Source organism: Providencia stuartii (genome assembly GCF_029277985.1).
Classification (GTDB): domain Bacteria; phylum Pseudomonadota; class Gammaproteobacteria; order Enterobacterales; family Enterobacteriaceae; genus Providencia; species Providencia zhejiangensis.
In genome coordinates this window covers 57672-113519 of record NZ_CP119547.1, presented here as the reverse complement: position 1 = coordinate 113519, position 55848 = coordinate 57672, and the positions used below count along the sequence as shown (strand labels likewise).

Annotated in this window: 66 protein-coding genes and 1 pseudogene (2 of these 67 running past the window's edge); 3 read left to right on the top strand and 64 right to left on the bottom strand. The window is 51.3% G+C overall.

Annotated features, from left to right (window positions below; genetic code table 11):
* The 22 genes and pseudogenes from P2E05_RS20775 to P2E05_RS20670 all read right to left on the bottom strand — a co-directional run.
* A pseudogene (locus P2E05_RS20775) lies at nt 1-1372 on the bottom strand (DUF6531 domain-containing protein) (its annotated part extends 1481 nt beyond the left edge of the window); the annotation flags it as partial.
* 240 nt (nt 1373-1612) lie between these two features.
* Nucleotides 1613-2338 carry a hypothetical protein gene (locus P2E05_RS20770; protein ID WP_000988732.1) on the bottom strand — a complete coding sequence of 242 codons (726 nt, stop codon included), beginning with the start codon at nt 2336-2338 and terminating at the stop codon, nt 1613-1615.
* 113 nt (nt 2339-2451) lie between these two features.
* The gene (locus P2E05_RS20765; RefSeq protein WP_000868821.1) at nt 2452-2826 is read right to left on the bottom strand and encodes a hypothetical protein; all 375 of its coding nucleotides are present in this window, start codon (nt 2824-2826) and stop codon (nt 2452-2454) included.
* Nucleotides 2827-2946: 120 nt separating this feature from the next.
* A complete protein-coding gene (locus P2E05_RS20760; protein ID WP_000338626.1) occupies nt 2947-3063 on the bottom strand; it encodes a hypothetical protein in 117 nt (38 codons plus the stop codon).
* Between the two features lie 9 nt (nt 3064-3072).
* Nucleotides 3073-3312, bottom strand: coding sequence for a permease (locus P2E05_RS20755; protein WP_000714162.1), 240 nt, complete (start codon nt 3310-3312; stop codon nt 3073-3075).
* A 72-nt stretch (nt 3313-3384) separates the two neighbouring features.
* Complete coding sequence (locus P2E05_RS20750) at nt 3385-3663, bottom strand: hypothetical protein (RefSeq protein WP_000268337.1); 279 nt, start codon at nt 3661-3663, stop codon at nt 3385-3387.
* The gene (locus P2E05_RS20745; RefSeq protein ID WP_000122923.1) at nt 3650-5377 is read right to left on the bottom strand and encodes a DUF7146 domain-containing protein; all 1728 of its coding nucleotides are present in this window, start codon (nt 5375-5377) and stop codon (nt 3650-3652) included. The genes P2E05_RS20750 and P2E05_RS20745 overlap by 14 nt, the downstream gene beginning before the upstream one ends.
* A 177-nt stretch (nt 5378-5554) precedes the next feature.
* Nucleotides 5555-5941 carry a hypothetical protein gene (locus P2E05_RS20740; protein WP_001077335.1) on the bottom strand — a complete coding sequence of 129 codons (387 nt, stop codon included), beginning with the start codon at nt 5939-5941 and terminating at the stop codon, nt 5555-5557.
* 106 nt (nt 5942-6047) lie between these two features.
* Complete coding sequence (locus tag P2E05_RS20735) at nt 6048-6194, bottom strand: hypothetical protein (RefSeq protein ID WP_276123116.1); 147 nt, start codon at nt 6192-6194, stop codon at nt 6048-6050.
* Between the two features lie 204 nt (nt 6195-6398).
* The gene (locus P2E05_RS20730; protein WP_000595210.1) at nt 6399-7250 is read right to left on the bottom strand and encodes a hypothetical protein; all 852 of its coding nucleotides are present in this window, start codon (nt 7248-7250) and stop codon (nt 6399-6401) included.
* A gap of 74 nt (nt 7251-7324) precedes the next feature.
* Entirely contained in the window at nt 7325-7882 is a 558-nt protein-coding gene (locus P2E05_RS20725) for a hypothetical protein (protein WP_000064432.1), read from the bottom strand.
* 73 nt (nt 7883-7955) lie between these two features.
* On the bottom strand, nt 7956-8174 hold the full coding sequence (locus P2E05_RS20720) for a hypothetical protein (protein ID WP_000260293.1): 219 nt from the start codon (nt 8172-8174) through the stop codon (nt 7956-7958).
* Nucleotides 8175-8187: 13 nt separating this feature from the next.
* The gene (locus P2E05_RS20715; RefSeq protein WP_000184110.1) at nt 8188-8457 is read right to left on the bottom strand and encodes a hypothetical protein; all 270 of its coding nucleotides are present in this window, start codon (nt 8455-8457) and stop codon (nt 8188-8190) included.
* Complete coding sequence (yfbR, locus tag P2E05_RS20710; protein WP_000071870.1) at nt 8450-9055, bottom strand: 5'-deoxynucleotidase; 606 nt, start codon at nt 9053-9055, stop codon at nt 8450-8452. Before yfbR ends, P2E05_RS20715 begins: the two co-directional genes overlap by 8 nt.
* Nucleotides 9056-9126: 71 nt before the next feature.
* A complete protein-coding gene (locus tag P2E05_RS20705; protein ID WP_000050848.1) occupies nt 9127-9330 on the bottom strand; it encodes a hypothetical protein in 204 nt (67 codons plus the stop codon).
* Nucleotides 9331-9531: 201 nt separating this feature from the next.
* Entirely contained in the window at nt 9532-11985 is a 2454-nt protein-coding gene (locus P2E05_RS20700; protein ID WP_001187970.1) for a phosphoadenosine phosphosulfate reductase, read from the bottom strand.
* Nucleotides 11986-12072: 87 nt separating this feature from the next.
* Nucleotides 12073-12459, bottom strand: a complete 387-nt coding sequence (locus P2E05_RS20695) for a hypothetical protein (RefSeq protein ID WP_000042274.1) — start codon at nt 12457-12459, stop codon at nt 12073-12075.
* A gap of 232 nt (nt 12460-12691) precedes the next feature.
* The gene (locus P2E05_RS20690; protein ID WP_001093868.1) at nt 12692-13246 is read right to left on the bottom strand and encodes a hypothetical protein; all 555 of its coding nucleotides are present in this window, start codon (nt 13244-13246) and stop codon (nt 12692-12694) included.
* Nucleotides 13247-13319: 73 nt separating this feature from the next.
* Entirely contained in the window at nt 13320-13751 is a 432-nt protein-coding gene (locus P2E05_RS20685; protein WP_000687894.1) for a hypothetical protein, read from the bottom strand.
* Between the two features lie 60 nt (nt 13752-13811).
* Nucleotides 13812-15437 (bottom strand): DNA cytosine methyltransferase, encoded by a 1626-nt coding sequence (locus tag P2E05_RS20680; RefSeq protein ID WP_000201432.1) that lies wholly within the window; start codon nt 15435-15437, stop codon nt 13812-13814.
* 77 nt (nt 15438-15514) lie between these two features.
* Nucleotides 15515-15817, bottom strand: a complete 303-nt coding sequence (locus P2E05_RS20675; RefSeq protein WP_000410925.1) for a hypothetical protein — start codon at nt 15815-15817, stop codon at nt 15515-15517.
* 77 nt (nt 15818-15894) lie between these two features.
* Nucleotides 15895-16239, bottom strand: a complete 345-nt coding sequence (locus P2E05_RS20670; protein ID WP_000209093.1) for a hypothetical protein — start codon at nt 16237-16239, stop codon at nt 15895-15897.
* A gap of 12 nt (nt 16240-16251) precedes the next feature.
* On the opposite strand from P2E05_RS20670, the gene P2E05_RS20665 reads away from it, so the two are divergent.
* Nucleotides 16252-16434 carry a hypothetical protein gene (locus tag P2E05_RS20665; RefSeq protein WP_000498033.1) on the top strand — a complete coding sequence of 61 codons (183 nt, stop codon included), beginning with the start codon at nt 16252-16254 and terminating at the stop codon, nt 16432-16434.
* Here P2E05_RS20665 and P2E05_RS20660 read toward each other — a convergent pair.
* The 19 genes from P2E05_RS20660 to P2E05_RS20570 all read right to left on the bottom strand — a co-directional run bounded on the left by P2E05_RS20660 (nt 16431) and on the right by P2E05_RS20570 (nt 30337).
* Nucleotides 16431-16784: a hypothetical protein gene (locus P2E05_RS20660; RefSeq protein ID WP_000994741.1), complete on the bottom strand. Its 354-nt coding sequence runs from the start codon at nt 16782-16784 to the stop codon at nt 16431-16433. The genes P2E05_RS20665 and P2E05_RS20660 overlap by 4 nt on opposite strands.
* A 68-nt stretch (nt 16785-16852) precedes the next feature.
* Nucleotides 16853-17044: a hypothetical protein gene (locus P2E05_RS20655; protein ID WP_000651508.1), complete on the bottom strand. Its 192-nt coding sequence runs from the start codon at nt 17042-17044 to the stop codon at nt 16853-16855.
* Nucleotides 17045-17101: 57 nt separating this feature from the next.
* Nucleotides 17102-17377, bottom strand: a complete 276-nt coding sequence (locus tag P2E05_RS20650) for a hypothetical protein (RefSeq protein ID WP_000340223.1) — start codon at nt 17375-17377, stop codon at nt 17102-17104.
* 4 nt (nt 17378-17381) lie between these two features.
* Nucleotides 17382-17834 (bottom strand): hypothetical protein, encoded by a 453-nt coding sequence (locus P2E05_RS20645; protein WP_001176699.1) that lies wholly within the window; start codon nt 17832-17834, stop codon nt 17382-17384.
* Nucleotides 17824-18213, bottom strand: a complete 390-nt coding sequence (locus P2E05_RS20640) for a hypothetical protein (RefSeq protein WP_000026577.1) — start codon at nt 18211-18213, stop codon at nt 17824-17826. The genes P2E05_RS20645 and P2E05_RS20640 overlap by 11 nt, the downstream gene beginning before the upstream one ends.
* A 61-nt stretch (nt 18214-18274) precedes the next feature.
* A complete protein-coding gene (yfaE, locus tag P2E05_RS20635; protein ID WP_001102700.1) occupies nt 18275-18499 on the bottom strand; it encodes a class I ribonucleotide reductase maintenance protein YfaE in 225 nt (74 codons plus the stop codon).
* 65 nt (nt 18500-18564) lie between these two features.
* Nucleotides 18565-19449 carry a hypothetical protein gene (locus P2E05_RS20630; RefSeq protein ID WP_000477209.1) on the bottom strand — a complete coding sequence of 295 codons (885 nt, stop codon included), beginning with the start codon at nt 19447-19449 and terminating at the stop codon, nt 18565-18567.
* A 73-nt stretch (nt 19450-19522) separates the two neighbouring features.
* Nucleotides 19523-20023, bottom strand: a complete 501-nt coding sequence (locus P2E05_RS20625) for a hypothetical protein (RefSeq protein WP_000793769.1) — start codon at nt 20021-20023, stop codon at nt 19523-19525.
* A 90-nt stretch (nt 20024-20113) separates the two neighbouring features.
* Nucleotides 20114-20653, bottom strand: a complete 540-nt coding sequence (locus P2E05_RS20620) for a hypothetical protein (RefSeq protein ID WP_000018872.1) — start codon at nt 20651-20653, stop codon at nt 20114-20116.
* 264 nt (nt 20654-20917) lie between these two features.
* Nucleotides 20918-21253, bottom strand: a complete 336-nt coding sequence (locus P2E05_RS21860; RefSeq protein ID WP_001071288.1) for a hypothetical protein — start codon at nt 21251-21253, stop codon at nt 20918-20920.
* 61 nt (nt 21254-21314) lie between these two features.
* Complete coding sequence (locus P2E05_RS20610; RefSeq protein WP_000039318.1) at nt 21315-23111, bottom strand: VWA domain-containing protein; 1797 nt, start codon at nt 23109-23111, stop codon at nt 21315-21317.
* A gap of 84 nt (nt 23112-23195) precedes the next feature.
* Nucleotides 23196-24473, bottom strand: a complete 1278-nt coding sequence (locus P2E05_RS20605) for a DUF3150 domain-containing protein (RefSeq protein WP_000170086.1) — start codon at nt 24471-24473, stop codon at nt 23196-23198.
* Nucleotides 24474-24672: 199 nt separating this feature from the next.
* Nucleotides 24673-25683, bottom strand: coding sequence for a YqaJ viral recombinase family protein (locus tag P2E05_RS20600; protein WP_000706865.1), 1011 nt, complete (start codon nt 25681-25683; stop codon nt 24673-24675).
* A 62-nt stretch (nt 25684-25745) separates the two neighbouring features.
* Nucleotides 25746-26735 (bottom strand): phage recombination protein Bet, encoded by a 990-nt coding sequence (gene bet, locus P2E05_RS20595; protein WP_001282585.1) that lies wholly within the window; start codon nt 26733-26735, stop codon nt 25746-25748.
* A 94-nt stretch (nt 26736-26829) separates the two neighbouring features.
* The gene (gene ssb, locus P2E05_RS20590; protein ID WP_000987165.1) at nt 26830-27360 is read right to left on the bottom strand and encodes a single-stranded DNA-binding protein; all 531 of its coding nucleotides are present in this window, start codon (nt 27358-27360) and stop codon (nt 26830-26832) included.
* A gap of 60 nt (nt 27361-27420) precedes the next feature.
* Nucleotides 27421-28329, bottom strand: coding sequence for a hypothetical protein (locus P2E05_RS20585; protein ID WP_000739139.1), 909 nt, complete (start codon nt 28327-28329; stop codon nt 27421-27423).
* Nucleotides 28330-28339: 10 nt separating this feature from the next.
* Complete coding sequence (locus P2E05_RS20580) at nt 28340-29308, bottom strand: AAA family ATPase (RefSeq protein WP_000085162.1); 969 nt, start codon at nt 29306-29308, stop codon at nt 28340-28342.
* Nucleotides 29309-29527: 219 nt separating this feature from the next.
* The gene (locus P2E05_RS20575) at nt 29528-29713 is read right to left on the bottom strand and encodes a hypothetical protein (protein ID WP_001186917.1); all 186 of its coding nucleotides are present in this window, start codon (nt 29711-29713) and stop codon (nt 29528-29530) included.
* A 303-nt stretch (nt 29714-30016) separates the two neighbouring features.
* Entirely contained in the window at nt 30017-30337 is a 321-nt protein-coding gene (locus tag P2E05_RS20570) for a hypothetical protein (protein ID WP_000547566.1), read from the bottom strand.
* A 293-nt stretch (nt 30338-30630) separates the two neighbouring features.
* On the opposite strand from P2E05_RS20570, the gene P2E05_RS20565 reads away from it, so the two are divergent.
* Together P2E05_RS20565 and P2E05_RS20560 are read left to right on the top strand one after the other, a co-directional pair.
* Complete coding sequence (locus P2E05_RS20565) at nt 30631-31272, top strand: hypothetical protein (protein ID WP_000796664.1); 642 nt, start codon at nt 30631-30633, stop codon at nt 31270-31272.
* A 341-nt stretch (nt 31273-31613) separates the two neighbouring features.
* Nucleotides 31614-32255, top strand: coding sequence for a hypothetical protein (locus tag P2E05_RS20560; RefSeq protein ID WP_223854615.1), 642 nt, complete (start codon nt 31614-31616; stop codon nt 32253-32255).
* Nucleotides 32256-32293: 38 nt separating this feature from the next.
* Here the strand turns inward: P2E05_RS20560 and traN are convergent, their stop codons facing one another.
* The 23 genes from traN to traD form a co-directional block, all read right to left on the bottom strand.
* Complete coding sequence (traN, locus tag P2E05_RS20555) at nt 32294-35104, bottom strand: conjugal transfer mating pair stabilization protein TraN (protein WP_001909286.1); 2811 nt, start codon at nt 35102-35104, stop codon at nt 32294-32296.
* Nucleotides 35105-35207: 103 nt separating this feature from the next.
* The gene (locus P2E05_RS20550) at nt 35208-36215 is read right to left on the bottom strand and encodes a TraU family protein (RefSeq protein WP_000983283.1); all 1008 of its coding nucleotides are present in this window, start codon (nt 36213-36215) and stop codon (nt 35208-35210) included.
* A complete protein-coding gene (locus P2E05_RS20545) occupies nt 36212-36883 on the bottom strand; it encodes an EAL domain-containing protein (protein ID WP_001337754.1) in 672 nt (223 codons plus the stop codon). Before P2E05_RS20545 ends, P2E05_RS20550 begins: the two co-directional genes overlap by 4 nt.
* Nucleotides 36880-38145: a TrbC family F-type conjugative pilus assembly protein gene (locus tag P2E05_RS20540; protein WP_000621288.1), complete on the bottom strand. Its 1266-nt coding sequence runs from the start codon at nt 38143-38145 to the stop codon at nt 36880-36882. Before P2E05_RS20540 ends, P2E05_RS20545 begins: the two co-directional genes overlap by 4 nt.
* Nucleotides 38108-38638: a S26 family signal peptidase gene (locus tag P2E05_RS20535; protein ID WP_001010738.1), complete on the bottom strand. Its 531-nt coding sequence runs from the start codon at nt 38636-38638 to the stop codon at nt 38108-38110. The genes P2E05_RS20540 and P2E05_RS20535 overlap by 38 nt, the downstream gene beginning before the upstream one ends.
* Nucleotides 38635-38952: a hypothetical protein gene (locus P2E05_RS20530; RefSeq protein ID WP_000351984.1), complete on the bottom strand. Its 318-nt coding sequence runs from the start codon at nt 38950-38952 to the stop codon at nt 38635-38637. Before P2E05_RS20530 ends, P2E05_RS20535 begins: the two co-directional genes overlap by 4 nt.
* Nucleotides 38953-38966: 14 nt before the next feature.
* Nucleotides 38967-41414: a type IV secretion system protein TraC gene (gene traC, locus P2E05_RS20525; RefSeq protein WP_000637386.1), complete on the bottom strand. Its 2448-nt coding sequence runs from the start codon at nt 41412-41414 to the stop codon at nt 38967-38969.
* Nucleotides 41411-42118 (bottom strand): DsbC family protein, encoded by a 708-nt coding sequence (locus P2E05_RS20520; protein WP_001259347.1) that lies wholly within the window; start codon nt 42116-42118, stop codon nt 41411-41413. Before P2E05_RS20520 ends, traC begins: the two co-directional genes overlap by 4 nt.
* Nucleotides 42119-42266: 148 nt before the next feature.
* Entirely contained in the window at nt 42267-47798 is a 5532-nt protein-coding gene (locus P2E05_RS20515) for an Ig-like domain-containing protein (protein WP_000606833.1), read from the bottom strand.
* A 200-nt stretch (nt 47799-47998) separates the two neighbouring features.
* Nucleotides 47999-48316 carry a TraA family conjugative transfer protein gene (traA, locus tag P2E05_RS20510; RefSeq protein WP_064754699.1) on the bottom strand — a complete coding sequence of 106 codons (318 nt, stop codon included), beginning with the start codon at nt 48314-48316 and terminating at the stop codon, nt 47999-48001.
* 78 nt (nt 48317-48394) lie between these two features.
* Nucleotides 48395-48973, bottom strand: a complete 579-nt coding sequence (gene traV / locus P2E05_RS20505; protein ID WP_000793435.1) for a type IV conjugative transfer system lipoprotein TraV — start codon at nt 48971-48973, stop codon at nt 48395-48397.
* A complete protein-coding gene (locus tag P2E05_RS20500) occupies nt 48970-50283 on the bottom strand; it encodes a TraB/VirB10 family protein (RefSeq protein WP_024131605.1) in 1314 nt (437 codons plus the stop codon). Before P2E05_RS20500 ends, traV begins: the two co-directional genes overlap by 4 nt.
* Nucleotides 50283-51200, bottom strand: a complete 918-nt coding sequence (locus tag P2E05_RS20495) for a TraK domain-containing protein (RefSeq protein ID WP_000794249.1) — start codon at nt 51198-51200, stop codon at nt 50283-50285. The genes P2E05_RS20500 and P2E05_RS20495 overlap by 1 nt, the downstream gene beginning before the upstream one ends.
* Nucleotides 51184-51810, bottom strand: coding sequence for a TraE/TraK family type IV conjugative transfer system protein (locus tag P2E05_RS20490; RefSeq protein ID WP_001049716.1), 627 nt, complete (start codon nt 51808-51810; stop codon nt 51184-51186). Before P2E05_RS20490 ends, P2E05_RS20495 begins: the two co-directional genes overlap by 17 nt.
* On the bottom strand, nt 51807-52088 hold the full coding sequence (gene traL, locus P2E05_RS20485; RefSeq protein WP_000805625.1) for a type IV conjugative transfer system protein TraL: 282 nt from the start codon (nt 52086-52088) through the stop codon (nt 51807-51809). The genes P2E05_RS20490 and traL overlap by 4 nt, the downstream gene beginning before the upstream one ends.
* Before the next feature lie 144 nt (nt 52089-52232).
* Nucleotides 52233-52598: a hypothetical protein gene (locus tag P2E05_RS20480; protein WP_001052531.1), complete on the bottom strand. Its 366-nt coding sequence runs from the start codon at nt 52596-52598 to the stop codon at nt 52233-52235.
* 11 nt (nt 52599-52609) lie between these two features.
* On the bottom strand, nt 52610-52753 hold the full coding sequence (locus tag P2E05_RS20475) for a hypothetical protein (protein ID WP_001275801.1): 144 nt from the start codon (nt 52751-52753) through the stop codon (nt 52610-52612).
* Nucleotides 52754-52933: 180 nt separating this feature from the next.
* On the bottom strand, nt 52934-53596 hold the full coding sequence (locus P2E05_RS20470; RefSeq protein WP_001231463.1) for a hypothetical protein: 663 nt from the start codon (nt 53594-53596) through the stop codon (nt 52934-52936).
* Nucleotides 53596-53973 (bottom strand): hypothetical protein, encoded by a 378-nt coding sequence (locus tag P2E05_RS20465; protein WP_000869261.1) that lies wholly within the window; start codon nt 53971-53973, stop codon nt 53596-53598. Before P2E05_RS20465 ends, P2E05_RS20470 begins: the two co-directional genes overlap by 1 nt.
* 241 nt (nt 53974-54214) lie before the next feature.
* Entirely contained in the window at nt 54215-54391 is a 177-nt protein-coding gene (locus tag P2E05_RS21855) for a hypothetical protein (protein WP_169342285.1), read from the bottom strand.
* Nucleotides 54392-54438: 47 nt separating this feature from the next.
* Nucleotides 54439-55068, bottom strand: a complete 630-nt coding sequence (locus P2E05_RS20455) for a DUF4400 domain-containing protein (RefSeq protein ID WP_000743450.1) — start codon at nt 55066-55068, stop codon at nt 54439-54441.
* Entirely contained in the window at nt 55025-55570 is a 546-nt protein-coding gene (locus P2E05_RS21850) for a hypothetical protein (RefSeq protein ID WP_000228720.1), read from the bottom strand. The genes P2E05_RS20455 and P2E05_RS21850 overlap by 44 nt, the downstream gene beginning before the upstream one ends.
* A 49-nt stretch (nt 55571-55619) precedes the next feature.
* Nucleotides 55620-55848 carry the 3' end of a conjugative transfer system coupling protein TraD gene (gene traD, locus P2E05_RS20445; RefSeq protein ID WP_000178856.1) on the bottom strand. The gene runs 1637 nt beyond the window's last position, so the window shows 229 of its 1866 coding nt (coding positions 1638-1866); its start codon lies off the right edge, out of view; its stop codon occupies nt 55620-55622.

Sequence of the window (55848 nt, the reverse complement as noted above, 5' to 3'; positions counted from 1 at the left end):
CAGTGATCCTGGTTGGTTCCGTGATTTTTGCAGGGAGCGACTTGGAAGGAAGCCAGTCGGTCGTAACCTTGCCCCCATCCTGGTCTATCTGGGTGGTTTCCAATCCCCGGTCGTTATGGGTGAACGTGCGCTTCTGTCCAGCACGATCTGTAATGCTGGAGACGAGGCCTTTGCTGTCGTAGACGTAGGTTTCCTTGCCTCCCACAAAGCCGGTACACGGCGCACCCTCAACAACATCAGGCTTGAGCATCCCGTTGTGACGGCTGTAGGTATATCGCTGAACGTGGCCGAGGGCGTTGGTGACAGAGACGCTTCCGTCAGCGTTGTAGCTTACCTGAGTCTTCTCTGCGCCCCCGGCGTGTTCACTTAGAACTGCCATCCCCTGAGCATCATATCCCCATGTGGCGAAACGGTTGCCGTTCTCGTCCACCAGCCCAGAGAGCAAACCCGGTGCATTCGGGTCATCGTAGAGATAGCTGCGGCTCGTATTGTCCTGGTAGATCACTTCCGCCAGCTTGCCAGCGCTGTTGTACTGGTACTGAATACTGCCACCAGCAGGATCGGTGACACTGACCATGCGGCCATCTTGATGCTGGAACTGGATGTTGCGGCCAAAGCCGTCAGTGATCGAGGATAGCTCTCCGTTCAGATAGCTCAGGGTGATGTGATTGCCGTTGGGCTTCTCGATGCCGGTCAGTCGTCCGGTTTCATCATAGGCCTCGACTACCCCGTCAGATTGAGTGTAACGCCAGCCGGTAGCATCCTTCGTCAAGGTATCATCGGTTTTCCATGTTGGCACCCAGACAGAGGACGAGTTGTAGAACGCGAGTTGTTGCCCTTCTGGCCGGTGCAGGACAACCATGTTCTCACCGTACTTCGAGGCGTTGACCTCGACGCTCCGCGAGTAGGTATGCCGCCAGCCGCCGAGCTCTTCATCAGGAAGGTGGCTATTGTAGTATCTGGTGAATGTGAAAGGGTCGGAGCCTCCGCTTTGATAATCCAGTTCAGCCTGGAACTTGTTGCCGGTGCCAAGATGGATAGGGTTCCCTACACACATGGTCGTTGTTGGTAAGCCGAGATCCCTGTCCAGGAACGGTGTTTTATCCATCTCACCCGGCAGAACATAGGTTGAGCGCCAGTAGACCGTAGCTGGGTCGCCAGTGCAGGTAGTGGGGTCATAATCGCCAGTAGCACCTAGATACTTAAAACAGATCCTGGAGACATAACGGCCATCACCATAACTGGCAACCGGATAAAGCGCATCCCCAACTGGCGTTCCCTTCCCTTGCTCCTCACCAGAGCGATAATTCTTCATGAAGGAATGCGCGTCTATGATGGTGTTGAAGCGCATTTTGTCTACTTCGGTGCTCACGGCTACAACCCGCCATTGTGCAAAAGCAACGCATGGCAAAGTTGCGAGCACCACAACGGCCAATGACCGCAGGTTTCGCATCAGTAAAAGGGAAGGTCTCGATCTCATTTACAGCTCCAGTTTTTATGCTGGAGCTATTTTCAGGTGGGAGAGTCGTTATCAACGACTGCGTTTTTGCCCTTTTAGGGTATGAATACGTGATTTGGAGAGGTTGTGTATTCAGAACAAATGAGAAGCAGGTTACTCATTTCGCTCAAACACTGTGACAAGAACACGTTTTTGGTTGTCGTCGTTGATCACCATCAGGTACTTGAACTTGGAATCTCTATGGCCCCAGACTTCCACGTTATCTACGCGGCCATACTTTCTGGCTTTATGGCGAGCCACTTTCTCGTCAAAGGGTTGAACCTGTAACTCTGGATGCTGGAGGCGACCAACGAGTGAGGCCCACGGTTTTTTAGGGTCTCCAGAGGTTATCCGGGCCTGATACTGATCGATGGCATGTTGAGTAACAAGGACGGGACCAATGGCCGGTGTAGAGATTTCGTCATGGGTTTGAGTATAGGCTTGCTTGTCCACATCGAGGAGCTCAACGTTGCCCTCACCCGGCTCATCCATAAACTCCATGCTCTGCGAAACTTCAATAGTAGCGCCCTTTAAACGTCCAGTGAGGCAAGCCGCAAACTTGAATGCAAACTCCTTGGTGGATTTGCCCAGCGCCAGCTTTTTAATCGCACCTTTGGATACCACCAGCTTGTAACCAGCACCAGCACCTGGCTCTCTGCAAAAAACCTGTTTGTCCAGCGCCAGATAGCGAATGGCTACGAGCTCAGCCAAAAGATCTGCCTCCTCGTTGTCAAAATCAATACGAACATCAAGGATGCCTTTCCGTTTTGTACCAACGCGCCAGAATACAAGGGCTGAATTATTAGAAGTTTTCTTCGAGACAGTAGTCAGTGTCATCATGGTCTATTTCTCCATTATCGGGATAATGGTCGGCATCGCCGCCAGCACCCCTATTCGTTAGGGTTCATTTAGATGCTACCACGGGTTTTAAAAATGCAACCCCTAGTGCCACTCTATTTGTGGTCCCAAGTATTTTTATAAGCTCGGGCTAGGCGTTTCTCTATCACTTCTGACAAATTGCAACCATCGACTTCTGCCAACCGCTTCAAAATCCTGTGGGCTTTATCGCTTATAGTTATGCTTTTACCAACACCATATCCCCTTCTGCGACGTTGCCTAATTGATGTCCCGAGTTTATTGATTTGCTCTGCTGTCAGATATTTATTAATCCATTCAGTGAGTTCTGATGGTGATCGCCCCATGCTGTTCAGGCTGTCCACGGCTTCAAGTTTCTTATCGAATGGGACGTCACGCCAGAAAGCTGGGCGCGAAGCAGCTCTGAGGAGATAGATCGCCGTAGCCTGAGCATCTTCATTGGATACTTTCAAAAAAACACCTTTACCGTTACATGTCACACCAACTTCATCGTGACATGTAACACTTCAAACTGCAAGTATAAAAAAAGGCCAGCTATTGCTGGCCTTTACGTTCATTATCGCAGTTACTCTTTAGGCGTTGTGATGCTTTTTTTCCTTCTGTTTCTCATGGTAGAGATACAGACTGCCGCCAGTGACGACAGTGAAAAAAATGAGCAACCCCAACATGCCTAATGTGAAAGCGTCCATTTGACCCCCTTAGGAATTGCTGACCTTGGTTAAGATTATACCATAGATCCACAGGATAACCCCAATGACCAACACCAAACCGGCTTCTTTGACGGTTATAGTGTCCCCAGATACAGCCAATCCTACAATACCGACACCGATGGCTGTTACGGCGACCTTACGCAGGTCTTCACCGATAGCTCCCAGAGTCTTCTTGTCAGGAGAGAAAAGACGCACAAACCACGTCTTAATACGCAAAAACTTTTTCATGATTACCTCCATAGTTGAAGAGGAGGCGAATCATGCCCGAGAGGGCATGAACACCCCCTCAGGGTTAAAGTTTTAGGCAGACAAAGCTGTTGGCTTCGCCTTGTTCATCTTCATTGAGTTAATGATCTTCGTCGCTTCATCAGCAAACGGGCCAGTAACTTGGATAGGCTCCCTTCTTGCGAAGGAGGCTGTCACCATCATTCTCTGGCCGTGCATCAGATGACGATACCGAGACCGCATAAGCTCAACGTAGGCCGCAGAGTCCCCCTCCCACCCCTCAGGGGGAGAAAAGGGGCACACCGCGTCGTTACCAGGCGTTGTATCAACCTTCGAGACATCAATGACGGCCATACTCAGCTCTCCTTCTCGCAATGAAATCGCGCAGGTAGCGAGCATTCGGGAAACCGAGGCTTCCCTGACTCATCAGGACATCGTTCCAGTCAATCCCTTTCGCTCTGGGCGGGATCGGGAGTTTAGGCAGCAGGACGTACACACGAATGCCGCGCTTCTCCAGCTTGGCTTTCAGCACGTTCGCTGACTTCTCACCAGTCACAGACTTATCTTTGTCAGCCCAGATCAGTACGGTGTGAACACCTTCTGGAACCTCGAAGGACTCCATCAGGGTCGCATTGACCGTTGACCAAACCGGGATTTGAGTGACTCGATAAGCTGACAGGGCTGTTTCCAGCCCTTCTGCAACACCCAGGATACCCTCAGTCGGTTCACCGAGGCGGATGGCCGCGCCATTGACATCCAAACCGTCAGGAATGGGCATCATCTTCTTGGCGTTGCCGACCTTGGCTTTTTTACCGTTTTGGGTGAGATAGGTGCGGTGGAGCGTTACCAGGTTGCCTTCCACATCTCGGATAGCGCAGACGATAGCCGGGAATTTCCCAACTTCATTGCCATCTTCGTCGTAGTAGGCCATAGCCGGATTGAACCGCAGACAGTCTGTTTTTTCTACTTCATCAACCTTGAACAGAAGCTCGCGGTTTTTGAAGTACAGACGCATTGGCTCAGTCACATGACTGGAGAACGGCAAACACTCGTTCCATACCTTCTCGATTTTCTCACGGAGACGAGCACTGTAAGCGCGTTCGCGCTCCATTCTCTTCTCCATTTCTTCTTGGAGCTCAAGCAGCCAAGGCTTAGGTTGTTCACGAAACATCGGAACAACTTTCGGCTTGTTTTCGCTGCTTTGCTCTTCCGGTTGTGTGGCCGCATGTTGTACTTGCGGTGCCGGAGCTTCTACCGTGCGGTTGACCACAGGGGCCGACTCAACATGGTGACTCACCGGCTCAACACCACCGTTCGAGCGAGCGCGGAACTGCGTTACCGTAGCGCCGCGACGTTCCACCAGCCAGGTGTTGCGATGCGTTTGCATAGGTTGTTCTCTCACAACATTCCCCTGCTCGTCCTTAACTTCAACGACGACAGTTACAGGCTCGCGCCCGAGGTTTGTCATGACGATCTCATCCCCATACTTGGCTTCACTTTCACCAATGGCTCTTTCAAGATCCACGCCCCAGATGGTGCGTTCCAAACCGCTCTTGTCACGGATGAAGGCAAAGTAGCTGAGCTCGTTGTCTTCGTTATGCTCATAAGGAGCTTTACCGTGGGCAATCAGAGTACCGGCAATGGATTTTTTACGATTCTTGGAATCGAGAACCTTGTTATTCACCTTCATAGGCTCTTGCTGAACAGGCGCTTTGGCCTGGACAGGAGCTCGTGTCGGTGCAGCGGCTTGTTGATACTGGGGTTGCTCTTTCTCAACGCCCAGATAATCACCAACCTCGCTCAGGCACTGTTTAAAGTCCCAGTTATTGAGCCACATCAGCAGCTCAAAACCATCATGATTGGCACCGCATGTATTGCATACGCCGCCACCAGTCAGGTGGGCATCCTTGAACAGTCGGAAGCCATCTTTCCCGCCGTGGATAGGACAAGAAACATGACGACCAGGTTTACGGAGAGCTGGTTCAAGATGGGGCGCTAGGGCCGCCAGGATGAATAGCCAGTTTCCGTTTGCAGCTTCACGAACGGTGTCAGCTTTGTAGTAAGACATAGGTTTTCTCCTTAGCGTGAACCCCAGCATCGAGGCTTCCTTAAACCCCCGTCGCCAGGGTTTTAAGGAAACCCCGACACCGGGAGAATGTGCCAAGGAGGCTCCCCAGCCGGGGAGAACTCCCCGGCGAGGGGTTTAAAAAGGTCGCCCCCGAAACGGAGGCGAATTTTGTGAATATCACAAGCACAAATGAGTGCCATCTTCCGAGGCCATCATGATTGTGACATCTGCGGTTACAGGATCTGACTTAATCACAACCTCAGTGGGTTTGAAAAAGCCATCTACAGTGGGCATGGGGTAATAAAGACGAATCTTTCCCCAATTCTTGTTGTCGGTAAAAGCGACCTTTGTTTGAGCAACACAAAGCTGCAAAAACATGAAAAGGAAGTCTTCTACCGAGTGCTTACCATCTGCACCAAATACTCCATCGACAATTGCCGGGGTCACTGCCACATTGGTCAGGAAACCAGCTTGTTTACCGATGGAAGATTGGTCCACCAGCAGACCATCATTGATGGCTTGTTGACGGATTTGGGCGAGGTCCAATTTAGCTACTTGGTTCATAAGGTGTACTCCAAAGTTAATGGGTACACCTACCCCGTGCGGGGAAGTGTACCCGCATGGGTTATTGAAAGGTCACGGCCAAAGCCGAGCTTTAAGGTTCCGAGTTTTACGCTGGCTGAATGCGCCAAAGAACGGTCGGAGGAAACGAGTCAGCGACACGATTCACATTCGCGTAAAGAGTGTCCTTAAAGACACGCTCTAAGCGACGACCACCTTGACGATAAACCAACTTAAAGTCTTGGAATTTGTTCATGGATACCTCCAGAAATAACGGGAGGTATCTCCAGCAGGAGATAGACTCCCGCAGGGATTAATAAATTAACGTTAATTTGCTGTTTGTTTTTGGCGACCAGCTATCGCACGCTTTCGCCCTCAGGGAGGACAAAATCTGCTTACTGATGGCTTAACCATGAGTAAGAAGACTTGGGAAGTAAAGCAGGGGTTTCCCCCTGCCTTGTTATGCCGCTTTGAGGTGGCGAGAGAAAAAGTCCCTGGTTTGCTGGATAGCGCCCCGGAGAAGTTCTCGTCTGTAGCCAGCGTAGCTCTTGTCATCACTGGCAACGGTCAAGCCGTGCAGACTCTCTTCACCCAGGACAATCTCGTTTTCACGAGAGAGTACCTCAACACGTAGGCCAAGCACTCGCTCTTTCCCTTCCAGGATAGAACAAATTGTTTGGTCTCTTACTTCGTCATCCCAGTGGCCCATATCGAAATCCCGCTCAGGGAGTTCAGTAACACGCACCAGGTAGTTTTCAGTGGCCCGTTCCCAAACCACTTCATCTTCGCATGGAGAGGCCTCGATCAGCGAGTACCCGTCCGCTTCGAGCTTCTTGGAAAGACTTTTTACATCATCCGCCAGCTCCAGCACAAAGCGTTCCCAGAGGTCTTGCCAGCGCTCGACCATATCCTGGTTAATCCCTTCAATGCCGGTGCCAATCATGGAATCATCATCAGGGAAGATCCCTGTGAAGTCCACGTTGTCGTCGATGTTCATGCAGTTCCAATGGCTGTAGTGATGCCCGTGACTATTCCGAGTAATGGACAGGTCACAGGAACCATATTCGCGGAGGACAGAAAGCATATTCTCAATGTCTTTCTGTGCCATCAGGTTCTTCACGCGGCTGACAGCATCCACTTGGCCGGGCTCAGTGCTGAATAGGCGATTCATGAGAGCTTTGACGTCATCAACGCTCAAATCCCCGTAGAAGGCTACGCCATCCCCCTGGCAGTATCCGAGACTGTACTCAATCGTCAGATCATCCGGGTATCCACACTTAACCAGTTCGTTTTGAAAATGCTGTTTAATCATTGGTATCTCCTTAATTTCAGAGGGAGACACCATCCCCTCAGGGACCGATGTCCCCCGTGGGGTTAATGTTTGGGTTAAGAAGCCTTGCGGCTTAATTCAGTATCAAATCGAGGACCTTTGAGAACCGCAGTTTTCATAACCTCGAAGTTTCTTGGGTAACGCAGCTTTGAAACTGCGCCAGCTCGGATGTCGGCAGCCTCACTTGGAGAGACTAGCCTTAACCCTTCGCTGGTTTCAGCGTAGAACCAACCGGCATAACGCTCATAGGCATTCTGCTGGTACTGTTCAGTCGCCATATTCTTCCGGATCGCCTCTGTTAAGGCCTCAACAACACCGTCATCTTTCGTGATGATGTTGAAAACATGAGAGACGGTCAGGAAGTTCCCAAAGAAGCAGGCTGCCCCAAGCCAAGGCTGGAACATTTCGCCATTTCGCCCCGTCCTCACCATTGGTTCAAACGGGTATGGGCGATAACAGTGATACTGCTCAAACATCGGGTCAAGAACGTTGTCACCCAGGACATCCAGTAAAGTCTGAATGCTGTCCGGGTCTTGGCCTGCCCACTTACTCCCATTGCTGAGAATCAGTGTTTTACCGTCAGTACGCTCCAGAGCTTGTTCAAAGTTAGACATAGTGCATTCCTTTTGGTTAGGACGCACCACACCCTCTCGGGATGATGCGCCCGAGTGGGTTAGTTGAGAAGGCTTAGCCGTCAAGTCCGTAAATTACGGCGGAGCCGGGCTCCATCTCGACAACTTGTGCGCTTCCTTCTTCTATCAGCTCCTGCATGTAACCAGACTCAGCATCCGGATTACGTTCGCAGTGTTCGTCCCAGCGTTTCAAAAGCCCTTCTGTGGCTTGTCCGTGGGTCTCACCAAGGCCGATAAACTCATAGTGTCCTGTGTTTACGATGATCACCACCATAGCTAGTGCTCTCCTACAGGTCACTTGGTACATACAGGTCATCTTTGATGGCAGAAAAATCGACAGGAGACTGGTCCCCATAGGTTCGATTCACGCCACCAGCATCATCGACACTGACAAAAACCGTGCGGAGTAAACCGCTGGGCTTTGCAGGGTAAACGATGCTGACATGCTGACCTTTGTACTGTTCTGACAAAGTGCTTTGAAGCTCATCAACCGAACGGAATTTCCGGTCGCGGCCAAAGTCCTTAATCTTGATGTCGCCAGGGATTGGATTAGTCATCGTTACCCCCTGCCAGCAGTTTATCTACTGAATGGCCGAGTCCGTTACCAAACCATTTGTCCAGAGCGTCGATTTCCGGGAAGTCCGATTTCACCTGAGCAACAACACGTTCCATTTTGCTGAGAGCATCCTGGAACTCAAGGCCATTACCTGCGGCCACCTCAAGTTTGCACTTGATGTAAGCGGAGTAGGTATCACAGGCCTTAACCAGTGATTGTTCATAGCCACCGGGAGCGAAGGCTATGGCGACTGCATCCTGGAGTTCTTCGGGAAGAGTCTGGATGAGTTTGTCCTCTGCGGCCTTTTCCAGTCGTTCAAACTCACGCTGCAAAACAGCGTTTGCTTTCTTGACCGGTGTTACAACATCCGAACAGAGAACCTCGGCTGCATCATGCAACGAAGCATGAGCAAGCATGACTGCCAGATCCACCGACTTCCCTTGCTGAATGGCAATATTGCCAGCCAGGTAGGAAAGCAGGGTAACAACAGCGCTGTGTTCCAACACAGACTCCGGTTGAACAGAGTGCATCAGTGACCAGCGTTTGATCAGGCGTTGGCGCAAGGCCAGAGCTAGAAAGCCGAAATTTGAATTAGACATAGTGCCTCCAAAATTGGTTGGAGGTACACCAAAGCCGACCGGGCCTTGGTGTACCCGGTTGGGTTACTTAGTTATCTCGGGTCAAGCTGCTTAGCTATAGCGAGTAAAAACGGATGGAATGGATGATCTTGCGGGACACCCCCAACAAGCTCACGGGCTAAACCGACTGAGTTTGTAGCCAACACCTCTTTGACGGCCAGAATGATTTCATTGTCGATTTCATCCTGGGTCTTTCGTTGTTGGTCCACCAGCCGACTTAACTTGTCTAGGCTCATGCTTCTCTCCTTTGTTTGTGGGAGAGAACCCAGGAGGGGTTTCCTCCCGAGGGGTTAGGTTATTGCTGTTTTGGGCCAGCTACCGTTATAGCCAGCAAGCGCTGACAATGAACAAAGAGTATGACAGCCACCTAAAAGGGTAAAACGCTGTAATTGCCCTTTTGGGGTGCAAAAGAAAAAGCCCTCCCGAAGGAGGGCTTTTTATGCGGCCAAGGACAAGCCTTGCTGTCCTCTTTGCAACTCTGTGTCGTCGCGGCGATGTAAGCGTTGAACCGCCTTGATCATCGTTCTGACATGTCGCTCCAAAGAGGCTGGATGGCGTTTTGACAGTAGGTTGATCCAGTCGAGATAGATAGCAAGCGCGGAACCTTCGGTTAGGGCTGCCTGTATCGCCTCATACTGCCCTACGGCACTCTGGACCACATCATTCACCCACTGGGCGTCAGTATTGTCCAAGAGCTCGCAGAGGGCCGTATAAGCCTTCCTTCTGGTCGCGGCCATGTAACGACGAATGTTGGCGTTTCCGCTCCCCTCTCGCCCTTCCATGACGCTCATACAGAATGCGCTGGAGTAACAAAGCATCGCGTCAGTCACGTAGTTAAACCATCGCTCCTGATGCCGTTTCTGTTCTTCCATTGCTTCCTGGTCAAGTTGCTTCTCGATGAACAACCCCGTCGGAGTACGGTGGTGCAGATGGTACTTGAACGTTAAGTGCAAGTTGACCCACCAGCGTACCGTTGCCAGTCTTCCCTTGATTTTTCGCTTCACCAGATCTTTGTACTTAGCATCGCTAAGCACTTTGACATCCTTGCGCTGTTGGATTCCTTCCATCGTCTGTAGCCCTGTAAGGCCCATCTGGTGGTAGGTTTGACCTCTTTGCATCATACGGTGATACAAAGCGCCTTTTCCTTTCGCAAGCTGGATTGCTCCGAACCGAAGGTAGAACTGCGCTGCACTACCGGGCGTATAATGTCCCTTCAGTACAGACTCCCTTAGTCGCGGGTATTCGTTCCAGATGATGAACGCAGCGGAGTCGGGATCGACTTTCACTTCATCATCTTCTGCGAAGCAAACCACCCTTCTCTTTCCGTCTGCGGTATTGATCACTTGCGCTGCCAACGGGTCATCCCCGCCGTCAAAGTAAGCCATTTCCGCTAACGGATCGGCCAAGCCATCAGAAAGCGAACCATCGCCCCAGCGACCAACCTTCAACCACAATGGCTTCGGAATTGGTGACTGAGGAACGGTTTCACACTGCGGCTCGTCTTCCAGCAAGTCCAGATCACCCATCGACCAAACCCTGTGGTAAATCTCCAGGGCATGGAAAGGCTTATCATTGAAATGATGGAAGGCCCACATGAAGTCGATATGGACTAAAGCCTCTTCCGATATGATCCGGAATTGTGGCTCTGCCATTCGACGGTTCCAGTCGTTATCCTCTGCTTGACCAGTAGCCAGCTTGTATGCCAGCTCATCAGCTCTCTTTTGCTCCATGTAGTCCATGCTGCAACAGACATGAAGCAATCGTTCTAGGAAAACAGGACTGTAAACGTCCGGCTGTATTTTGATGTATCCGCCCTCGTAAATCGTTCGACCTACGGGATGGCGGTCTTCCCATGCGTACCGGCGTTTTGCCAAGTAGCGCTGGATGCGGTTCAGCCCCGACATATAGCCATGCCTTTCAGGGTCCGTGGCAAGCAACGTCTCCATTGACTTATCCAACCCAACAGCCTGGCAAGCCCAGCAACCGAAGCGAGCGCCACAGGCGTCACTGGCCTTCTTCTCTGTTGCCGACCACACGCACTCCCCTGTTGCCGCCTTGTAAAGCTCTGCCGTAGTGACATTGCTCTCCAAGTAACTTGGCAGAGGATATGCTGAGCCCATGCCAGCGGATAGTAAGAACTCCCAGACATCACTCGCCAACCAGTTTTTCACCACATACAGCTCACCCCCATCTTTCGTCTTAATGACGCGATCTGAGCTTCCTCGCTGTTTTGCAATGTTGGCCGCACGAATAGTGCTTTCAGCATCACGACTGCCCAGCAAAAGGCAGACTTTCTGTCGAACCTCTTTGGGAAGCTCTCGCATATAAGCTGCCTTCGCTCTTTTGGCAGAGGTGATTTTTAAATCCTGGCTACACTGGCGGGCCGTGGAGTTGGAAAACGTAGGCAACCCCCTCCCAGTAAGGATTCGGCCCGTCCAACTCTGCGAGATCCCAGGCTTTGCTAGAACGATGGTCAGAGGAAGGTTTTCCTTCGCAATGAAACGCTCCAGCTCGGCCAGTTTCTGATCCGCCAGCCACCTTACCTCTGGGCTTTCGATCAGTGTGTCAGTGTGCAAGATGAAGTGGTGCTGGCTGATGGTCGCCCCACTCCTTACAGCCCGGATCAGGGCCATCAGGAACAGGTGCAAGACCGTTTCAGAATCTTTACCACTGGAATAGCCGATCATCATGGTCCACCCATCAATTAAGGCCGTGTGAATGGACTCAACCGATGACGTGATCAACGATGACAGACTGGTTCCTCTACTGGCATCAACGAAGTTCAAATCCTCGTTATCAGTCAGTTCTGACCAAACAGAATCCCACTTATCCCCACGCAAAAGCACTGGGATGGGTTGTTCTGATAGATCAAAGTTTAATGTTTGTTGCATAGGGCCTCCTGGATTAGCAGGGTGCCCATCCCTTCCGGGAAAGCACCCCGGTAGGGTTAAAATTGAATCCTGGCTATCAGACCTGAACTAGCTGCTACTCGACATCTGGTTGTCTTCGTATTGCTGCTTGGCCTGTTTCACCAGATCAATGTCACCGTCTTGCAGCTTTTGAATATCAAGCTGTAGACGAGCCTTGTGTTTCAACAGTTCAGCGACCGCATTATCAATGTGATCAATGAGCGATTGGTTTTTTTGGATGGTGTAACTGTTGAGTTCATCGAGCAGGGGCCATGCAACACTCGAATGAGTGTTGAGCAATGGGTACTCTGCTTCGATCTCACAAACCACACCGTTTGCTCCTTCTCTGTAATGAGGGAACCCGACACGCAGACCGATACGACGATCCAGCGCTGCATTTACAGTACATTCCAAAGAAGTTCGGTTTGAAAAAACATCGTTGACGTTTTTAGACATGCTATATCTCCGTTCAGTTTATGACGGAGCCCCCCTAACAGGAGGTGCTCCCGTCAGGGTTGATAATTTGCTGTTTGTTTTTGGCAGCCAGCTACCGCACTTGAGCGCCTAAGGCACTTTCCGAAGCACCCTGGGAAACCGAGATGCTTGGGAAAGCGCGGGGTTTCCCCCTGCGCTGATTACCCTTTTTAAGGGGCCGGTACGCCGATTTCTCGGCGCACTCAGGTTGAAGCTACACAGTCAAGAACCAACGTTTCATAGGGACGGTGATGTCTATCATCCCGTTTCCACATGGATTCTGGCCCCAGAATCTGTAGGTCGTCTCATAGAAGTCAAACTCAGACAAGGACTGAATCTGCGCTTCTGAGATCGGCTCAAATGGTCCACCGCAACCGATGTGCATATTGAGCCCATAATCTCGAAGCTCTAGCTCTCCGAGATTTAGCGTCTTCCCGCCCACACAAGCAACCAAGTTCTGGTTTCTGACGTCGCCTTCTTTGAACAGCAAAGCTGACTCATCGTAGCTCCCATATTGGTTGGTAAACTTCACAATATGCCCGTGCTTAGGTGAGGTTTGTTCCGACAACTCTTTCAGTAATCGCTTTACGCTTTGAAATCTCGCGTACAGAGCTGGCGTAAACTGCCCAGAGTAGTTCAAGTTTGGGCAGATCATTTCAAGCATCTCATCAGGTACAGATTCAAGCCCCATTTGCGCGGCCAATGGCTTCGCCTTTTTCAGACCTTCCTCAAGCACTCTCTGATTTACAAGTTGTTCTAATGTGTTCATTTGACTCTCCACTTTCGAGAGAGCAATGCAAGCCGTCTCCGGACTTACATTGCCCGTTAACGGCTTTATTGGTTTATCCCAAGAGGTACGGAGCTACGCCAGTCAGGAAGCCCATGACTCCCAACACAGCGCCAACCACGCCCAATTTGATTGACAGTTGGACACTTTGATCCGGATGGTTCCAGAACCACTGCCAGACTTCCCAGCGCCTGGCTCTGCGAACCTCAAGATTTACAGTGTCTTTAAAACGAACACCCAGAGCATCTACCGCATCGTAATCCAGCGCGACCGCCAGCTTTGTGATGGATAAATTCCCAGGGTTGCCCATCGCATACCGGAGAACCTTTGCTTTGGTCTCTGGGTTTACGATCATAACCGGCTCCCTCCTGAAAAAACGGGTCTTGTCTTTTCGCTTGGAATCCATGTTGCGGTTATGGAACCTGGCAATGCAGTGTTGAAGGCCTGAATCCTCGGGAGGTAAAGGCACAACAGTTTCGATTTTCATGATTACTCTCCTTTCGGATAGGCCGGAGCAAAGGCCTTTCGGCATTGCCCCGGTGAGTTACTAATGAACCAAAGATGAAGTGACCATGATTGCGTCTCCGGACATCATTACCGGGAGATATTCGCAAGGCTCATGGCCGCAGCTCTTTTTAGTTCCGTTAGGTGAATAGACAGCCAATTGACCATCCATAATGTTGAAGGGCATCCCCTGTTTTTTCGCTGCCGGTGACAGCTTGAGAGTGCCCTTTGCGTCAACCAATGCCGTTGCCCAATGGAAGTCTTCACCACCGATCACCGGCTGTGATTCATCCACGACTTCGACCATGATTGGCATCATTCCAACCCAGCTCCACAGGCTGTTCCCTAATGCGAGGGCTAAAGCCTCGAACGCGGGAAAGACTACCGATTGCCCGAGAATCTGGTGGGCAATAGTGTCCGACAGACCTTGGATGAGTTCCTCTGGTATCCCTTTCACTCGACAATGTTCTGTCGGTGTAAAGATGCGAGACAACTCCGGCTGTTCTGGATGAACAATGAAAGGTTCGGTACTTCTGCATTTTGCATAGTCCTTACCTATGGTGCCGCAAAACTCATCGTCGCCAGTCAGAAGCTGGCGAGAGAACCCCTTGCCAGCAGCTTTGTCTCTCAACTCCTTCTCAGCCAGATAGTCAAATGACTTCCAACGTTCAGAATCGAGCGGAACTGGCTCCAGGATGTCCTGTATGCGACTTTCCTTGGTGCGAACAGGCTGAACCTTCTCAAGTTCAAACCCGTCGATCCCGTGGGAAAGCGCAACAACACAAAGACGCTTGCGGCGCTCAATAACCCCAAACTCATTGCCGTCGAGAATGCGCTCTTGTAGGGAGTAACCCAACGAAGAGAGCACCGAACGAATCACTTCCATCGAAGCGGTGTTCTGGTACTCAGGCACGTTCTCAATCAGCACAACGGCTGGGTTTAGCGCTTCTACGAATTGCAGGAAGTTGAAGAACATGGCACCTGCCGCCTCATGCGATTCGGCAAACTCCAACTTGTTCTTACTGCGACCTGACTTTGACGCGCCGGTACACGGTATGCCCCCCATCAAAACATCCACCTGTGGTGGGCGTTTGCTGAGATTCACAGCCTGGATTGGCGATTCGATAACAATAGAATCTTCGTTCCAAAGCTCCGGGTTATTTGCCAAAGACGAATCGAGATATTTCCCTTCCATCTCCACGGCCACAGATATGGCACTGGCAATTCCCGCCTTGTGAAAACCGGCGTGAATCGCTTTATCAAGCACACCACCCCCATGAAAGAGGCTGCATACCGAAAGCGATTCTCCATTCTCCAGCTTACTGATAAGCCGGTTGACGCGCTCGATCACTCGCTCTTGTTGATGGTGAGCAGAGATCACAATTGCGCCGTTACGGATGAACACGCGGAGCATCTCTACACCGTCAAAAACGGTAGCAAGCTCCTGCACGGTCAGATCGATGATTGGAGACACCCGGCCATTGCGCTCGCGCTTACTGATGGTGAACTTACCCTCCTCTTTGACGCGAAGCACAACCTGGGAATCTTTCAGCTCCAGATCATACTTCATGCCAGGATAGTAACCTTCACGCAGTAGCTTTTGGCCTTCCAGCCAGACGCGCTTCTTGCCTCGATGTTCTCCTAACTTGGTGTTTACGATAGTAGCCATGAGCTCTCTCCTTTCGGTTGAGAGGCCACTACCGTCCCAATCGGGAAGTAATGGCCCCGATGGGTTTAAAGTGGTTCTCAGTTCACAGCGATGCCGTGAGACTGAATGGCATTAGCAAAGCCAGCCATTTGTTCAGGGAAGGTGTAGCGGTTGATGTCCTGGCTGCGAGCCAGATTGACATGCACCTTCTTCACCTTCGTTTCGTCAGAGTCGTACTTTTCAAGCGCCAGCTTCTCAGCTTCTTCCGGATCTCGGCCCAGCGAGTAGGCGTAAATCACAGAGGTGAAGCCAAGTCCTGAGCCGAATGCGTAGACTTGTTTCTCGAAATGGACGTCAGCGAAATAGATGCTGAATCCGGATTTGAGGTTATGTTTTTCCATGATGCACTCCAAATAGTTTGGGGGCGCACCACGTCCCGAACCGGGCGGATGCACCCGGTTTAGGGTTAGTAGATTGCTCAAGCTGTTACGCCAGCCTGAGCTTTTATTGCTTCAAGCACGATCTCTGCTTCCTTGATAGAACCAGTGCTGTACAGCTTATGCAGCACCCGGCCAAGGTTCACAGAGATCTTTTCTTTCACTTGGAGATACTTGACATAGAAGTCATACAGTTTCTCCGCCTGCTCAAGGTGGGACATGCTCTCAACGGGAATGGTATTCCCTGGATTGCAGTACCACTTTCCGAGCACCTTTTGTACAAATCCCTCTTTGTCTCCTACGAACTGATTTGTGCCAAACACCCCACTGGTTGGTGAGCGTTGAATAACAGAAATCGGATTCGCAAAGCTGGCAAGAGTAGTCATAGTTGTGGCTCCATGTTTGTCAGGGAACCACCAGCCCGAGGGGCAGTGATCCCCCAAGGGTTATGTAGAATGCTGTTTGTTTGGGGAGGCCAGCTACCTCACTATTCACTCTCGACAGAGAGCAAAATCTTGCTTTCCGAGGGGCACAAACTTTCACATGTGAAAGTCGATGCCACTGGGAAAGCAGGGGGTTAACCCCCCGCTTTAACCCGCGCTAAGCGGTTTAGGATAGACTTCACGCCTTCCCTTACTCCAGATGGATCGTAACCTGCTTCATCGCAGCAGACCACAAATGAGAATGGATGTACCTCATCGGACATCACCCAAGCCATCGTTTCCTGCTTGATTTCACTTCCAGCTCGACCATCAGCAAGGACTCTAAGGCTATGCCATAAAAGCCCATCACGTAACTGCCTTACCTCATCATCAGTCCATTCAGGCTTTGGCTCAAATGGAATGACTTCTGCGGTCTTCGGCTCTTCATCCAGGAAGAAAAGCGGCAGCTCAAGCTGGTTTTCCTTCTGGATCATCTTCACTGCATTCATGGTGACTCCTTTTACGGGCACCATGCCCCCACAGGGGCATGAAGCCCCCAGTGGGGTTACAGTCATAGTTACTTCACGCCTGCCAGTTGAGAATTGATGTTCTCTTCCAGCCAGCCTTGAAGCGATTCAAGGTCACGTTTGTCTTCCGTATTGCTGGCTTTACGTGCATCTTCCGACACAGCGCTCAACATGGCGTTAGCCTCAGCAAGTGATTCAACATTGTTCCCAGGGAACACAATCGTTTGACTGTGATCTTTCATGGTCTTCTCCTTTGAGAATGGAGGACCGTCTCCCATCAGGAAGAGCGGCCCCGTGGGTTAAAAGTAAAAATCCTCCAGCTCTTCATGGTCAGGCTTTCGCTCAACTGGTCGAAGCAACTCAGCTTCATCAGCGAACTCAAGCTCAGGATGAAAAGCAGGATGAAATCCTCGATGCCAGACTGGACGGTCATTATCGAGGTCTAAGTAGCAGTGCCTCCCACTGGCTGGGTGATAGCAGTAAAGCCACTGTCTACCACTAACGGTAAACGGCTTCTCTGCACCTCCACATGCCGGTACAAGGTTATCTGCTGCTATATGCGCTACAGCATCCATAGGATCAGTCCTCATCTTCGTCATCACGAACACAAAGATCACGAGCAACTATTTCCGCAGCTATCAACGCATAATCGTTGCCCTGCCAGAACCACCGCTCCGCCAGCTCATAGGCTTCGCTGGAAGGTTCGCCATAACCATGAGCCACCACGTAATCGTGGAACACTTCATGATCAAATGCCTTGCCATCAGCTTCCATGAACCAACCGACAGGGCACTCCAGAATGCGATGCCTTACGACATCTCGCTCTGAATACCCCTCTCTGACGGCTTGCTCCAACATTTCCCGCGACATACCAGGAGGAGTGATGATCTCTATGCTGATCCCGTCACTTCCTGCAAGATTGTCCTCGTATGGAAGACCGGCAAGTGTAAGGTGATTGCGCTTGCACCAGCCGATGGTCCGAAGTATCCGACTTTTGTCAGACTCCCTGGCCGTGTATCGGTTAAGCTGCATAGCCACCTCCAGCACACTCCCCATCTTCGATTTCACTTCCGAGCTCGACCATTCCAATCAGGTCAAGCTGGGTCATGTCCGAATCCAGAGAGCAGTCAATTGCTGACTGAATGATGCCTTTGTGGGCCAAGCCTAAAACGGACTTAATAGTCGAAAGCAGAGACTCGGCTTCGCTCTCGATTTGCTCCAGAATGTCTTTCCATTCCCAGTGCTCAAACGGTTGCCAAACGACCAGATCCTCAGGCTCGTCTCCCCGTTCGACACACTCAGACAAATACTCATAAGCCTTGCACCAATTCTCTTGTTGGCCCAGTTCACTGAGCACTAGAGCGGTAGCATGACCGTATGCGATTTGTTCAACTTTGGTATTGATAGACATAGTGTTTCTCCTCGTAATGGATAGAGGAGCCCCACCCGCAGGAAAGGCTCCTCCGGATGGGTTAAATTTCCAAGGTCACATCGGTTTTTGCTTTAGCGCAGCAAACCAACACTTCCCCTTCTTTGACAAATGCGATGGGCGTCTCGTCATAGGCCACTTGACCTTCGAGTAGACGAACCCGGCACATGCCACAAAAGCCACTGCGACAATGCGTTTCAACAGTGAGGCCTTTGCTTTCGATTTGCGCCAACAGCACATTGTTGCTGGCTTGAAGTTGTACGTTCATGGTCACGCTCCTTTGTTGTTGATGAGCGCGACCAATCCCCTCCGGGATGTCACGCCCCGGTTGGGCTACTCAGCAAGTGCATAGACACCTACCTCGATGCGAATAAAGAACCTGGCATCTTGAAGAACTTGCCTGACCTTTGCTTGCCAGTGGTTGTTCTCTCGATGCTTTGCGTAGGGTTCAATCTCTTTGTAAATCTGCTCCAGCTTCAACGTTTTCCCCTGTAGGGTTCGGCGTATTGCAGCTTTCCACGTAGTCGAAACCATATTGGTTGCTCGACGGTGTACGGCAGCAAGAAGACAGAGCGATGAGGCAACGTCGTTACGACGAAACACCAACAGCTTTTCATGGGCGATACGCACCAGCTTCCCGGAATACTGAGTTCGGTCACTCACACAGTTGTGCTGTGTTTTGATGATCTCATCCACCAGCTTCCCAGGTGCGATACGTTCCACAAGGCTGGACAGGTTGAAATAATCCCCATCGCGCCTCAGGTTTCCCATGAGGATTCCGTAATGCCCTCCTCGCTCACAGGCGTCATGAATATTCATAACGGCCAGCTCAAGGGCTTCAACGAACTCAGGCAAATTCATGCGGCTCATATCCCATTTGTTGGGCTCGCCCCACTGCTTACCTGAATACTGGATCATGTCCCAGTAAGGAGGGTGCCACCAGATCAGGTGTGCAGGCTCTCCGAGGAACGAAAGGAAGTCATCCCGCAACAGGTTGAACCCCTGATGCAAGTCTGTCCCTTTGAAACGGACACCAAGTTCATTGGCAACGTCGATGCTAGAGCCACCCCCAACACTTGGGTCTGCCACCAGCCCGTTCGGCTTTCTCATGTAAGACTCAATGAAGTCTTTAACGATAAAGCCCGAGCAGTTGCCTCGGTACTTGTTGTTTCCGTAAGGCCCCCTGTTTTCGTAGGAGCATACTGATGATTTGAACATGGCGTCCTCCATCATAGATGGGGCGCACCATGCTCCCATCAGGGGCCGGTTCGCCCCTGGTTAGGGATTAAGATCAAGCGTTATCTGCATACCACCAGCTAAGGCGATTGCAATCACGAAAGAAGGTTGCTTCATCAGGAGCCTTCATCATGACCACATCACCTTCGCAGTAGGTGCATAGCTCAAGCGTTGCTTCATTTTTCCAAAAGGCACTGCACCCCGATTCTTGATACACAACCTCCCATTTGGGATGTCGCAAGTACCGATGGAAGAAATCGAGAGTGTCACCATAAGGGAAGTTGAAGCGCTCCATCACTGAACCATTTTCTGTCAGTTCAGGTTTAACCTTGCCGGTTTTCAAGCGCTTCTTGATGATGCGCTGAACCCAACGAAGTCGTGCAAACAGCCGATTGGTGTCTTTCTCGTACCACTGGGGATTACGCTTGCTCCAGTAGAGCTTGGCGAAGATTTCCCCGGACAAATCCTTCATCTGGTTTTCGTTGAGCTCATCAAGAAAACGTCGAGAAGGTTTGTCGTAGTCAAGAACTGCTTCCAAAGCTGATAGGTTTTTCATAGGGACTCCTTATTGCGATTGCGGAGCCCCGTCCCCTCAGGGCTATCGGAGCCCCATAGGGTTAATTAGGGTTAATGGTTGAACGGCGATTTATCGAGGGTTGGTGAATCGAATGGCTTTACCAACGAAATCGGCCATCAGTCGATTCCCAGTAGAGCTGAAATAGCTCTGCCACTCTTTCCAACCACCAACGGATTCCACCGAGCTTGGAGACTCGAAGATACCCCAGATACGCATTTCACAACCTCGTTGCAACACTCGGTTTACCTGGTCAACCAAGTATTCCTTGTTCTGCAATGAAGAGAGGTTGCAAGGCATCTGCATGATCAGCTTTTCAGCTTGCTCGAAGTCGATTTTTTCAATCAACCCCGTGCGGGTATCCACAGAGAATGGAACCACCTGTTGACCGTGGTTAGACCACAACCAATGGGTGATATAGATCGGATTAACGCCAACTTCCGCTGGCACCAATACGCTGCCGCAAGACCGCAACAGCCAGACCAGACGTAAACCATCGAATCGATCCAGAGACTCCACATCGGTAGTGATGTCATCCTGGTAGATTTCAGGCAGCTTATGTTCGGCGGCGAGAGAGATCATTACGGATTTGAGATTGTTCAGATGAGACATGTGTGCTCCTTAAAGTAACTTGGGCACACAGAGCCTGTCAGGCGCAGTGCGCCCTTAGGCTGAGGTTGAATGCTGTTTGTTTTTGGCGACCAGCTATCGCACGTTTCGCCCTCAGAGAGGACAAAATTCACTTTCTCAGCAACCCTCAATGAAGGCCTCTGAGAAAGTGGGAGGGTATTCCCTCCTCACTTTGATTGTTCCACGAGAGCTGTGTGAACAGGAACGCTCAAACTGCCCTTTTCGGGTGCAAAGCTCAAAGACGCATCAACTGCCCCGTCTTTTCAGTTCTTCGACCAGATGTTCAGGCACCTTACTCGCAGTACAGGCCAGCAATACATCGAGGCCTACCGGCTTGTGAAAGCGCTTATTTGACCAGGAATCGCCAACTGATGACTTTGCCCAGTCGATTGCTTGCCCAAGACTGTGGAACTGCCGCCTGCCTGTGTATCCCATACGACTATCCAAAGTAACACCCTGGAACAGTCTCCAGTACATCGGAGGAATGCGCTTAGCAAGCAGTAAAAAAGGCGTCTCCGGCACTGTAGCCCTTCTACCTTTGTTCCGATGATACAAATCCAAAGATGAATGGAATTGGTTCATAGACTCTCCAAATAAAAACGGCCACCCCCGAAGGGATAGCCGTTTGTCGTTTCACTTCCTGTTAAGCTGCAAAAGCAGTCAATGACCGCTCCATCAACTTAAACAGTGTGCGTTGCAGAGCTGCCGCATCATCAATGACAATGTTCTTTTGGAACAGTCCTGACACTGCGGTAGTCTCTACCCCTATGCCGATCACCTCAACATCGCTTCGTTCACAGAGGTCAATCACTGAGCGACATGCCGGGGCGCTTTGAGGCTGCCCGTCAGTCACTACGATCAACATTTTTCGCTCTTCACGGGTCTTGGTGAGTTCAAAAGCTGCATACCACATAGCTTCCGCCATAGGCGTACCGCCAGTTGCTTTGAACCCAAACCGACCGGCCCGATTCTGAACCGTATCTCCATGCTTCACGACACTGAACACTGGCTGGTTCCGGTTGCCACCAAAAAAGGTGACTGCCGGGTTTACGCCGGGTATTGCTTCCAGAGCCATCGAAATAGCCAAGGACGCTTCCCGCGCAATGTCTTGACGCTCCTTTCCATTGGCGGCCTTGTAGGCCATCGAGGAGCTCATATCAACCAGGATGTGAACCGCCGTATTAGGGCGTTTCTTGGCTTCCGGCTTGAGGAATACGCGGGTATCACCCGTCACTACACGATGTAGTTTCCGAGCATCCACACGCTTCCCTGATCGTTGGTTACGGTGAGCAACTCGCTGGCTGGCCTGGACCAATCCGTAGAGCTGCGTTCTTATCTTTGAAGTGGTGCTCTTCACATCCCCTACCAGGCTTTTGCCAACAGCAGGGTTGTCCTGGGTGTTCACAGCAGAGCGAACAGTCATATAGCTACTGTCCCCCTTATCTTGAGCCACCCGGTTGAGCTCGGCTTTAAGTGCATCATGCGCGTCACCACGCAAATCACCGGCACCGGCATTCAGAACCTGCTGGAGCATTTTGGCCGCGTCTTGTTTCGCCGCGTCAGAATTGCCACCAGCCTGGCTTTGTCCTGCCTTGCTGCCACCATCAGTATCCGACTTGCCTTGGTCGCCCTGTCCTTTCGGATCAGATTTCCCGTTAGCATCGTCTTGCTTCTGGTCTTTACCTTGCTGATCACCACCATTGGCATCAGGCCCTTGGTTTTGATCGTTACCACTTCCGCCCTGACTGTTCTGAGGTTGGTTGCCACCAGCATTCTGCTGGTTGTTACCATCCTGACCATTCAGGGGCTTTTGCTCTTCTTTCTCCTTTTCCTCCTCGATCATCTTGATGATTTGGTCGGCCAAGGATGTCACCTCTGCGGTTGACTTAGTGTTCACAGCCTTACGCAGTAAAGCGTTCAGCCGAACAACAACACCCTGAGGGAACACGCGCTCGAATACGGGGGTAGCCGAATCGAGATAGGGTTGAAGGACGGATTGCCCTACAGCCTTGGTTTGCAACCAGTACAAACAAAACCCTGTCAGAATGGAGGCAGGGGCCTCTTTGTCTGTGACGTGCTCGTAATGACCAGCTTGAGCCATATAGCGAGCAACCTCATTCAGGGTCTGCGACGTACCGGGGAAGAGTTCCATCATGGCCCGTTCTATGCGGCAGTCCTCCAAAACGTTGGACAACTCAGCATGAAGACCTCTGCGGCGCTCAACACCAAAGTCCGTAAACCGGACATGGGCTGCTTCATGGGCCAAATACCCCCAGACAGCATCCATGTGAGGATAGTCGTCGGGGATATTCGGAACCACGATGGTCTTACCATCGGTGTATGCGTCATCGTTACCGATGGCGACTTTGACACCGAGTTTTTCACCATAGGCTGCGGCCACGATTGGTAGAGCGCTGTAAATGGTGCGTTTTTTGGACATATCTTTTCTCCTGGTAGGGAAGGAGATAGTCCACCCCTGGAGGGAATGGCTATCCCCTCCGGGTCGGTTTAGTTGAAGTGACTATTAGAAGAAATAGTCGCCATCGTCGTCAGTTTTAGGCAGCTCCTGGTTGAGAGGCTCCTCTGTCGGCTCCTCTTGGACAGGCTCTTGCTCTACCGGAGTTTCCTCAGGCAAAACCGGCTCATCCTCAACATCAACGCGCTCTTCTCGAACCACATCACCGGCATTGGATTCATCTTCCGATTCACCCTCGCCTCGTTCTGCAAAACTCTTGAAGAAGTTGTCGATGTCTTCATCCAGGTCAACAGCGTTACCACCGCTGTTAGTCTGTTCTGATTGAACAGATTCAGTACCACCTACCTGTTGCTGCTTGGTTTCGCCACCCTCTGTTGCAGGGATAAGCTCACCGGCTTTATCGCTTTTCTGTTCGGCCTTTTCATCTTTAGAACGGTCCCCCATCTGGGCTCCCGAACCGCCAATGTCATTAGCCATGCCCTCTACAGTAATCGAGCCATTGGCATACTGCTCGATGCGGTCCCTCTCGCTCATGATCAGCACTGCGGCCACGACCTGATAAAAGAAAGGCGCAACGATGTTTCGGCCATCGGCATGTTGCTCGTATCCCCGGAGGGTTTGGTCGAGCAGCTTGACCAGAGGGTTAAAAGCGCTGTTCAGGAAGCTAAGCCCATCCACCTTGTCGCGGATGTTACGGAGTGTCTGCCGAGTAGTGACCGCACATTGGTCTCGACCGGCCAAACGTTCCATATAGAACTTATTCGCTTCCTGAACCACTTCGGAGATGAGATCGTCACCCAAGCGCTCAACCTTGCGGTTAAGGCGTTTGGCGTTGGCCTCATCTTCGTTCACAGGCTGGATCATGAACACCTGGTACTCAAAGCCAATCCGCTCCTCGACCGTTTCCTTTGGAAGGGCTCCGGCACGGATAGCTCGTTCATACTCAGGGTTCTCCTGACACCATTCATCCACGGCTTTGTTGTAACCTTTGATGAAATCCTGTTTCAGTTGGTTAAACTGAAAGTTTATGTCATTCAGCTTGTTACAGATTTCATCGGTCTTGCTGACGGGTACGGCAAATCCGTTCATGAACGGCATACCGAATTTCAGCAGGAGGCGACGAGTTTCTGTTTTCAGGCGATGAAAGCCTTTCAGCTTAGCCGGATCACAGATCTTCTTACTTCCCAGTTGAGCTACTTTCTCAGGTGGAATTTCACCACCCTCGCCCAGCTTGAGATCAGATGCAGACAAACGGGTTTGTCCACTCCAGATGTCAAAGTCTACGTGGATAACACAGAGGCTTTGTAGATGGTTCACTTTAGTCATGATGCACTCCAAAAAGTTGGGGGCGCACCACGTCCCGAACCGGGCGGATGCGCCCGGTTGGGCTAGTAAATTAACGTTAATTTGCTGTTTGTTTTTGGCGACCAGCTATCGCACTTTTCGCTCTCCGAAGAGAACAAAATCTTGCTTTCCGTTGGAGACTCCCAGAATCCCCAAGGGAAAGCGGGGGAAAATCCCCCACTCACCAGTAGAACGTCTCTACTTCTTCCGGCAAATCATCAAGAGGAGCAAGCACGTCCTCATCAACAATGTACCGTGGCTTCACAGAGCCAGTAACCGTTACACGGCACCGCTCTGATGACTTCTCTCTGTACTGGTCAACATCCTCAGGCTTCACGCCTGACGCCTTATCAGCCAACAGCTTTTTGTAGTCTACCCGGCCAGCCGCTTTGTATCTCGTTACCATCACACCGCAGTAGTCGGCATGGAAGTATTCCCCCATGAGGGACTTCATGGTGTCGAGATGAGGCTTTTGCCTTTCTTGAAGCTCAGACAGTCGCTGTTTCAGCTCCTGAATCTCAGCATCATAGAGGCGGTATTCCTCAGCAGCAGCAATCCAACGGTTGACCTCTTCACCTTGCGGTATGTACAGGTCTCTCTCTGGATCTTTGTCGGGCTCCTTCTTGTCTACTACCTGTTGCCAGAACTTTTTAGCCTCGGCCAAGATTTCTTGAATCATGGCTTCGTCTCGGAGTATTGGAAACTCCTGAATCTGACCTTCAAAGTAGAAGACTAACCAGCCTTGCTTGGCCCCCGTTACCAGGAGCTGGTGTTGCACCTGCGGGTAATAAAGCTGGTATGCCTTGCTGTTTGCTTTCTCAGCACAAACATCTTCCCAGACAGTCGCACTCGGGCTTTTCAGCTCGACGGGCTCCCCGTTATCTCTCAGGCCATCCAGGGAGGCCCTCATGAGCGGGTATTGAACCGATTCGACACAGGCGGGGAGCAGCATGTCATCATACTTCTCCTCGAAAGCGCGTCTTGCAGCATCTTCGTTTTCTATCCCCCGGCGAACCAGCGGATTAAGACTCAGATCGACTTCACGCGCATACCCAGTCTTCTCGGCCCACAGTCTCCATCGTGTTTTGTACGGAGACCGATTGAGCAGGATAGCGGCGTCAGTGGCTGTTACACCTTGACGCCGCCAATCAAGCCAATCTTCCTCTCGTTGCGATAGGTTGACTATTTTCATGGACCTCTCTCCAATGGTTAGGAGGGAGATCTCCCCCAGCGGGGGAGTCCCCCCCGTTGGGGTTAGTAGTAACTGCCTTCCGCGCCCTCCTCTTCTGTAACAGGGATCATGTCCTCGTCACTCAAAGGCGGCATTTCTTCGGCACCAGGTTCAGCATTTGCAGAACCACCAGCGGCGGACTCTTGCTCGTGCGCTTCCTGGTAGTCAGGTTTCGGAGGCTCCATTTGATCCATCTCCTTGTCACGAAGGAATTGAGTCGCATATTGCAGTTCCGAACCTTCATACCGTCCCTTCACATACTCATGCGCCGCAGACCATGCGTTTTCAGCAATGGCGCGATTTGCGAGTTTGGTTAGGATCGGGTCAAGCTCTTTGTGCTCAATAGCCAAAGGCTCTTGGCTTTGAACTTGAGATGGTGAAGGGAGATTGGCAATAGCCGGGTTAATGGCCGATGCCTGCTCCATTTCACGGATGCGTTCAGCTTCATCCTGGTCATAAATACCAGAGAAACCAAATGCGACACGAGAACACTGGATCAGCGACTTGTGCCGGAGTTGACGCTTGGTGTGCGTTTGCCAGGGGCCATCAACAGTGTAAGCACCATTGCGACCTTGACCCTGAAACGGTTCACGGTACACCTCATCAATGAACTCCTTGATGCGGATAGGGCGAGATCTGTCCTTACGGTAAATCACGCATTCAATCCACTCAGGGCAGTCAACTTTCGCCCCCTGCATTCTGACCATCTTGTCCGAATACACGAACTCGACGCCATCATACTGGGGATGCTCGTTGATGATGCGGCTCCAACCATCAACACCTACTACCGGAATGATCCCATTTTGCTTGTCAGGAAACGCATAGATTTCCCGAGTGAAAGGGTTCAAACCGTACTGTTCAGCCACGATCAGGAGCGTCATCATCTGCTCATCGGTCGGGGCACTTCCATCTCGCTGCTTGAATGCGGTCGCCTTCAAAGTTTCATAGAACTTTCGGGTGTCCACGCCAAACCGGCTTGCGATACGGGTTACAAGAGATTTGTTATCAGACATGGTGTTTCTCCAATTCACGAATGAACGGTTTGAGGACACCATGACCCCCTCGGGGCATGAGTGCCCCCGTGGGGTTTAGTAAGAGTTGGCGGTGTTACCCGCCAGCCAAGTGGTGCAGCCGCATGAACGGGATGTCATCATCCCAGCCATCAGGAGCGGGACCATAGCCTCCGCCCATACCACCTTGCGGTGCTGATTGCTGCACAGGAGCAGATTGCGTACCGGCTCCTGTACGTTGCCCTTTTTGGGGCGCTGCACGTTGAGAGTTGTCCTGAGGTGCATTTCCACGACCACCAAGCATCTGCATTTCAACGCAGTGTACTTCGGTGGTGTAGCGCTCGATTTGTTGGCTGTCAGTCCACTTCCGGGTGCGGTTGCTCCCTTCGAGATAGACTTGGGAGCCCTTTTTCAGGTACTCACCAGCGACTTCTGCCAAACGACCTTTAAGCACAATACGGTGCCACTCAGTATGCTCTCTTTGCTCGCCAGACTGCTTATCGCGCCACGTATCCGTTGTTGCAACGTTGAAGTTGGCAACGGCAGTTCCGCTTGGCATGTAGCGAATTTCCGGGTCAGAACCGAGATTACCGACCAGAATTACTTTGTTGACGCCTTTAGACATCATGACCTCCAAGTTATTTGGAGAGGGCCAACGCCCCTTTCGGGGAGCAAGCCCCCGTAAGGGTTAAAAAAAGTGATCCTCTTGTTCGGCGTCGATCTCTGCCAGGCGAATCAGCTCAGATACAAGGCCAAGCCTTTCTGCATCTGCTCTTACTTCGTCGTAGCTGAAACCAAACCGTTCAATGAGGGGTTTTAGTGAATCAAAACGCTCGTAGTCGAAGGTATCACCCTGTTCATCACAGAATGCCACCAGCGGCTTCTCTACGTTTGAAAAGTCATCCGCGAAACGCTGTTGCAGGTAAACCAACATCAGCAGGGGTTTGTGACCATGTTCCGGGCGGAGTTCACCAGCGCCTTCCAGCGTAGCTGGATGGATAGTGTTTTCGCCTAGTCCAGTGCTAACCCCAAGCTCATAACCGCTGTCAGTACGCATCAGCACACTGGGTAGCAAGTCATTTGAGCCTTCGCTCCGAGCAACCTCAAAGCCGATTAAACCGGCTCCTTTGGCAAAAACCCCAGCAACAAAACCTTTGAAGAGGTTTATGTCACCTGGAGGTAACTCAGAGGGCGGAGATAACAGCCAGTTGAGAGATCCCAAGCTGGCTGTTTGTCCGGCTGAAACATTCCCCCCTTCCAGCACCGTCTGTGTCTCTGCGTTTACCAGCACCTCATCCAGAAAGGTGTACCCCTGGCTGAGAAACTGTGACACATACTGGCTTTCTTTGTCCTTGTAGGACATTGGGATCGTGTCTGGGCCGTTAGCTTCAAAAGGTCCTTCGAGCTTTGTCTCAGACCAATTTTCAGCTTTCCCATCAGTGACGGTTCGGCGTAGCTCGACCATCGTGAATTGGCCTGGCTCCGAGGAGCTGGGCTCCCGGAGCAACTTGTAGCCAATGAAGACTTCTATTGTGGTTTCGTCATTGCCCCACTCTTTAGCAGTGTAACGACGGCACAAACAGTCATTTTTCTTCATGCGTCACCCCTTAGCGCCATTGGTCCCCGAACACATCCTTCGCAACACGCAGGATGGCTTCACGCTCCTCTTTGGCCGCACGGATAAGCAGAGCTTGATCCAGGGCGTATTCAAGAGCATTTGGGGCACCACGGAACGCTAGAGACAGTTTCGCCCAACGCACCAACGTCCGAGTGGACATGGTGACGCTGATCTGACCATCTTCACCGTTTTCGCCAAGAAACAGTTTGCGGACCTGATTAGCAATCCGAACCATTCCCTTCCGCACATTTTCCGGAAGTTTCGGAGTAACACGGCCAAGAATGCTGAGTTCAGCTTCCTCATCCGCATACCCTACTTTGGTGAAACGATAGCGATCCATAGCTGCGAGGTTCTGCATCATCACCCCCTGGTACAAACCAGAAGCATCACCGGACCCCGTAGAGTTACCAGTAACGACCACACGAAACATCGGGTGCGGCTTGATGATTTCCCCGCCATTCTGAGCGATCACAAGGGGACGCCCTTCAAGGACATCGTTGAGACCAGCCAGCTCGGCAGGGTCGGCCAAATCCACCTCGTTGATGAGGAGCAGATGACCTTCACGCATAGCGACTGCCAGAGGTCCATACATGAACTTCATGACAGGTGGTTGACCAGGCTTTTCCGCGACCAGAGCGTGATGTCCAATCAGATCTGTCAGCTCCATCCGCCCGTGGGCAGTGATTTGCTGAACAGGCCAGTTGAGACGACCAGCGATCTCGGTGATACCTGAGGTTTTGCCAGACCCGGTAGGGCCGGTTACGAACAATGCGTCACCGCCAGGCTCTTTGAGATAGGCCAAGACCTCTCGCAGAAACTCTTTGCGGAAAACGTAGTTGGTATCAGTGGCAGGGATGAAAGGGTTTGAACCGTCAGCGTAGCCGATGGCCGTTACCTTCTCCGGAATGCTGGGCATACCGAAAACCTTGCTTACTGAGAATTGAGAGTATTGAGACATAGGTGCGCTCCTATTGTGACAGGCGCACCACGTCCCGAACCGGGCGGATGCGCCCGGTTGGGCTAGTAAATTAACGTTAATTTGCTGTTTGTTTTTGGCGACCAGCTATCGCACTTTTCGCTCTCCGAAGAGAACAAAATCTGCTTACTGATGGTATTCACCATGAGTAAGAAGACTTTTAAGGAGCGAGGAGAGTAGCCTCTCCTGGAGGCCACTCCCTCAATGGACGAACATCACCACATCGTCGTTTTGACCAATGACCCCGGTTTCTTTGGCCCACTTCACTGCTTCACTGTGCGCCTGGTAGGAGCTGGAATACAGTTTCGGATCAAATTTCACCTCGCGTCCATCAGCCAGATAGATGATGCCTGCGTGATCGTCGTAAACATGAAGATTCTGTTGCATTCGACATTCCCCCTGTAGCTTGTCGTCAAAGCCAACTGACACCAGAAGACTTTGAGGACAAGCCACAGAGGCTTGACCAGAAAGAGAGGGGTTGCCCCCTCCCTTTGCGTTGACTATCAGCAGTAACCGAACGATTCAGCGATTCTCACGAAAGGACGAGAGATTGCCCAACCAGTAGGGATACACAAAGCGATGATAGCGATTTCCATGATGTTGCTCCTAAGCAAAAAGGGGCAACATCCCCGTCGGGGTATGGTTGCCCCGATGGGTTTGAAAGTGTCGAAGATTACTCAGCGACAGTTATTACCAAACAAGTTCCTTGCCCTTACGAAGGTAAGTCGGGATTTCGAGATAATCCCAGTCAGGTTCTTGTTTAGCGACTTCTTGAACTTGAGTTACCTCAGGTTCAACGACTGCTTTGGCTTGTTCAGCCTTGGCAGCACGTTCTTTGATGACGGCCTGTACAGACCGCATTGCAGGAACTGCGAATTTGTTCCAAAGGAACAAACCGATACGCTGGAACACTTTAGCGAGAACGATGAAGGAAAAAGCAAATGCCTTCGCGCCTACGTACAGTGCGCCCAGAGATGCAAGCAGAACTACAATGAAAGTGATGATGTGCATGGTGTTGCTCCTATGTAAAAAAACAGGGGCAACACCCGAAAACCGGGAGAAGCCCCCGGCTTGGGGTTAAGTAATGCCATACGGCATAAGACTAGATGCTGTTTGTTTTCGGAGACCAGCTATCTCACCTATAGCCGCAGAGCGACTAAGATGATTCAAATATAGCTCACCTTTGCTAAACAGAAAACGCTGTAACTGTCCATTTTGGGCACTTCGAGAGGTCAGGTTACAGATTGACCGCATTTATCCTTTCCAGTGCGTTTATCTGTACCTCAAATTTAGGAGTATCTCTAATGGCAGAAGCACAAGTAGCACTGGACACAAACAACGACCGCAGCAACCACTACTCTCGCCCTGTTTTCAAGCAAGTTCTGAAAGTAAACAGCCTCCAAGCTCAGCGCGTCATGGAACGCAGCTTTGAGCGAGTTTCCAACTCCCTGTTCTCCATCGACGTGATCCTTCGCATCATCGGTGAGCAGGACGAAATCGACCAGGTTGAAACCGTCATCCTGGAACACATTTCCAAGGTCTCCGAAGACCTGGACAAAGCTACCGCCCAGCTCAACAAGCTGATGGAAGACAACGGCATCGACATGATGCCCGGCTACACCAACCCGAATGAATACACCATCGAGATCAACTCTCCTCAGGTTGCTCAGTTTGCACACCTGATCCGCAAACTGGATACCCTGATGGGGATCGTTGACACTCTCTGGCTGAACACCGTACTGACCAGCAAGCAGCGCACCGACGCCACTTACCAATGGCAGCAACGCCTCATCAAGCTGGCCGGTCGAATCATCGGCATCGAGAAACGGGCTCGCATTTCCGCCCACAGCAAAGGCAAAGAAGGTGAAGTGGCCGAAGCCGCTCCGGAATCTGCAACCGGCGACAAGGAAATCGCAGACGAAGCCGAGAAAACAAAAGCAGCATAACCCAGCCCAAACCTTTGCCCCTCGCCCGAGGGGCTTTTTTTTGTCTTTTATGGTTGCATTTTTTGATGCTGTGATATTATCGAAGTAAATCAGATTCAACTCAGGTAAGAACGGAGAACAACATGAAAAAGGCTTTAATCACCACCGTGGCTCTGGCTGTAGCAGCTCTATCTGGCTGTGCATCCACCAGCAGTTACGAACCCACAGCGTACAAAACCAATCACAGTCGCGCTTACAACATCGCGGAGGCCGGTGGCCTGGTAACAGGCATCCAAGACGCTTCTGTTCCGCGTGACAAGCTGGAGCGTCTGACCGACACCAAAACGTTTGGGGCAGCCTACGTGCTGTCTGGCTACATGTCCCCTCAGCTCGGAATGACCGACTGGCAAGGTGGCTTGGTCAACCTTGCGAACTGGGCTATCGGCCCCAAACAGCATGGCGCTCGCAATAGCTTGATCGCTTGGATGCCTGCTAACGAAGCAGTTTCACCGGCAGACGCTCAGGCCAAATTTCTTTCACATGTGAAAGTTTCCATTGAGTCAGCGCTGACTGATTTGGGTGCCAATTTCACGCTTCTGTATGACAAAGATGGTCGCCTAACCTATCAGTTCTACAAGAATGAATGGGGTTGCCCGACGTGGGTGAACGGACAAAGTAAGGTAGCTGACATGTGTTCCGTTAAGGTGAAAATCGTGGAGCCTCGCCTAGGGTCAGCTCCTAATTTTGTCTCTGGCGTTCAAGGTACAGCGTATGCCTTCACATCAGGCCATGAGACCGCATACAACTTTGTGAATGTCGGTAATGGGGCAGCAAGCCATGCTCCTCAGCAAGCGATCTACGCAGCTATTAGCAAACAGCTACCAGCTTGGGCCTACCTCTACCTTGCTCCAAAATCGGTTGAGCTGGATAATGGCGAAAAAGTTGCTTTCCCTTACCTTCTTGATCAGGGAAAAGCAGAGTTATTTGTTTACCCAGAAGCGTAATCAATCTACATGAGAAAGGGGCCGAAAGGCCCCTTTTTTTATCCACCACCACCAGTTGGCGCGCCTGTTTGAGGGTCTATGCTGTTTGTCGCCTCTTTTCGCTTCGCGTCAATATCAATCCCTTCCAACCGCTCCAACGCCCTTTCCTGAGCATTCTTCCGCGTCCCGTCAATATTGAAGTCATTCCCTGCTCCAGTCAGCGAGTCGAGATTTATTGAGGCCGGATCAGGGAATTTACCGTTCTGCTGTAATATCCCAAGCCACTCATCCAAATTAATTTTGCTCCAATCAATTTCGGCAATTTTATCTAGTGGAATCCCTTCACACTGAGGATTTTTGGGGTCTCCAAAGTTCTGCCCCAATTGAGGGCGAACCTGTTCTTGTATAATACGAGAGAGCGGAGAATTGAAGCAGCAATACGCTTCTCTTTTTTCAATACAAGCGCCCAACACCTTAGATTTACAATAAGAGCCTACATAGGTGCAATTCTTGAGCGCTCTTTTGGCGTTCATAGTGAACTCTTCTTCCTCGCACTTATAAATCATCTGGATCATCACCATCGCAACGACATAGACGGTATATATCGTCATGGCAGTGCTAAGCCATGTTGTCGCAGTCTCCATCATTGCTTCGGCAGCTTGTTCAGATGCTGCGGCAGCCGCCTGCTCTGTTGCTGCATCTTGGCCTGCTGATTTCATGACATCCATCATCACTTCTTTGACTTGCTCTTTGAGCTGGTCAATGAGTTGATCAACAAACTGCTCTACAGGCTGGAAGAACGAATCAACAGCACCTGAAACGTTCTCTATATAACTTGTGAACGGTTTTGTGACTTCTGTCCACCCTTGAAGGGCAGGTTCCCTAAGTACCTGATAAGCACCTTTAAGCGCATTACCATCAGTCAGCCCCATCACTGCGCCATCGAGCTTTGGAACGGCCATTATTAGGTTCAGATAATCGGCAAGAGATATATTGGTTGGCTTTTCACAGCAATCAGAAACTCCCCCAACAGCTATCTTGCATTCGCCAGCTTCCCCTGCAAAAGCAGAGCAAATAACGTTTTCATCCCCGGTAGGATTGTCATCCCCATCTTGGCCTGTGCAGCTCATATCCTGCGTCATGAATTGGGCTGCATTGAGCAACGCAGTAGCGCGAGCAAAATCAGTGCTTTGTGTTTTGGTCAAATCAAGGCAGTCATCTCCCATGCAGCGTATAGGCCCACCGCACTGGTACTCAGTTTCCTTTTCCAAGGTCGGAACAGAAACATCTGTACCACAGTCATAAGTATCCTCGTGGACGTAGCACGTACCAGAACTTCCCTGAGCACCATCAACACATTTGGAACTGATGAAGCCGCACTGAGGGTTTTCTTCATATTTCTGACAGCTATCGAGATTCCCGCCCGTGTTTACCGGACAGTGCGTTTCACCTTGAGGGTCTGTCCAGCAGTCCATTTGCCCCTTATAAAAGTCATAGTCAGCTTTAACTCGAACCTTTTTGCATAGTTTTGGAATACCAGGCAAAGGTGACGGCTTGAGTTGAGATTCGCAAACTTTGATCCCATTGATGACTGTGCAGCCCGTAGCATCAGTCGGGTCATCTATACATGTGATCTCGCCTTCCGCAAAACCATCTACAACCCCTTTGGCTGAATCCATGCAGCTCTGTGGAGCCCACTCATCCTTGGTAATGGCTTTTGATGGGTCATAGCGTAGCTTTATGCGGCCAAAACCCTCACCTGCGCCAGTTACTGAAACGCGGATCTTAAACGTAACAACATCACCATCTTTCACATTCTTGAAATAGGGAGTGACATCAATATTAGGGTTTCGCTCCCAACTTGTTGACAATTCACATCGGCCAGCCGTTTCTGGAGGGAAATTGCCGTCAGGGCCGGACCATACTTTAGTTTCCTGACCTGATTTACCAACCCAAACTTGCATGTAGTCATCCCACTTGGCGTACTCAAGAGTTGCAGACACTATGGCGTCTGGATTACTGACTTGGACCCGCGTGTATTCCTCATAAATCGAACAGTTGCCACTCCAGTAGTCGTTACCAACTCGGCCAATCCACAACTCAGTACAGCCTTCTCCACAAGATTTGAGGTTATATGGACCATCATAGTGCTTCACCACAGAGGCATCGTAGTCATGGACAACCTCACAGTCCGCGCTTTGATCTACAACACGCTGACACCGTTCATACTCTGGAATGTGGGCGTTGATAGTATTCTGATTGATGGTTGTTTCGGCAGAACAATCCCCAAAGCCACCTGCGATGAGGTCCATATCCTCATAGGTCTTTTTGCTTAGATTTAGTACAGGGTCATTACTGAAATCAGGGCGTGATCGATTAGAGGCATCGAGAAGAACCTTGTATGCCGCACCAGAGATTGATGGATTAGCACTATTGGCATCACTCCACAGCGACCCTTTTGCATTATTCCCCACGCTGTCCATGTCATCGCCAGAGTCGTAAATGCCTTGCAGACCGCCCACATCAGGTTTATTGGCATCAGGGAAGTAATAACTATCAGGTTTATTGTTGGTCCCGCTCGTTCCGGGGAATAGATCATTGACATTAATCTGACTCCCCCCGTTCATTTGGAATTGACCGTCTTTCAACGTCGGCATAGAGATTGTGCCATCTTGCACAGTCCCCGAGCTCGACTTGAATGAGTTTGAGAGGTTTTGTCCGAAAGCCTGGGCCTCTTTACCCACCGCTGTGATGTCCTGGTCTTGGCTACCGTTAGCGTAGGAATGTATCGGCAGCGCAGACATGGTTACTGTCAACAGCGAGGCCACAGCTTTCATAAAGTAATTATGACTTCGCATTGTGTTCTCCATTTCAACCTTCCCATGCTATCTGAGAAGACAAGGGCCACCTGTACGTGTAGTGGCCCTTTTGGGGCATAATCTAAAATGCCCGTGCAAATTCGTTAGGGTCTGCTCAATTGTTACAGCAATCATTCCATCGCCAGATGGTGTAAATAGGGTCTTGCCCAATTGCCGGTATAGTTCGCGCCAGACCCCACGTAAGAGTGGATTCGCCAATTACGTGAGATGAGTTTGTCTCTGGAACCGGATGCAATAGCGTGAATTTGTACTGCGTTTTGGGTAGTGTTGGGCTAATAACACCTCTACACATAGCCTCAGAACCCATTGTCTTCCACGCTAACCCCCGGCGATGCAAAGCAGCCAGAACCCTTGTGCTAAGAAGACTGCTATCGCGGATAACACCTTTTCCACCATTCTGGTTGCCACTAAATGGATACAGGGTGCCCCATGAACCAGCACACCAGAAAAGCTGTTTTAAAGGTTTTCCAGCGGTTGATGAGACAGCATCAGCAGTACACGCAGCCGCCGCAATTGGGTTTGCTACTGCCGCCGCCTCTGGATTGGTAAAAAAAGCGAGCTCATCATTGTTCCAGGTCGGGTCGAGCTCCGACATGTACATGATGTCGAGATCCATATACCCATCAGCATTACAGGTCTGCTTAATAAATAAATCGAGCATCACCAACAGAGGAAACGCATAGTAGTGATAGTGCATAAAAGAACCATCACCACCATCCATGTCTCCCATGCCATGATGCCCTTGGTTAGTCCTATCAAACGGGAACCTGACACCATTCAAGACAGATGAGCAGCCAGGCACTCTCTGAAATTCAACAAGCCGTGCTGGCTCCCACATAGAAGTGGTGACTCCAGGCCGAGGGACCCCTAGATTATCCTCGCACATACACAGAGGGTTGCTTACGGCTTCACTCGGGAATGATCCGCCTCCACCACTTATAGGAACCCCTGCTACTTTGATGGGAAAAATACAGCTCCAGCAGATGTCAGTAATCAGTTTTCCGCCGATTACTTCCGCATTCTGGCACCCAGGGTCAGCCGATACCGAACGAACCCAAAAGACCGCGCTAACGGCAATGACCCGTAGAATTTTTTGCATCATGGTAAGGCCTTTACGTAATTCAAGTGTTTCTCCATGACAGCAGGCTTCCCGTGATAGAAACCTTGTTGCCATGACAGTCCAAGTAATTTGGCGCTCTCCCCCAATGGGAAGCTCTCCACCTGCTCAGCAATGAGCTGTATGCCTTTTCGGCGGCAGTGGAGGATGGCCGAGTAGTCTTCAAGCGACCGCAGTCTTCTCGCGTCAAACTTGCAATAGTGCCAGTCATAACGACTCAGGCGCTCCAGCGAAGAGTTTTTGTCTCCATAGTCATCCAGCGCCAGCTCAACCCCTATTTCGGTAAGAGCCTCCCATCTCAATGCGAGAGAGGCATCCTGAATGCCCTCGGTAATCTCGATGACAAGCCGTGATGAGTGATTCTTAGCAATGTCGCGGACAACCCTCCACCACGCTTTGAAAATGACGTCTGATTGCAAAGTATGTTCAGAGACATTCAGAAAAAGAGCTGGGTACAGATCCAAGCAATAATGAAGGTTGTCCTGAATGAACCGTGCCATCTCCATATCCACCAGCCCCCAATAAGGAGGTGATGACAGAGAGGATGGTGTAAGAACCCGGCCTTCGTCGTACCAACGAGCCAGTACCTCAGCAGCGACAAACGAACCTGTGCCGACGTCTTTAATTGGTTGGAAAGCCGGGGCAAAAATCATTCACCGCCCTCCTCAGCAAGTTCGCGGACAACAAACTTCTTGCCTCTGGCAGTAATGACGCTCGGTGTGTGCTCCAGCTCGAACCGGGTAATCAGATCTGGCGTCAGCAGATATACCGGCGCGTCAAAGTTGTCGGTGACACTCTTGTAGGAATCCCAGCCTTTGTCTTTGTCGAACTCTGTGGCGATATAGGTAATCCGTTGTACGCCAGGTTCCTGCTTAATTTCAGGCAGCTTCTTGGCGAGCAGCTCCATTTGCTTTTTGTCCAGCGGGTCGAAAACTACGACCGCTTGGGTAAATGGCCGCGTTCCAGGCTTGCAAACTTCCTTCGGATCGCACAATGGGTTGATCACGTCACCCGCGTGAGCGAACACAGTGCCATCCGGAGTGCTGATGTCACTGGTGATCATGACGCTAGGGTCAATTTCTCGTGTTCGAGATTTTGGCGCTCTGGGCAGCTCATTGAAATTCTGCTTGGTCCAGAAGCGCTCTATAGCCTGTTTCTTCTTCTCTTCCCAGTCGATATTGGCAAGGCGTTTCTTGGCAACATCAATAAGGTCTGGCTCACTGATTTTCTCCACCGGCCCCTTAACGCCGAGATCGCCTTTTTCTCCGTTATCCACTTCCCGAGCCAACCATACCGGGTCGGACAACCCGGAGACCTGGGCGACGACGTTTGGTTGTTCGCCAGGCAGCGGCTCATCCTCCAGCATCACAATCGTGGGAACGGCTGTGATGTTGTACGTTTTGAACAACGTAGGGTTGATGATGATGTTCGGCACTGGGTCTTTTTTGGCCGCGAGCGCCTGAATAGCTTTAACTCCCTGCCCCAAGTTCATTCCTTCCGGGATGCCACGGAACACAATTACAGAATCAGGCTGGCCTGACACCGCCGTTAGGACGTCATCTAACCCCTGTTCGCCAAGAGACAACGAGGCGAAAACCAGTATCCGATGGTCAGAGTAGATACCCTTTTCAGCCTGTTTCCGGTGCATCTCCTTGAGCGTTGGGTTAGTAGTTTGGAGCTGCTTGAAAAATGCCTTGGCTTCGGCCTGAGCCTCGTCCATGTGTTGGTTTTGCAACAGAGATGGCATTTCCATCTTCTGGGCCTTTTGGGCAATTTGCTTTCCTTTCTCAATAAGCGCCTTATCCTGCTCTGTGAGCGGAGACTCTTGAGCGTATGCCCCGCCAGCCACAGAGAATATCAACGCCACCAGAACGCTCTTAGAACAGGGGATATGCGCGGCCAATGATCTGATCATTTTTCACAGTCCCCCAGTAACGTGAGTCGAAGCTGAATGGGCTTTTGCCCATAAACCAGTAGTTATTCTCTTTCAGCGTGGTCTTGCCGTAAAAGTGGCTCTCTGGCAGATGTAGTTTCCCTGCGAGCTGGAGCCCCTCTCCGACGACATCACCATTGACGGTGATCTTCCACTTATCGTTGATCTCGACTTTATCCCCCGGCATACCGGTGAGGATTTTGACCATGCGAGTCCCGTCCTTGTAGAAAGGCTGCATGTTCTTGGCTTGGAAGGCGTAAACAGCTCCCCTCTCCAGAGTTTGGTCGTTCAGATCAATGAGGAAGAAGGTGTAACCCGGCAGGCACTTCTCCTGTTGTGGATCAATGCCAATACGGTAGCGGCTGGCAAAGGCCGCACCAGCAGCCCAAAGAACCAGTAGTGTCACACCGGCCTTAACCCCGAAGCGCTTCCAGGATTCCTTTTTGACGAAATACTTCTTGAGTGGAAAATTCATTTCAGCACCTCATCAGGGAGGTACACGTCACTTGGAGCACCGACGACAGCACTTGCGTCAAGGACCAAATAACCTGCGTCTTTCAACTTCAAAATTGCGTCATTGGTCTTGACCATCAGTCTTTCAACTTCCTCCTGAGAGGCACCAGCGGGATACGCCGACGCCACTTTAGCGAAGTCAACCACGACCACTGGCGGGGTTTGATTCAAACGCTGATGGATGCTTGCCGTTTGTTCGCTCATCACGTAGTAGCTACCGCCGAAGCCACCAGCGGCACCGAGAATGGCGGCGATTGCGATTGATTTAATGTCCATTACTGTCTCCCTGGTTATGCAGCCTGCTGACGGCTTCGCATCACGGCCTTGATTGCCTCAGGAATGCTCATGCCTTGTTTCACAAACTGGTCGATGGCGTTAACGTCCACCGGATCGGTCGAATAAAGCAGCTTCTGGAAGTCGCCCACTATCAAGCGTCCGACGCCCATGCCGCTCTTCGATTTGATAAAGATTTCTGAGTACACGCCCTGGATGGTGTGTACCGTCTTGAGGGTGTGGAACCCGCCCTCTGAAAGGGTCAGACGACCGCTACGTTTAACAGATTCCACGGTTTCTTCGGTTTGGCCGAGCAAGTACATGCTGGCCGAGTTCTCCGCGATGGCGCGGCCCACTGCGTTCTCATAGAGGTCGTTGATGGACTGCGTTGCAATGACAACGGAGCCACCGTACTTACGGAATTTGCGGTAGGCATGTTCCATGAAGACCGAGACCTCGCCCTCTTTGAGCAGGTCCCAGGCCTCATCCACGATGACGACTTTCTTGCGGTTACGTTCACCCAGGAATACTTCTTGCTGGATCTGGTAAATAAGCTGGAGCAGTACAACCTGACGCAAGTGCTTACGCCCTTGCAGTTCATCGAGCTCCAGTACAGTGAACTGGTTCTGGAAGCTGACGTTGTTCTTGCGAGAGAAGTATTTCCCGTAGCTACCTTTCGACGTAAAGGCGTAGAGCTGCTGACCAATATCCTTGAGGCGCTGGTCGTTTTCTTCTTCCAGACAGCGCTCAGCGATGTCGTCAACCTTCATCTCTTTACCTTTCTCTTCCCACAGGCGAGAAAGGACCTGTTTCAGCGCAGAGATTTGCCATTCATCCAGCAAGCCTTTGGCCGACGCCATTGCACAAACGAGGCTGACAATCGCGTCTTCTTCGTCCTCGTAGTTCTGTATGAGCTCGAACGGGTTGAGGCAGACGTGCGTTCCTTCTTCAAAGTGAACGAAGTCGCCATTGAGCATTTCCGACAGCTTCTGGTAGGACTTACCGGCATCAATAACCCAGACCTGAGCACCCTCGGACAAGTAGGAAAAAATCAGTTCGTTGGTAAGGAACGATTTACCCGAGCCGGATTCGGCTGCGATCACCAGGTTTTTGTTGGTATTACTGTCGTGAAGAGACAGACTCATGAGCTGGCCGTTGCGGGAAATCAGCGCTGCATGATAGGTCCCGGTCCCCTTCCATTCCCCAAACACCGGCAGGACCACAGCCGCCTGCTCGGTTGTCATGGTCTTGTAGCGGAATAGGTCTCGCACTGCATCCCGGTCTGTACAGAATGGCAGGCAGTTGAGGAACATCGGCAGAGCAACGAACTTATCCTCCATCAGCTCGAACCGAGATTCACGCCAGATGTTTCGTGCGGCCATCGCCGCCGCTTCAACACGTTCTTTGGTTGGAGCAAATAAAACCACCGAGTAGGTGATCTTGACTGGCTTAGCCCCCTCTTTCATGGACTCATAGAGAGTGTCGAAGCTCTCCTTTTTGTCCGCCAGCACCGGCACGAATTTGAGCATCGGCCCGTAGGCTTGGTTTACAGTGAACTGGCGTTTGCGCTCCAGAGTGTTTTTCGTGCTTTCTGCCTCAGGGAAAAACACATTGGTCACAACCATGTAGTTTTCTTTGATGCTGGAGTTGCCGCCGCTGAGATCCCCGGCATAGGTCAACGCATCACCAAAGTAGAAAACGTCAGGCAGCTTTTTCGCTGACATGACTTTCGCGTGGTAGTCCCCCAGCCTGATGCCGTTCTTGCTGACTTCCACATCAGTGCCGTAATCGAAGATTTGCTCGCAGATGGGCTTATCCATCTCCCAATCCACAGAGTCATGTCGCCATGAAGCATCCGGCCCCCAATTCAGGATGGTGCTCATGATCCGGATGTAGTTCACCGCCGTCATTGTGCGGGGACGCAGACCAACGGTTTGAAGCGATGATTCGACCTTCGTGCGAAGCTGTGCGAGCTGCTGGAGTTCGCTTTCAGTCGGGTTATTGTTCTTGATGGGGACTTTGCACGTAACGAACAGCTTGAGGTCTTGGATCAAGCCATTGTCGTAGATACCTTTGTTGGTCTTGGCAAATATGCGTTCTGTCGTGTGGTGCTGGAGGAAGTTAATCCGTTCCTTGATGACAGATGTCAGCAGCTCGTGACGGAAGCCATCACGCAACCCCATCATCCGGTACATCTCCTGATTGATGTCCGGGGAGCGGAACAGAACAAACTGGAGCGTAGTCTTCGACGGGAACTCCTGATTCAGGAAACCGTTCATTCGCTCCTGAACTTTTTCATCGGCACCACACAGGGGCTCACACATGAAACCAAAGCCTGCACTGTGGTCATCCATAAGGAAGACATGATCGTCTTCGTCATAGGCCAGGACAGGAATAATCCCGGCAGCTCGCAAGTGCTCCGGGATCAACGTTTCTTCGAGTTTCTTTTTGATGGTTACGATCATTCAACACTCTCCAACCATGATTTCAGGTTCTTCGGACGTCCTTTGCTGACACGACCATCCGGAGCAACCACGAACGGAACGCCCTCAATCCCAATGAAATGAGCTGTCAGCAGCGTTTGATCGTATTGGCCGGGGTCGCAGGTTTCTTTTGAAGGAAGGGAACCCAAGGTGTTGTTCATCAGCGCATCGAGCGCGTGGGTTTTGTCTTTCGCGCAGTACAAGTTCTTTGCCAAGCGGTTGGACTCAGCACCCAGAGCAGGAATCACGATAAATTTAAAGGTGTAATCATCCACCAGCGATTTGGCATCACCCATGAGCTGATGGCAAACCGCGCATCTAGGATCGACAAAGACCACCACCTCTTTGTCACCACGCCCCATCGAAACGGTGTTCAGCGTGTCCACATCCATGCCCATGCTCTTGAAGTGGATACGCTCCGCTACATCCCTCATTTGGGACATCGTGTTGAGGGGCTTCTTGCTCCACAGGTCGTAGATTTGTCCTGAAATAACAAATCGCCCGTTTTCAGAGAGGAACATGATCTGCCCATCACTTTGGACGGCTCGAACCCCTTTGATGGGTAGCTCTACGATGTCCTCTATCTTCGCCGCTCTGGGATCGGTGATTTCCAATTTCGATGACGCATGAGCCGTGCCGGTAATAATCCCGAACACCATCAGCGCCCCGAGTAATTTTGTCCGCATGTCTATCCCCTAAGATTGGATTACTGGATGCTGGGCAGTGTATCCGGGGGAGGGAAATAGACTCGCCTCTGTAATAGCCCAATTTGGACAATTCCAGCGCGATACAAAAAAAAGCCCGGTCTGAACCGGGCTTTGAGAGGAATGAACCTTAGTTCATGGTAACAGCTTCGGATTTGCCACCAGAGTCATCGACCCCAACCAGAGAGATGGTCGGCATCGTTTCATAGGTGCCCTTGCTGATAGTCACTCGATCAGAGCTGATGCTCTGCAACTCACCGGCAATGGTCCATTCGTAGGACTTCATGCGGCCATCGGTATCTTCGCAGTTCGCATAAACGATCCACGACCCAACGGTCTCTCGTGAGCTCAGGCTACATGCAGGCAACTTGTTCTCTGCCACATTGATGTTCACCTCGCCCTCAGCTTCATGCCCCATTTCTGAGGTTATTTTCAGCTTGATGCTGTGCTCACCAGCGCCCAGAGTTGCTCTGCCGTAGTAACCGCTGCTTTCCAACGGCGTACCATCTACCGAGTAGACGCGAGTCGAAATACGGTCGCGTGGGTGGCCGCCAGAAATGTACGGTCGCAACAGCACATCCAGAGGCTCACGCTCGTATTTGTTCGAGCCAGAGTATTGCAGGTCGATAGCATAGGGCTCTGCCTGGCCGATCTTGAGCGGTTGCTCGATCACGGTTTCATGGCCGCGAGCATCACGGACAGTCACCTTGATGTTGTAATCGCCCGGCTCATTGATCACAAAGGACCGGACAATATCCTGCCGCTGATCCTGAATCACTGCGCCTTCCGGCAACTCCCACTCGTAGGTCGGTTCTTCCAGCTTGCCGTTGAAGGCAATTGGCCGCACTGACGCGGTGATCGTCGCAGGAGCCACGTCAGCGTTCTTCCTGACCTGCATTCCGAAGCTCGGCCATACATACTGCCACACGCGGGAGCGTAGGCTATGCGAGGCTTCTGCACCCTGATCTCGGTATCCTTCGATCCAGGTGGTGTACTTCGTTTCTACAGTAGCCTGGTTGAGGTCAGTGTCCGAAGGCACGTACTCAGCAGTATCACCCTGCACAATTGAGCCATCAGGCAGCGTGAAGAACCCGTTCAGCTTCACGTCCATCCCACGGTAAGGCAGGCTGGTTTCGGCTTTGAACACATACTTCTTACCGGTCTCAATGACTCGCGGCCCTGTCACGTAAGGACGGGGGGCCTTCACTGCTCGGAAGTCAACTGCCGTTTTCGCAACTTCATAGGCATAGCCGTCATCAGCCGGTGCAGTGGCAGAGCGCACACGAGCCCACAGGCGGTATCGGGTTTCTTCATCGCTCGAAAGCGTGATGCTATCCCCTGTCTGCGCGTAGGTTTTGCCACCGTCAGTAGACCACTCAACAATGGCATTGCCACCGGAGATTGGCTCATCGTTCAACGTCAGGTTCGCTGTGTACTTGCCTTCACTTCCGACAAACAACGTGGTCGGGCCGATAACAGCAATATCAGGTTTGTCGTAAGCGACAACACTGACCGCTTCGGTGTACTTTTCCGCACCTGAGTTGACGTTCACCACCTTGGCCCGAACCTGGTACTCCCCCTTGTCGAAGGTCTTCACAAGCTGATACTTGTATCGATCTTCTGGGATGAACTGCTCCCAGGTTTTACCGTCGTCCTTACTGGTTTCCCACACAACCTGGCCGGTAGCCCGGAGATCCTGACGGTCGTCCAAAGATAGCTTGAACACAGCAGTGAACGGAGCTTCACCAGACAACTTGCGAGCCTCCACGCCAGCACCGATGGCACCACCACGAAGCACTGTCAAGAAGGCAGGTCTGATAGACAACTCTGTGCGGTTGTAACCCTCAACAGGGCTTTCCAGAACAGCCTCAGCAGCGATACGGACGGAGGAAGTATCCACACCAGACAGGTCTACTGAGAACTGAGCTTCACCGTTCGATGCTTCCGCATAATCAGTGAGCGCAACCGTCTCGTTGTAGGCCTTTTGCTGGATCAGGCGTACTTTCCACACCCCCATCGTGTTAGCGTCATAGTCACCATCAGGTTTGTACTGATCACGGATGAGAACCCTAACCGGCAATGCCTGGGTGTCAATCGCGGTATCACCTTTAACTTCAACGATAGGACGGATACTGTCAGAAGGTGCAGAGATAGCCCGGTAGACAACCTCAGTCTTCACATCAGGCACCTTGTTGTAGGCCGCGTTCACCTTGTAGGTGGTCTCCTCCCACAACGCTCGCTCATCGGTATTGATGCGGCGATACACCTTATTGGTGGCACCCCATCCCGGAGTGAAGGTCTCAGACTCAAGAACATCAGAGTTGCGCGATATGGCAATATCCAGATCAGCTCGTTCAGAGTTGATAATGGCATCACCCAGGTAGTTACCTGTCATCGGCACCAAGTAGATGTTGTCTTTGAAGTTGTAGTCGGAGGCTAGTTCAACGGTCGGAGCTGGTGGGTCAACCGCTTCGACATTGAAAGTCTCGTCGTTCAACGTCACCCGAGTGCCGTTACGGGTGAAAATACTTACCCGCCACCCCAGAGGGTGATCACCGTTCTCGGCCAGGGAACCTGACAACGAAGGAGATTCCGATAACGGGTCTTGGACCAGTCCATCGGGGATCTGCTGCCACTCGAACAGACAGGTGCGGCTTGCACTGCCAACAGCTTTGTTCGCGGCCTCGTTTTTCGCACGGTCAGCACTGAGAGTGATTGAACAATCAGGACCTTTGCTCTGCTTGAAGTTCACATCAAAGTCTTCAATGACGCGATTCACCTGAGCAATGTCATCAATCGGGGTGTAACCAACAGAGCCATAGGCAGTAGTTACCGTCAGGTTCTGAGAGCCAGACCCAACTTTTACCTTGGAACCGTCACCACTGAACAGGTACAGGCTGTATTCGACAGGTTGTTCACCAATGCTCACAGCCTGCCCCACCAGCCCGGCAACTTTCATCCCGTTGTTGTCCTGCGTAGTTTGTTCAGCCTCATCCGGAGTTCTGTCCCATTGGAGCAAACACACCGGGTCACGAATTGGGTCTGCGGCCATAGCCACATCCTCTTTCGTGGTGAACCGGCAAGGCACACCCGACTCTGGCAGGGCATAGATTTTCACCGGGTCAATAACCTGGCGAATTGTCCATGATTCAGCCGAGAGCTTGGCCGTCCCTTTCCAGGTATTGATGTCCACAACCAAGATGGGTGAGTTCGGCGCGGAGGTCATGACAAGAAGACTGGAAGAGCCGACCACATCAGGAACAGCCGGTTTAACCGGAATGCTCAAACGACCACCTGACGCACCGAAATCATGTTGGCTCATGATCCCCATTGTCTGGCCCGGCTCGATACGCACCCCATTCACCACCAGCGGCACTTTCGCATCAGAACGGAGGGTCGCAAACACGTCGTATGAACCTGTCACGACAGCACCATCACTGAGCGTCAGCGGCTTGGTCTCGATGATCCGCTTGCCATCTGCATGAACAAATTCATGAGTGACAGCGGGGACCATAACCTTGCCATCCATCCCATCCGCCAGCATCACCTGACGCGGTTTGTACTCGAAGCCAACCGCCTTTTGAACCGCGTTGCCTTGTGCGTCCTCACCGGAAACAGTCAGCGTGTAAGATTCCCCTTCCTTCAAAGACGGGAACATTACCGGGTACTCAAGGCGGAATCGACCTTTCGACTCCTCACGCCAAGACAACTGCACCTTGTCATCGGCTGGGCCTCCGACGAGGGCAATAGAGGTCAGCTTAGGACTCGGGTCGGCAGTATCAGTCAAGGTGATTACAACATCATCCAAAGACTGGATTGGTGCTCCATCACTGATCGATACGGTTAGTGTCGGCGCTGAATTATCTATGCTCATAGCATATTGGGAGCCAGTGAATACCTGCTTAACCTCATTACCGAAAGCATCTTTAGCTACGAGAGATATGCCGGTATATGTGCCCTCTGACAGATTCTCAGCAGAAAATGTGAAAAACCAATCATTTGTGCTACTACGAAGAACTTCAGTACGAGACAACGGACGTTCTTCGCCAGTCGAGGTTATCGCAGACGCACTTGAGTTGTTAGAAATAACCCACTGGTTAACACCCCAACCGTCAAATGAATCAGGCTCACGGAAATGAGCTTTAAAAATCCGCCCATTTCGTTCTAACCCAGCAATTTCAGGAGGGTTAAGGTCATAGCAGAACGTTGCCCCAATCCGATCAGACGGAAGTTCAGGCTTCCCTTCCGGTCGAGACCAATATCCAGGCCATGAACATGAGCGCCCACTGAACGATATATCCGTATCCACTTCTGCATAAGAAGCATTTGCCGGAATTTTAGTAGTAGGCAACCAAGATCCCCATAACTCCTGAGCGTAAGGTCTCGGCTCAACATGAAATCTCAGTTTTTTATAATGGTTAACTGAGCTCATATTAATGGTTTCACCGCGGACCCACTGACCATCATCCCTAAGATATTCAACATACTTACCGATGGGAGCCAAGCTAACCGATGGATCAGCTTTCACACTGACGGATGTATTACCAAGAGAGTTCATAACCCAGTCGTAAATAATAAACGACTTAGTTTTTGTCCCATGTTGCTGGAATACATCAGCTTGCGTCTGCCGATAATCATATGTACCGTCTTCGGCAATGATATTGCCTTCAATACAGTTTTTATAATCACACCAGTTACCGCTTTGAGCACCGTAAGGTGAAGAAGGATAGGAGTTTGTTTTGGGTATCCGGTAGAGCACCCTGTAGGTATCGGAATAAATGGTCATTCCGTTCTGATAAGGCGCAAAACCTGATAGGGCCTGACCATTAACCTTAAAAGTTGAGGCCTGCGGGTTCTTAGGGTCATACACTGCTACTGGCTCAGGATTCTCTCCAGACTTTGCACCTACTGAATCCCAAGCAATAGGATAGGCTATTGACCCTTTGTTCCCTGCTTTATCCAGGGCCTCGAAATGAAGCGTATATAGATCCTCCCCATTAGGGAACACAGTGCTCCAGTTCAACAACTGGCCTTGGCCGTTGGCGTAATTAACCGAGACAACAGGACTCCTCTTGCCTTTGCTATCTACAGCATACGCCTGTATAGAGGAAACCGAAGAACCGGCATCAGATGCAGACACATCTATACCTGAAAATCGGTTAGGACCTCGCAGTAGCGTTCCATCAGAAAGCGCCCGGTTCCATTCCCCTTTTACTGTCACGTTTGCCAAACTTGGCGCTGTCGTATCGACTTGAAGCGGGTATTCATCAGTCTGAACGGAACTTCCGTCTGACGCCAGTATTTCGGCCCTTAGTTTGTAGACTCCCTCGGAAGGAGCCGGTAGTTGAAGTTCCGCACCATAGTAGGATTTTCCACCCACTGTGATGCGATCAGTAGCCCCAAGAAGGTGGCTGGTCGCTGTCGAAACCACTGTTCCATCCGACCGAATCACCGAAATCTTTACCTTTCGGTCGATACCGGCACTCAAGGCAAACGAGATATTGCCCGTTGGGTTGGCATAGTTGGCATTCGGAGTCAGAGACCGTTGCGTACCATCTGGAGCCTTAAAGGTGTATTCCAGCAGCTCTGCATGAGCAGCACCAGCGGTAAGAACCGCCAGAGCCCCAAGCATCGCCGGAATTTTAGGCTTGAAATTGATCATCGCATTCTCCATTCGTTTTGAGTTACAAGAACCCAATGCTGGAGGTTACGGGAGGGAGTGCATAAACATGGGCTGTGGAAGTGCCCTTTTTGAGCAAATAAGGAAATAGTTGGAATTTGTTATGACTGGACTTTTTGCCAAAAAATAAGGGCAGCTTTTAGGCTGCCCCTATCACCCGTTGATTAACGGCAAGGTGTCTTTTACACCCCCAGGCCATTGCTGAGTTGCACAACAGCCGGGATGACCTTCTCTGCATGTTCCAGAGTAGCAGACATGATGGATTCCACTACGGTCGGGGAGTTGTACAGGCCCATACCGCCACCGATACCCATAGCGAAAGCCATGAGGCTCTGGCGAGCGATACCACCAACAACACCGACCAGGATCATCGCACCCGCAACGATTCGACCCAAAGTACCTTGGGTCCAATCCTTGAGAGTTACCCATACGTCGTCAAACGCTGTACCACCAGTACCAGCGTGGGCCTGATCCGGCACGAGCAGGAAGGCTACCACCATCAACCCCAGGAAGAGGAAGAGTGCGTTGTTTTTACTTGAGGCATTCGCCAACTGATTTGCGTTCATCAAGAACATCTCCTATTTGGTTGTTTCAGACTTCGGTTCGTGTTGTACCGTTTGCAGCGGTCTCAAAACTGGCTCACTTTGCGGTGTGCCATCCCCAATCACCCACCTGCGCGGTTCGATTTCGGTATAGACATACCCTGTCACGATGAGATCACCATTGGTGTCCTCCCAGGGAGCTACCCAAATCCGCATAACCTGTGCTGGTGTACGAATTGGAATCGGGCGATCCGGAAGACGCGGTGCGACATAGTTGTCAATCACCGGGTCTCCGGAGCTAGATGAGTTCGCTGAAACGTTTGAGGAACCTTCGCCATCCGCTTCCGCTTTGGCCTCGACTTCCTCTGGTTTCATTGGGCGCGGGACATTTCCGTCATTGGTTGCGGCGTAAACGTCTCGCGCTGACATACACTGAACACCATTCGGCATTCCCGGACAGCTATACTCATCCTTGCCGATGTTGAACGTCGAACAGCCCGACAAAATAAGTAGCGCTGCACCCACCCCCAACATCTTTGCGGATCTTACTGCCTGTTCCTTTTGAGCCTCGCCTCTGGAACTGCCCTTTCTGGTCAAAATGTTCAAATTTTTCATTTCTTGGTTCCCCCGGTGGAACGAATTTGTAGCTTGGTTCCTTTGGTCACGATGATGTCTACCTGACGGCCAGCATCGACCTCGATAACGGGGAAGATGCCTTCGGCCATGTCGATATAGAACTGAGCGATGCGATCTAGCGCCTTACTGGCCCCCTTCACTGCTGCTCCCTGCAACATCTGGTCGGAGAACACAGACTGGTACTGGGTATTTGAGCCAGGGTTAGTGCTGACGACCGGCACAGGATTGACGTCAAAGGCTTCGGAAACGCCACCAAGGAAGCCTGCCATCAAGCTCTTGGCGATGATTTGCCCCTGCTTCGATACGACGCGACCACGGACACCGGCCTTACCGTCTTCACCCACTGCATAGGAATCCAGCTTCGCTTCTATGACCCCCCCATCATCCCGAACGCACGAGAAGGTCTCGCCACGCAGGTACGCTCGCTCTGAACTGAGATCTCCATAGCCTGAAACAATCAGGAAGCACTCACGAACATCCGCACGGAAGCGGTTAGGCAAAATAGCCTCTTTCTGAATCCTGAGGGTCGAAGGGAACGGATCTCGACGAGCACCTTGAGATGTTGGTGCGTCCATACCGTTGATGAGCACCCCTGTCAGGATGGAGCCAGAAGGTAGGTAGATAGACTCATCATCCTTGTTGTCCTTCTCTTCAACTTCTGGCGCTTTCTGCGAGTAGCTCACTATTTGGATGCCTGGTTTAGTTGCATCACGACCGTCTCCCTTGCCAGTTGCAGGAGCCCCACCCTTCGAGTCAGGAAGCGGTGCGTCCCGAAAAAAGGATGCTGGATCTTTGTAGTCGAGCTTTTTCTCCATGAACTGACCATCACCACCAGATGCACCATTAACATCGGCTCTGGCATCCTCTGATGAAGAGGATGTTTTTCCACCAGCAGCGCCGGTTTCGACTTTCTTAGCCAATTCCATGTTCTTCTGGGTCAGGCGGTCCAAATCTTGACGAAGGCGGGTCATCTCACGGCCAACATCACTGGATTTCCCGGCAGTGGTTTTGGTTTCCTCCAGCTCTTTCTTGACTCGTTCCAGCTCCTTTTTCAGGTCGGAGTTTTCACGAGACACCATCTTCACATCGGCAGACAACGAATCTATCCCGATCTCACGGGTGTTTTTGTCTGTGAGAACGTGCTTGATGGTTTCTTGGCGACCGCGCTTCTCTTCTTTCTTGGGTTCACCAGAGAACATTGTCACGACCGCAAAAAGAACGAAGACGCCGCCAGCGATAGACACCCAACGCTTCTTGTTGGGGTCTAACTGTGTCCAAAATCGCTTAATCATTGGGCACCTCCCAGCAGCGATGGACGCTTAGACGTTGGTGCGAGACCACGCTTCTGCTTCTTCGCCACATAGATCTCCGTCTTCTGGCCGGGCTCAAGCACGTTAAGCGGCCACGTAGTCACCGCAGCCACATCCCAGCTCCCACACAACGCCTCTTTGAACTCAATAGGCTGATCAGAGACGTTCAGGGCGACACCGATGAACACGTTAAGGTGGTGGCCCATCATGTATTGCCCCTTGCTAAAATCCACCTTTACCCCAGGATGAGCGCAGCTCGGCACCGCAGCACCAGCAGGGATGCGGTTCAACGTGTAACCTTGAGGGACTTCACCAAGAGCAATCTTTCGGAATACTGACCGGATGGTTTCGACATAAGGCTGGCTCTGTTCCCAGGTCTCAGCCTTGGTATTGGCAAAAGCACCAGTGATACCTACACCACCATCGAGCTTGAGAAAGACTTCTCTGGGCGGAATACGACGGGGAACCATCGTCAGGCTGAGAGCTTGGGCTTCCGAGCCTTTTTCAGTAATGAACATAGTCACCGGATACTGCTTATCCGTGGCGACATAGACCACATTCTCTTTGATGCAGACCTCACCACACTGGCCGTTATCCGTCGCCCCGGTCAGAGATGTTGAAACGATCTCAGGATTGCTGAAAGGCGTGACGATTCGGTTCGGATGACCAACGGCTATCGGGATGATCTGGTTAACCCCCGGCTTCATCGTCAGTAAGGGGTTTTCATTCATGCTGCCCACAACCTCATGGGAGCTTTGTCCTGACGTCACAGGGGCAGGAACATCCTTTTTCATAACACTGGCCGGGACAACAGGAATGTCATCCGAGGCATAGGCCATTGAAGTTCCAAGCGCCAAGGACAGCGCCAGGAGCGAAAGTTTAGCGTTGTTCTTCATGCTTTCTCCGGTTTTCTTCTTTGCGCTGGAGTTGCTCCAAAACAGTTTTGGTGCGTGGCTTTCCTACATAGGTGTCGATGTAGTCCAGCACGGGCGCGTAGTTTGAAATCTTGATGGCGAACTCGTAGGAGCGTTCGCTACGCTCTTCGTTAGAAGAAGCCCCTTTGACGTAGGAATATCCGTAGACAAACACCTTGTCGCTCTTGGGCTCGTACTCAACAAAACGCGGCTCAAACCGCATGGTTACGCGGTCGTTCTTGATCTGTTGAGCTTGAATTTCGATGGCATCAATCACGTCCTGATAGATGCTCGGGGAGAGAAGCGGGGTGATCCGTTCTTTCACAAAGTCAACGGTTCCTGGCGTCACATTGCCAAGGAGCTGAGCAAAAGCGAAACCCCAAGCCTCTTTATAGGACTGAGAGGCGTTATTTTTCGTCACCCAGGCTTCTTCCGTGAGCGTGAAAGGCTGGATAGTGACGATGGTTTCCTTGCTGAATACTTGGACCACCAGCAGGAAAACGATAGCAATAAGACCACCCTGGAAGATTCGTCCCCACTTATTTTCTGTTTGGGTCCCTTCCCAGGTCTTGAGATACTTTTTCAGGTTCAAGGCAAATACCTCCGGACAAACGGATTCTTGAGAGATTTGGCCTTGGTCATGATGAACCCGGCCCAGTAGATCATGTGGAGCAGGTATCCATCCGGATGGTTATCCCTGAATCGGCGATAAAGGTTGGTTACAAGTAACCCCCCCAGAAAGCAGATCAGGGCCTTACCGATGATGACCCCTATCGTTAGCCCCAAAAGCATCGGGGCCAACTCATCTGCGCTCCACAACAGCAGATGCGGGGGCTCATCGACCCGGCGCGGTATCTTTACAGGCTTCATAGCAACCCTCTTCTTTTCCTAGTGGCCTGTATTCTCATTCAGGGTCACTGATTTTCTGCCACGGCTTCGCGCCCTTTTCGGGCACTTCCAGCGACAAATAAAAAAAGGCGGCCTAAGCCGCCTTTTTTGCGTTTACTGGATCGGTTATTGATTTTGAGGAACCGCTTCCGAATGTTTTTCCGAAGCCGCAACGCTAACTTCATTGGCTGGTCGGGCCACCCCCAGAGTTTTCACTTCCTTGTTAGCATTGGCTTTAAACTTGAACATCAGACTGTACGCCGCCAGCAGGAAGAAGCTGAGAATGCCCCAGTAGGTCTGAACCGTGCCCAGAGCCTTGGCCGGGTCACTTGCAGCTCTGTTGGCCGTATCAGCAGCCAACTTAACCCACTGACTCCAGTCAAAACCTGCCGCAAAAGCAGACAGCCAAAACGCGACGGCCACTGGAACGATGAAGATGCACATCAGCACCGCGTTCATCAAAAACCAGAAAAATTGTTTATTAAGGTTCACACTTCCTCCCATTAACCTAGAAAATTGAATGCGTGTTCCAGGTTCATCCCTGCAACAACACCTATAACGAACATCACCTGCCAGACAAGGAACTGCCAGGAGATGAATGAACCAGATGAGCTTTCGCTTTCTCTGACGTGAGCTTGTGCGGACATAGACCCTCCAAATAACTTGTCGTCATCACGGAGTAATCGTCTCTTAATTGATCAATCTAGGAACAGTGCTGTTACGGCCCATTTTGGGCACTTTATGGAGGTTTATTCGAGGAGATGATAAGAGCGGGAGGCGAAAAACTTTCACATGTGAAAGTTCAAAGCGGCCAATGGCCGCTTGTTTCACACTGTTCTATTGTAACGGAGTTCTCGATAAGCATCCCATGCTTGCTCTGATGAGACACCTCGACAACCAACATCTGTGGCGCACTCAAGGTCCATCTTGTACTGCTTAACCTTCTGGTCTGCTGTATCGCCCCAGCTCATGGCTGATGGGTACTTGGAAACACTAAACACATTTTCAAGTTCAGCCTGATAGTCGTCGTTTTGTAACAGAGGTTCGGTTTCACCATCATCCCAGCGAATGTAAGCCTTACCCTGGAGAGCCTTCAAATGCAAAGGCACCAGTAAGGTGGAAATCACTTCGTCAGCCCTGATGTCTTTGTAAGCACACCAGTGAGGTTTAACGGTGATCACACCATTTACCAAAACGATGTCACACGCCAGTGTCGCTTCAACATTATCGTTAACATCCTGCCGAGCGTAGATCTCCACGAAACCAACCTGCTCTGGAACAACCTTGTCGATGAAGCTCCAAAAGCTGGGGTACGACGTTCCATCGCTGAGCGTCAACTGACCGTCATGCTCTTTCAGCATACGGTTCAGTTGTGCAGTGAAGAACTCTGCCGACACTTTTCTTGCCAATGGTTCCATATCACTCAGTCGTAGAGTGGCTCCTGCACCCCCCTCATACACCTCTCCAAAAAAGAAATCTCTCTTACGCATTAGACTTTGCCTCCTTTAATCGCTTGCTGGGTCAGCTTGATCCAGTTCAACGGGTTTTCACAGTCAACATGGTTGCCAGCGGCACCAACTACCGTTTTGTATGCCTCCGAGCCTGCCGCTGTGTGTACTGCCAGCATAAACGAAAACATAGGGTCATTTTGCATGGTGCCAATCATCATTGCACTGGAAGTGTCTTTGAGCTGGCAGTTTTCAACCCGCAGATTGAGTACATCTTTTGCCACCATCTTACAGTCGGGACACACCTTCTCAAGGTTCTTGAGCTTTGCGTCGTCATTGAGCACATCAGGAGCCGCGATGGCAGTACCGGCCATACACAGCCCCAGTGCCAGCAGTTTGAGTTTATTGGTTACTTTCATGGTTCCTCTCTATATCGTTCCAATTTCGTTTCGGTAAAAGAACAGTGGCCCAGTGACTGTTCTGAGTTCCGGCGTTACTTGCTTTACTCTTGAGCAAATATGCTGCTTGAAAAAGTTGTGGTATCCGTACAAAGCTGGGCGTGTAAAAACGGAATAGATAATGAGGGTGATGGCCGCACCAGCGGCCCACCCGATCACGTCCGGAGAGATAAGTCCTGGCACGTCTGAGATACGTTCTGGTTCAACCAAGCGGCACACCACCAGCACCCAGAACCACATTACCGGCATCACAAAGATCATCTTTCCGACGCAAGCAATGAGCACCTTCACCAAATTCAAGCTCTGCGCCCAGTAAAGCCACAACGCAGACAAGGATTGGCGACGTATCACCTGGTAGACGTTCAATGGGATGTCGCACAGATGCACCCCATCTTGATTTATAACGGAGTAGCTCATCCTCCCTCCCTATACCCGTTTCTGGAGGTTGCCGAACGTCAGGCCAACCAGGACACAGCACGTCATCATTGTCATCGGGATGACAACCGGATCGAGCGCTATGGGGATGAAGAACGCGATGAACAATCCGGCCATCAGGTACATCGTTCCGCGAACGCTATAACGATGGAGAACCGGACTCGCATAATCGAAGTTGGTCCGCTTAATTCGCCATGTCATCATCCCGTCATATACCGCAGGTACGAACAGGATCAGCATATAGGGAGCCCACGCGGCTAACAGCGCCAACCGTGTGTAGAACTGGTAAATGACGTTGACAAAGGCTTCCATGCGGCCTTTGACCCACACAAACCAGCCCTTGCCCATATCCTGCATCCCCTTGGACTTCTGGCGCTCCTCTTCTGATGGGATCAGCGTTTGGTACATCCCCTCATAGAAGCCTGAATCAATAACGCTCGACCTGAACCAGGTAGATGCTTTGTTCTGTATCCAGTCTCTTGCTTCGACACCAAGACTCTGTTCCACCAGCACGGATTCCCTTTTGATGGCTCTGTCTGTCCAGTCGCCAGGGATCAGCAGCAATATTGCCAGCAACTCAATAACCAGCAGCCATGCGACCAGCAACCACGGCTTCTTCATAGTCGGTTCTCCTTAAAACAGTTTTCACGCTCTCACAGGTGATGAGCTCATACAGCAAGCCACGCAAAGAGGTCTCATCCTCATGGGGCTGCGGGTTAATGGATAGTTCTCCTGGATGGGAAGAAAGCCACAGTGAGAACGACTCTCCTGAATCGACAGACCATGAATCACCGCCACTATCGACAATTTGCACTTCCAACGCCCGGCAGGTTTCGGTGATCAGGGTTTCCAGAAATGCCCCAATTCTGGCCGGGTCTTCATATTTCTCTCTCTGCTCATGAAACACGAGCTGGCTGTAGCGATGCAGAGCTTCTTCAATGATCGGGTAAATCACAGGCTCCTGATTAGCCTTAATCCCGTCTGTGATGTAGCAGCTCAGCTTCTCGATGATGGCCTCCGATGCAGGCCAGTCGAATTGGAGGATGCTCAGGATGTGAGCGTTCTTGCGGCCACGACTTTTCAATTCATTCATAACCCTGTCGAAAGGGTTCACATCGACCATGATGGCTACCTCGTAATCTCTATACTTCTTGTCACACATAGCTCTGCTCTTACTGGGTCAATATGGGCAGACGGCCTTTTACGATTGTTCCGCCTGAAATTTTGGCTATGTATTCCAGGTTCGGAAGCATTCCCAATAACTGGGCTGGGAACAGATCAGCTTCCTCCTCCATCAAACGCTCGCCTTGGTTGCCTCCGTGCATAATGGGCTCCTTGCCATCCGAGTTCTGGCCTTGAGTCCGCATGACGTACTTGAGCCGGGTCTTCGGCAGGTTATCC

Coding starts and splice junctions, on each gene's coding strand:
- P2E05_RS20770 (WP_000988732.1), bottom strand. CDS start 2,338: ATGATGACACTGACTACTGTCTCGAAGAAAACTTCTAATAATTCAGCC.
- P2E05_RS20760 (WP_000338626.1), bottom strand. CDS start 3,063: ATGGACGCTTTCACATTAGGCATGTTGGGGTTGCTCATTTTTTTCACT.
- P2E05_RS20755 (WP_000714162.1), bottom strand. CDS start 3,312: ATGAAAAAGTTTTTGCGTATTAAGACGTGGTTTGTGCGTCTTTTCTCT.
- P2E05_RS20750 (WP_000268337.1), bottom strand. CDS start 3,663: ATGGCCGTCATTGATGTCTCGAAGGTTGATACAACGCCTGGTAACGAC.
- P2E05_RS20745 (WP_000122923.1), bottom strand. CDS start 5,377: ATGTCTTACTACAAAGCTGACACCGTTCGTGAAGCTGCAAACGGAAAC.
- P2E05_RS20740 (WP_001077335.1), bottom strand. CDS start 5,941: ATGAACCAAGTAGCTAAATTGGACCTCGCCCAAATCCGTCAACAAGCC.
- P2E05_RS20735 (WP_276123116.1), bottom strand. CDS start 6,194: ATGAACAAATTCCAAGACTTTAAGTTGGTTTATCGTCAAGGTGGTCGT.
- P2E05_RS20730 (WP_000595210.1), bottom strand. CDS start 7,250: ATGATTAAACAGCATTTTCAAAACGAACTGGTTAAGTGTGGATACCCG.
- P2E05_RS20725 (WP_000064432.1), bottom strand. CDS start 7,882: ATGTCTAACTTTGAACAAGCTCTGGAGCGTACTGACGGTAAAACACTG.
- P2E05_RS20720 (WP_000260293.1), bottom strand. CDS start 8,174: ATGGTGGTGATCATCGTAAACACAGGACACTATGAGTTTATCGGCCTT.
- P2E05_RS20715 (WP_000184110.1), bottom strand. CDS start 8,457: ATGACTAATCCAATCCCTGGCGACATCAAGATTAAGGACTTTGGCCGC.
- yfbR (WP_000071870.1), bottom strand. CDS start 9,055: ATGTCTAATTCAAATTTCGGCTTTCTAGCTCTGGCCTTGCGCCAACGC.
- P2E05_RS20705 (WP_000050848.1), bottom strand. CDS start 9,330: ATGAGCCTAGACAAGTTAAGTCGGCTGGTGGACCAACAACGAAAGACC.
- P2E05_RS20700 (WP_001187970.1), bottom strand. CDS start 11,985: ATGCAACAAACATTAAACTTTGATCTATCAGAACAACCCATCCCAGTG.
- P2E05_RS20695 (WP_000042274.1), bottom strand. CDS start 12,459: ATGTCTAAAAACGTCAACGATGTTTTTTCAAACCGAACTTCTTTGGAA.
- P2E05_RS20690 (WP_001093868.1), bottom strand. CDS start 13,246: ATGAACACATTAGAACAACTTGTAAATCAGAGAGTGCTTGAGGAAGGT.
- P2E05_RS20685 (WP_000687894.1), bottom strand. CDS start 13,751: ATGAAAATCGAAACTGTTGTGCCTTTACCTCCCGAGGATTCAGGCCTT.
- P2E05_RS20680 (WP_000201432.1), bottom strand. CDS start 15,437: ATGGCTACTATCGTAAACACCAAGTTAGGAGAACATCGAGGCAAGAAG.
- P2E05_RS20675 (WP_000410925.1), bottom strand. CDS start 15,817: ATGGAAAAACATAACCTCAAATCCGGATTCAGCATCTATTTCGCTGAC.
- P2E05_RS20670 (WP_000209093.1), bottom strand. CDS start 16,239: ATGACTACTCTTGCCAGCTTTGCGAATCCGATTTCTGTTATTCAACGC.
- P2E05_RS20665 (WP_000498033.1), top strand. CDS start 16,252: ATGTTTGTCAGGGAACCACCAGCCCGAGGGGCAGTGATCCCCCAAGGG.
- P2E05_RS20660 (WP_000994741.1), bottom strand. CDS start 16,784: ATGAATGCAGTGAAGATGATCCAGAAGGAAAACCAGCTTGAGCTGCCG.
- P2E05_RS20655 (WP_000651508.1), bottom strand. CDS start 17,044: ATGAAAGATCACAGTCAAACGATTGTGTTCCCTGGGAACAATGTTGAA.
- P2E05_RS20650 (WP_000340223.1), bottom strand. CDS start 17,377: ATGGATGCTGTAGCGCATATAGCAGCAGATAACCTTGTACCGGCATGT.
- P2E05_RS20645 (WP_001176699.1), bottom strand. CDS start 17,834: ATGCAGCTTAACCGATACACGGCCAGGGAGTCTGACAAAAGTCGGATA.
- P2E05_RS20640 (WP_000026577.1), bottom strand. CDS start 18,213: ATGTCTATCAATACCAAAGTTGAACAAATCGCATACGGTCATGCTACC.
- yfaE (WP_001102700.1), bottom strand. CDS start 18,499: ATGAACGTACAACTTCAAGCCAGCAACAATGTGCTGTTGGCGCAAATC.
- P2E05_RS20630 (WP_000477209.1), bottom strand. CDS start 19,449: ATGTTCAAATCATCAGTATGCTCCTACGAAAACAGGGGGCCTTACGGA.
- P2E05_RS20625 (WP_000793769.1), bottom strand. CDS start 20,023: ATGAAAAACCTATCAGCTTTGGAAGCAGTTCTTGACTACGACAAACCT.
- P2E05_RS20620 (WP_000018872.1), bottom strand. CDS start 20,653: ATGTCTCATCTGAACAATCTCAAATCCGTAATGATCTCTCTCGCCGCC.
- P2E05_RS21860 (WP_001071288.1), bottom strand. CDS start 21,253: ATGAACCAATTCCATTCATCTTTGGATTTGTATCATCGGAACAAAGGT.
- P2E05_RS20610 (WP_000039318.1), bottom strand. CDS start 23,111: ATGTCCAAAAAACGCACCATTTACAGCGCTCTACCAATCGTGGCCGCA.
- P2E05_RS20605 (WP_000170086.1), bottom strand. CDS start 24,473: ATGACTAAAGTGAACCATCTACAAAGCCTCTGTGTTATCCACGTAGAC.
- P2E05_RS20600 (WP_000706865.1), bottom strand. CDS start 25,683: ATGAAAATAGTCAACCTATCGCAACGAGAGGAAGATTGGCTTGATTGG.
- bet (WP_001282585.1), bottom strand. CDS start 26,735: ATGTCTGATAACAAATCTCTTGTAACCCGTATCGCAAGCCGGTTTGGC.
- ssb (WP_000987165.1), bottom strand. CDS start 27,360: ATGATGTCTAAAGGCGTCAACAAAGTAATTCTGGTCGGTAATCTCGGT.
- P2E05_RS20585 (WP_000739139.1), bottom strand. CDS start 28,329: ATGAAGAAAAATGACTGTTTGTGCCGTCGTTACACTGCTAAAGAGTGG.
- P2E05_RS20580 (WP_000085162.1), bottom strand. CDS start 29,308: ATGTCTCAATACTCTCAATTCTCAGTAAGCAAGGTTTTCGGTATGCCC.
- P2E05_RS20575 (WP_001186917.1), bottom strand. CDS start 29,713: ATGCAACAGAATCTTCATGTTTACGACGATCACGCAGGCATCATCTAT.
- P2E05_RS20570 (WP_000547566.1), bottom strand. CDS start 30,337: ATGCACATCATCACTTTCATTGTAGTTCTGCTTGCATCTCTGGGCGCA.
- P2E05_RS20565 (WP_000796664.1), top strand. CDS start 30,631: ATGGCAGAAGCACAAGTAGCACTGGACACAAACAACGACCGCAGCAAC.
- traN (WP_001909286.1), bottom strand. CDS start 35,104: ATGGAGAACACAATGCGAAGTCATAATTACTTTATGAAAGCTGTGGCC.
- P2E05_RS20550 (WP_000983283.1), bottom strand. CDS start 36,215: ATGATGCAAAAAATTCTACGGGTCATTGCCGTTAGCGCGGTCTTTTGG.
- P2E05_RS20545 (WP_001337754.1), bottom strand. CDS start 36,883: ATGATTTTTGCCCCGGCTTTCCAACCAATTAAAGACGTCGGCACAGGT.
- P2E05_RS20540 (WP_000621288.1), bottom strand. CDS start 38,145: ATGATCAGATCATTGGCCGCGCATATCCCCTGTTCTAAGAGCGTTCTG.
- P2E05_RS20535 (WP_001010738.1), bottom strand. CDS start 38,638: ATGAATTTTCCACTCAAGAAGTATTTCGTCAAAAAGGAATCCTGGAAG.
- P2E05_RS20530 (WP_000351984.1), bottom strand. CDS start 38,952: ATGGACATTAAATCAATCGCAATCGCCGCCATTCTCGGTGCCGCTGGT.
- traC (WP_000637386.1), bottom strand. CDS start 41,414: ATGATCGTAACCATCAAAAAGAAACTCGAAGAAACGTTGATCCCGGAG.
- P2E05_RS20520 (WP_001259347.1), bottom strand. CDS start 42,118: ATGCGGACAAAATTACTCGGGGCGCTGATGGTGTTCGGGATTATTACC.
- P2E05_RS20515 (WP_000606833.1), bottom strand. CDS start 47,798: ATGATCAATTTCAAGCCTAAAATTCCGGCGATGCTTGGGGCTCTGGCG.
- traA (WP_064754699.1), bottom strand. CDS start 48,316: ATGGTGGTAGCCTTCCTGCTCGTGCCGGATCAGGCCCACGCTGGTACT.
- traV (WP_000793435.1), bottom strand. CDS start 48,973: ATGAAAAATTTGAACATTTTGACCAGAAAGGGCAGTTCCAGAGGCGAG.
- P2E05_RS20495 (WP_000794249.1), bottom strand. CDS start 51,200: ATGAAGAACAACGCTAAACTTTCGCTCCTGGCGCTGTCCTTGGCGCTT.
- traL (WP_000805625.1), bottom strand. CDS start 52,088: ATGAAGCCTGTAAAGATACCGCGCCGGGTCGATGAGCCCCCGCATCTG.
- P2E05_RS20475 (WP_001275801.1), bottom strand. CDS start 52,753: ATGTCCGCACAAGCTCACGTCAGAGAAAGCGAAAGCTCATCTGGTTCA.
- P2E05_RS20470 (WP_001231463.1), bottom strand. CDS start 53,596: ATGCGTAAGAGAGATTTCTTTTTTGGAGAGGTGTATGAGGGGGGTGCA.
- P2E05_RS20465 (WP_000869261.1), bottom strand. CDS start 53,973: ATGAAAGTAACCAATAAACTCAAACTGCTGGCACTGGGGCTGTGTATG.
- P2E05_RS20455 (WP_000743450.1), bottom strand. CDS start 55,068: ATGAAGAAGCCGTGGTTGCTGGTCGCATGGCTGCTGGTTATTGAGTTG.
- P2E05_RS21850 (WP_000228720.1), bottom strand. CDS start 55,570: ATGGTCGATGTGAACCCTTTCGACAGGGTTATGAATGAATTGAAAAGT.